The following is a 57,671-nucleotide window of genomic DNA, read 5'->3' as shown; positions in this document are numbered from 1 at the left end:
CTTTGTTAACTGGTGTTTCAACGGTTGTATTATTTTGTTGAGCTTGCCCACTTACTTGATTATTGCTGTCTCCCCCAGAAGACCCCCCACAAGCTGACAGCGCAAATGTGATTGAAGCAGCTAGCGTTGTATATAAAAGCTTTTTCATTACTTCTTCCTTTATTGTTATAAATCCGAATGTTTCTAAAGTGTTGCCAATTTACACTGAATCAAACTCACCATACACATAGGTTGGCAACTTATGATTATTTTTATGCACAGAGCTATATACCCCAGCGCTCTGATATATGTGTTTAGTACACGCTTTAGCTACGTACTAGTTATAACGATACTAGTCTTAAAAAGGGGCTACTATTTAAAATAAAAAAGTCACCGAAGTGACCATTTCTAAAGCTCGTTGAGGCAGTGCAGACTCATTCGCCCTGAAGCTAAGGCCCAGTGCGTTACGGAACATACGCATCCACGGGCTGTGATCGTTCCACTCTCATCAAAGGTAACGCTGCCAAGAGTTAGCTTTCTTAAAACAATAAAAAAGGTCACCGAAATGACCTTTTTTCATACTACAGAGTTCTCAATTAACCCACGTTCTTACGTGCGTTACGGAACATACGCATCCATGGGCTGTCCTCTTTCCACTCTTGTCGTGGGTAACGCTGCCAAGAGTTAGCTTTCTTAAAACAATAAAAAAGGTCACCGAAGTGACCTTTTTTTCATACTACAGAGTTCTCAATTAACCCACGTTTTTACGTGCGTTACGGAACATGCGCATCCATGGGCTGTCCTCTTTCCACTCATCTGGGTGCCAAGAGTTAGCCACTGCACGGAATACACGCTCTGGGTGTGGCATCATGACTGTTGCACGACCATCCGTTGATGTAATACCTGTAATACCTTCTGGTGAACCATTCGGGTTATTCGGATATTGCGTCGTCGGCTTACCAAAATTATCAACGTACTGAACTGCAACTGTGCCAGATTCTAGTGCCGCCTTAACTGCTGCGTCGTTTGCAAACTCAGCGTGACCTTCACCGTGAGATACTGCGATTGGCATGCGAGAACCAGCCATGCCTTGGAAGAATACTGACGGGCTTTCTTGTACTTCAACAAGACTGAAGCGTGCTTCAAAACGCTCTGACTTATTGGTTACAAAGCGTGGCCAGTGTTCAGTGCCAGGGATAAGCTCTTTCAGAGTAGATAGCATCTGACAACCGTTACACACACCTAAGCTGAACGTATCTTGACGCTCAAAGAATGTTTGGAACTGGTCGCGTGCCATGTCATTGAATAAGATTGACTTAGCCCAACCTTCACCAGCACCTAGTACGTCACCGTAAGAGAAACCACCACATGCTACGAGCCCTTTAAACTCTTCTAGCGTTAGGCGACCTTCAAGGATGTCACTCATGTGTACGTCAACTGCTGCAAAACCTGCACGGTTAAATGCAGCTGCCATTTCAACGTGTGAGTTAACACCTTGCTCACGAAGGATTGCCATCTTAGGCTTAGCACCTGTTGCAATGTAAGGTGCTGCAACGTCTTCGTTAAGATCGAAGCTCAATTTTACGTTAAGACCAGGATCTTTTTCGTCAAATTTCGCATCAAATTCTTGCTTAGCACACTCAGGGTTATCACGAAGTGCTTGCATCTTGTAAGTCGTTTCAGCCCAAATAGTACGTAGTTCAGTACGTGTATTTGCAAGTACAACTTCGCCGCCACGGTTGAAAATAACTTTATCTTCAGTGTTTAGTGCACCGATAGTGTGGCTGATTGAAGTAAGGCCGTTATCAGCCAACACAGCTTCAACAGCTGCCAAGTCGTCGTTGCGAACCTGAATCACTGCACCGAGCTCTTCGTTGTAAAGCGCTTCGATGTCAGAGCCTGTTAGGCCATCAAGATTAACCGTTACACCGGTGCGACCTGCGAATGCCATTTCAGCGACAGTTGTGAATAAACCACCGTCAGAACGGTCGTGGTAAGCAAGTAGCTTCTCGTCAGCGACAAGTGCTTGCATCGCGTTGTAGAAGCCTTTTAATAGCTCTGGGCTATCAACGTCAGGGGTCTTGTCACCTAGTTGCTTGTAAACCTGTGCAAGACTTGATGCACCCATGCGGTTTTGACCGGCACCTAAATCAACTAGGATTAGGCTTGAGTCACCTTTATCAGTACGAAGCTGAGGCGTGACTGTTTTACGAATGTCTTCAACACGACCAAATGCAGTGATAACTAGAGAAAGAGGCGCTGTAACTTCTTTGTTTTCACCATTCTCTTCCCATTTAGTCTTCATCGACATTGAGTCTTTACCAACTGGGATAGTTAGACCAAGTGCTGGACATAACTCTTCACCTACAGCTTTTACTGCTTCGTAAAGACCTGCGTCTTCACCCGGGTGACCCGCTGCTGCCATCCAGTTTGCAGATAGCTTAATATTCTCAAGACCACCAATGTTTGCGCCAGCAATGTTCGTTAACGCTTCAGCTACTGCTAAACGTGCTGAAGCACCGTAGTTTAGAAGTGCTGCAGGTGTGCGCTCACCCATTGACATGGCTTCACCGTGGTAAGTGTCAAATGCAGCAGCTGTAACTGCACAGTTTGCTACAGGTACCTGCCAAGGACCAACCATTTGGTCACGCGCTACTAAGCCCGTTACCGTGCGGTCACCAATCGTGATAAGGAATGTTTTCTCTGCAATTGTCGGTAAACGAAGTAGACGCTTCGCTGCTTCCTCTACGTCGATGCTCTCTGTTTTAAGTGCTTCACCTTCAACTTGCTTTGACTCTACGTCACGGTGCATTTTAGGCGCTTTACCAAGCAGTACTTCAAGCGGAAGATCGACAGGGTTATTATCGAAATGGCTATCAGCAACCGTTAGGTGACGCTCTTCTGTTGCTTCACCGATCACTGCGTACTGTGCGCGCTCGCGCTTACAGATCTCTTCAAAACGTGCAAAGTCTTCTGCTGCTACAGCAAGTACATAACGTTCTTGTGATTCATTACACCAGATTTCGTGTGGTGCCATGCCCGGCTCATCGTTCGGGATATTACGTAGTTGGAATTTACCACCACGGCCACCGTCATCTACAAGCTCAGGGAATGCGTTTGAAAGACCGCCCGCGCCCACATCGTGGATAAACGCGATAGGGTTTTCGTCACCTAGCTGCCAACATTTGTCGATAACTTCCTGACAACGACGCTCCATTTCTGGGTTTTCACGCTGTACAGAAGCAAAGTCTAAGTCTTCATTTGACTGACCAGAAGCCATTGATGATGCAGCACCACCACCCAGACCAATGTTCATCGCAGGTCCACCTAAAGCGACTAGTTTAGCGCCTACTGGAATTTCACCTTTTTGAACATGCTCAGTACGAATGTTACCAAGACCACCAGCAAGCATGATTGGCTTGTGGTAACCACGTACCTCGAAGCCGTTGTGACTGTTTACTTTTTCTTCGTAAGTACGGAAGTAACCAAGTAGGTTAGGACGACCAAATTCGTTGTTGAACGCAGCACCACCTAGTGGGCCGTCAATCATAATATCAAGTGCATCAACGATGCGACCAGGCTTGCCGAAGTTTGTTTCCCACGGCTGCTCAAAACCTGGAATGCGAAGGTTAGATACAGTAAAACCAACAAGACCTGCTTTTGGTTTAGAACCACGGCCTGTTGCACCTTCGTCACGAATTTCACCACCAGAACCAGTAGATGCACCAGAGAATGGGGCAATCGCAGTTGGGTGGTTGTGGGTTTCAACCTTCATCAAGATTTCAATGTTTTCTTGATTGTAGCTGTACTCGCCTTCTTTATTTGGGAAGAAACGACCCGCTTTAGAACCCTTCATTACCGCTGCGTTATCTTTATAAGCAGACAGTACGTTTTCAGGGTGCGTCTCGTAAGTATTCTTGATCATTTTGAACAGCGACTTAGGCTGCTCTTCACCGTCGATTGTCCAATCGGCGTTAAAAATCTTATGACGACAGTGCTCTGAGTTTGCCTGTGCAAACATGAATAGCTCGATGTCGTTCGGGTTACGACCTAGTTTTGTAAAGTTTTCTACTAGATAGTCAATTTCGTCGTCCGCTAATGCAAAGCCTTGCTCAACGTTTGCTGTTGCAAGTGCTTCACGGCCACCGCCAAGAATGTCAACAGATGACATTGGGCGCGGTTCTTCAACGCGAAATAACTGCCCTGCGTCCTCTAAGTTGCTATGTACAGACTCTGTCATGCGATCATGAAGTAACTTAGCCACATCCGCTAATTGCTCTGCGCTTAGTGCGCCCTCAACATAGTAAGCGATACCACGCTCAACACGGTGAACCTTATCTAGACCACAGTTGTTCGCGATGTCAGTTGCTTTTGAAGCCCATGGAGAAATAGTTCCAATGCGAGGCGTCACTAAAATAAGTGTTCCCTCAGGCTTGTGCTCGACGGCGGTAGGCCCATACTTTAATAACTTGCTTAGCTTGTCGAGTTCTGTCTCTGAAAGGTCAGCTGTTACATCAGCAAAATGCATAAATTCAGCATATACGCCTGTAACAGGTAACTCTGCATCCGCGCAGCTTTTAAGGATCTTTTGGACTTTAAAATCAGAAAGTGCAGGTGCACCACGTAGGATTAACATAGATATTTCATCCGGGGTTAAGGATTGAACGATATTTTGGGCCGCTATTATAGTCGAATTGACGCACAGATTTAACTCAAAATTGTCATTTATCGAAAAAAACCCGCTTCACAAATGGGTATATACTTGAGAGCATACATTTAAAAGTTTGAATTTACTTTTAAAGCACACCATCATCGAGTGCAAACACTCTGTATCTTATAGAGTTAGTCAGCAACTTAATAAGTTTCAAAATGGAAAAGGCATGGTACAAAACAAGCTAACGGGTTTATTAAGCATTCTTATATTAGCCCTATTACTTGCAGGCTGTGATAGAGCACCACCGAGCCAGCTTCAACAAGTAAAAAATAAAGGAAGGCTAAATGTTGGAATTTTGGTCGGGCCTGCCACTTATTATCAGGGTCATAACGAAGAAGAAGGCTTTGAATATGAACTTGCTGGTATGTTCGCCGATGAACTGGACGTTGAGCTTAATATCATCCCCTTTTTCAATTTAGAAAAACTTTTTGAGCAGTTAGAGCGAGGCGATGTAGACATCATCGCCTCTGGAATTAGTTATCACCCAAAACGCGCCGAAAACTTTCGCTTTGGTCCTTTTTATCGATATATCAGTCAAAAGTTGGTTTATAAGCAAGGTAAAAAACGTCCTAGACACTATGGCCAACTCTCTGGACCAGTAACTGTGCTTGCCAATAGTCATCATGTTCTTTCGTTACAAGCGGCAAAACAAGATCACCCTGAGCTACAATGGCAGACGACCCAAGCCTTAGATCAAGAAGAATTACTGCAAGGGATTTTAGCCGGCGAAATTGAATACACCATTGTGGACTCTCACTCCCTTTCGCTGTTTCGTCGCTATCACCCAAACCTAAGTATCGCGTTTTCTGTCACTCAATCGGATCCAATCGCTTGGGTGATGAAAAAGCAAAGTGATGACTCACTGTATGCCTTACTTCTGCCATTTTTTGCAAAAATCCAAAGCGACAACCAACTCGCAGCATTAGAAGAGAAATACTTCGGTCATGTCGAGCAGTTCAATTACGTGAATACAGTGGCTTTTGTCGAAGCCAGTAAGGAAATACTGCCTAAATACGCATCTTGGTTTATCGAATATGCGCAAGAACATAAAGTTGACTGGCGGTTACTTGCAGCACTGAGCTACCAAGAGTCTATGTGGAACCCAAGAGCAAAATCTCCCACTGGCGTTCGCGGCATCATGATGCTCACTCAAAGCACAGCCAAACGTGTTGGTGTTAAACATCGGCTTAAACCGGAACAAAACATCCGTGGCGGCGCAAAATACCTAGCTAACTTAATTTCAAGGGTGCCAGAGGACGTGTCTGATCCAGATAGAACTTGGTTGGCCTTAGCTGCGTATAACGTAGGTATGGGACATGTAAGGGATGCATTAAAACTGACAAAACAACAAGGTGGCAATCCGAATAGTTGGGCGGATGTTAAAAAACGACTACCACTACTGACTAAAAAACGCTACTATCGAAGTACAAGATATGGATATGCGCGTGGCGATGTTGCTGTACATTATGTCGATAATATACGCCGCTACTTCGACGCTCTAGTCTGGTTAGACGAAAATGGAGCGCTCCCTTTCAGTTCCGGTAATTAACGGCATCCCAGTCTCGTTGTCATAAGCCTGTCATACAAAGCAGGTATTTCTGTCACGCGTAATACAGTTTTTCTCTCACATTAAGGAGGTTCAGATGCTAAGAAGACGTCGAACTCATCAATTTAAACGTAACATGCGTAATACGAATCCAAATCGCCGCCGTGTCATGCTAAAAAACATACATAAAAAAATTCTCCTGCGCCGCCGTATTTATTCCCTATTACAGCTTGCCGCAGATGCTAAAACGGCTCAATCTTGAGCCGTATTTCCAGCTTGTAATTTTCGCGCTTTTTTTGCCGCTTTATGCTCTTTTCTTCTACGTTTAAAAAAATCAGATAGCTTTTCACTGCACTCCTGAGCAAGTACACCTGAGACCACTTCTGGTTGATGATTTAATTGTGGTTCTTGCAACAAGTTCATTACCGAGCCCGCCGCACCAGTTTTAGCATCACTTGCACCATATACTACACGCTTGACTCGGCTATGTACCAAAAGCCCAGCGCACATTGGACAAGGTTCCAAAGTGACATACAAGGTGCAATCTACTAAACGATAATTTTGCACACGCTTACCCGCTTCGCGAATAGCCATCATTTCTGCGTGTGCAGAAGGGTCATGACAACCAATTGAACGGTTCCAACCAGCAGCAATGAGTTCGCCACCTTGGACGATGACTGCACCAACCGGAATTTCATTCTCTGCTTCCGCTTTATCAGCATATGCCAACGCTTGGCGCATCCAATATTCGTCTAATTCTTGATGATTCATACTAAAACTAACAAAGTAAATATGTGATTAAGTATACCAGCTTGCGCTATAGAAACCCCTTGGTTACAGAATTATTGCTAAAATTACCAAATTACCATGGCTCACTAATATAAAATTAGGCTATAATTCGCCGCTTTTTTTATTTAATGAGCTCAAAACACACGGGTAAAACATGAAATTTCCGGGACACCGTAGGCATAAGCATTATTTTCCTGTGGAAGATAAGGACCCACTTATCAACCACTTAAATGCTGAAGATCGCTTGAAGCGTAATTATATTTGCGGCATCGACCAAATCGTTGTCGACATCGAAGCTAAAGTCGACCAAGCTTTTTTGGATGAATTCCACCTGCAACGTGGTATGTCACAAGTCATAGACAATGATGTCACCAATGCACTTTATGAACGTTTAAAACGTGATGACATGATTGACTACGAATTTGCTGGCGGCACCATAGGCAACACCATGCACAACTATTCGGTACTGGCTGACGATCGCTCAGTACTGTTGGGTGTGATGAGTGAAAGTATTGAAATCGGCAGCTATGCGTATAAGTTTTTATGTAATACATCAAGCCGCGTCGATCTAGACCACCTTCAGCCAGTTGCCGGTCCCATTGGCCGTTGCTTCACACTGATTGATGATAGTGGTGAGCGTACCTTCGCTATCAGCGCAGGTTTAATGAACTACTTGCGTCCTGAGTCGATTAGTCAGTCATTAATTGAAAACGCGTCAGCTTTGGTGATCAGTGCTTATCTCATGCGTACAAAAGGCGATGAGACAATGACACAGGCAACCATGCAAGCCGTTGAGTATGCTAATAAAGCAGGTGTGCCAGTGGTATTGACCTTGGGCACTAAATTCTTGATTGAGCAGGATCCACAGTGGTGGGCTGAGTTTGTTGAAAAGCATGTTGATATTCTTGCGATGAACGAAGAAGAAGGCGAAGCAATCACGGGCTTTGACGATCCACTCATGGCCGCAGACAAAGCACTTGACTGGGTTGACTTAGTTATCTGTACGGCAGGCCCTACCGGTTTGTACATGGCAGGTTACGTTGAAGACACGATGAAACGTGAAACCGAATACCCTCTGCTGCCGGGTGCTATTCCTGAGTTTAACCGCTATGAGTTTTCTCGCGCTATGCGTAAGTCTCATTGTGATAATCCAATCCGAGTTTATAGCCACACAGCACCTTATATGGGTGGTCCAGATACCATTAAAAATACCAATGGTGCCGGTGACTGTGCGCTAGCTGCGGTATTACATGATTTGTCAGCAAATGTTTATCACCGTTTGAACGTACCAAACTCTGCCAAACACGAACAGGCTGCAATCACCTATTCGTCACTTGCACAGATCAGCAAATATGCAAACCGTGCAAGCTTTGAAGTACTGGTTCAACACTCACCACGATTATCTCGTGGTTTACCAGAAAGAGAAGACTCACTAGAGCAATCTTACTGGGATCAGTAGTTTAATTTGCGCACACACTGTGTGCGCAAACTATGCTGCGTTAGAAAATAGCTGTTCCGAGCTCTTCAGCAAGAAACTCTAACGCGGCAATTCCTGCAACTGAATTCCCCACTTTATCAAGGCCCGGCGACCAAACAGCTATCGTAAAACGCCCCGGTACCACCGCAATAATGGCCCCAGACACACCCGACTTTCCTGGCATACCAACTCGATAACCAAAATCTCCTGCCGCATCATACAAACCACTGGTAAATAGCAATGAGTTAAGTTGCTTGATCTGTTTGGCAGGCAAAATTTGCTGCTGTGTTTGCGTGCATACTCCACCATTGGATAAATAAGAAAAGCACTTCGCCAACTCAGCTGCATTCAATTCAATGGCACAAAAATTAAAATATGACCAAAGCACCTCTTCAACTTCATTGTTGAAGTTACCAAATGACTTCATTAAATATGCCATAGCTGCATTGCGATAACGATGCTCATACTCAGACTGTGCAACCACTTTGTTAACGCCCAATTTAGGGTTACCAGTTTGCATTCGATAGCTTTCAAGCATGGTATGAATAGGTGCACTTAAACGTGAGTAAAGCGCATCACAGGTCACAATCGCGCCCGCATTGATAAATGGATTTCTTGGAATGCCATTCTCAAACTCTAACTGTGTTAGTGAGTTAAAGGCAGTACCAGAAGGCTCCTTACCCACTCTGTGCCATAGCTCATCACCGTAACGCTGCAATGCCAATGTGAGTGTCATGACCTTTGAGACTGACTGCACAGTAAATTTCGCCTCGCAGTCTCCGGCACTATAGGTGTCACCACTTTGCGTTTGAATAGCAATAGCAAACTGGCCTAACTGCTGCTCAGCAAGGGCTGGAATGTAATCAGCAACTTTACCATGGTGCAATATAGGCTGAACATGTCGTACAGTTCGCTCTAAAATAGATTGATAGTCTGTCATATCAAAAATGCAAAATTCACAATGAGCGGAGTGTAACAAAAGCACTATCACCCGGCCATAAAAAAGCCGTTGAAAACGCTGTTTTCAACGGCTTTTAAATAAATAAGTAATAACTTACTTCGCAAATAAATCTTTGATGTTTGCGAGGTCTGATTTACCTTCAATCAATTCATCTGGTGTTAAACCTGATAGTTCATGTGGGAACACCAACCACTCATCAGACTCATGAATGTAGTAGTCTGGCGTCATAGGTACTTTTTTGTTTGCTGGTTTATAGTACGGACAAGCAACACGTATATCTTTAGGCAAGTTTAGACGCATCAACTCTTCAAGCTTTTCCTTCAATGCGTAAATACTGCGGCCGGAATCAAATACATCGTCAACAATCAATAAAGAATCCCCGGCATTGGCATTCTCAATGATATAATGTAGACCGTGCACCTTAATCTCTTTCGACTGCTTGCCAATCCCATAATATGAAGAGGTACGCACCGCGATATGATCTGTTTCTATGCCTTTATAGTCATAGTACTCTTGCACAGCAATACCAATTGGCGCACCACCTCGCCAAATACCGATGATAAAATCCGGACGAAACCCATCTTCATACACTTGAGCCGCCAGACGAAATGAATCCTCTAATAGCTGTTGCGCTGTGATATAGCACTTATCAGACATAAAAACCCCGTATTGTCAGTGCGAGTGGCACCTAATCATGTGTCACTCTGAACAAGAATAACTTATAACCGTGTATTCTAGCTGAGTCGGGTAGAAATTGCTTGCGGTACATCAGAGTTTTTACGACAAAATGACGGAAAAAAGATATTGAAAAGAAAAATTGTAGAAAGATTATTAACGTTGATTAAATCATGAGCGGGCAGAGCCCGCTCACCACCAAATTATTCTGACGTCTCTGCTTCTGAGTCGTCTTGTTCAATTAACTCAATTTCAAAATTATCAACGCGTTGTAAACCTCGAGGTAATTTATTACCACGACGACCACGCTCACCAAAATAGTGCTCTAAGTCTGAGTTTTTGAGCGTTAATTTACGCTTACCTGCATACAAGGTGACTGCACGCCCGTCTGGCACAACAGCAAGTACTTTAACAAACTCTTCTCGCGCTTGTACCTTGGCACTTGGAATTGAAATGATTTTATTCCCCTTACCCTTAGCAAGTTTAGGTAAATCTCTTAGCGGGAATAAGAGCATGCGACCTTCATTTGAGATGGCCATACAGCGATCAGTCGCCACATCATTCACCGAGATAGGTGCAATGAGCTCAGCTCCCTTAGGAATACTGACTAGCGCCTTACCATTTTTGTTTTTACTGACTAAATCATTAAATTCAGCAATAAAACCGTAACCTGCATCGGTTGCCATCAAATAAAGCTCTTGCTCTTCACCCATTACGACATGTTCAAAGTTCACACCCGCGGCAAGGTTAAAGCGCCCAGTCATAGGTTCCCCCTGACTTCTTGCAGAAGGCAAACTGTGTGCGTCTGTGGCGAATGCGCGGCCCGAGCTATCAAGGAAGACAGCGGGCTGATTGCTCTTACCTTTGGCTGATGCTTTATAAACATCTCCTGAACGATAATTTAAGCCTTCAGCATCAATATCATGGCCTTTAGCAAAACGCGCCCAGCCCTTTTCAGATAATACAACTGTGACCGCTTCAGATGGAATTAAGTCTTTTTCGCTCAGTGCTTTTGCTTCTTGACGCTCAATCACAGGTGAACGTCTTTCATCGCCATATAATTCTGCCGCTTCCTGAATTTCTTTTTTCATCAAGGTCGACATCCGGCGCTCTGAACCTAAAGTGAGTTCAAGCTTGTCACGCTCTTTGCTCAGTTCGTCTTGCTCACCGCGGATCTTCATCTCTTCTAGCTTCGCCAAATGACGAAGTTTCAGATCCAAAATGGCTTCAGCTTGCGTTTCTGATAAACCAAAACGTTTTATGAGCTCCGCTTTTGGATCATCTTCATTTCTAATGATTTCAATCACTTCATCAATATTCAAAAAGGCAATCATCAAGCCTTCTAGAATATGCAAACGCGCTAATACTTTATCTAGGCGATATTGCAAACGTCTGCGTACTGTCTCACGGCGGAAGATCAACCACTCAGATAAAATCTGTTGTAGATCTTTAACCTGAGGGCGGCCATCTAGTCCGATCATATTGAGGTTTACACGGTAGTTTTTCTCAAGATCTGTGGTGGCAAACAAGTGCGCCATTAACGGCTCAGACTTCACCCGATTGGAACGAGGCACGACGACAATGCGCGTCGGGTTTTCGTGATCTGATTCATCGCGTAAATCTGCAACCATAGGCAGCTTCTTCGCGGTCATTTGCGCTGCGATTTGCTCCAGCACTTTTGCACCCGACGTCTGGTGAGGCAGCGCTGTAATAACGATTTCACCCTGCTCTTCATGGAACACCGCGCGCATCTTAATTGAGCCACGACCCGTTGTGTAGATTTTACGGATATCGTCTTTTGGTGTGATAATTTCCGCTTCAGTTGGATAGTCTGGCGCTTGGACAACTTCTAACAACTCTTCTAGCGTTGTTTTTGGCTTGTCTAGCAACATACAACAGGCAGAGGCTAATTCATTGACATTATGCGGTGGAATGTCAGTCGCCATACCAACAGCGATACCCGTAACCCCATTTAATAAGATATGTGGCAGTCTCGCTGGCAATACTTGCGGCTCTTTCATTGTGCCGTCAAAGTTAGGCACCCAATCCACTGTACCTTGGCCAAGTTCTTTAAGTAATACCTCAGAAAACTTAGACAAGCGCGCTTCGGTATAACGCATTGCCGCAAATGATTTAGGATCGTCAGCAGCACCCCAGTTACCTTGACCATCGACCAAAGGATAACGATAAGAGAATGGCTGCGCCATTAATACCATGGCTTCATAACACGCGCTGTCACCATGTGGGTGGTATTTACCCAATACATCACCGACTGTACGTGCTGACTTTTTATATTTTGCAGCAGCTGATAAGCCCAATTCACTCATCGCATACACGATACGACGCTGTACAGGCTTGAGGCCATCACCAATATGAGGCAATGCCCGGTCCATGATCACATACATGGAGTAATTTAAATAGGCGTCTTCAGTAAAACGCCCCATAGGTAATTGTTCTATGCCCTGTAAAGAGAGGGCCTGTGGATCAGTCATGACACACCTTACTTCTTGTTATACCTCGGCTTTATCGCCATGTTGCTCTAACCAAGCCTTTCTATCACCAGAGCGCTTTTTCGCCAATAGCATATCCATCATTTCTAATGTTTGCTCTTGCTCATCCAATGTAAGCAGAACCAAGCGACGAGTATTCGGGTCCATCGTCGTTTCACGCAATTGCATTGGGTTCATTTCACCCAAACCTTTAAAGCGTTGAACGTTGACTTTCCCGCGTTTCTTTTCGGCCTCAATACGATCTAAAATGCCCCGTTTTTCATCTTCATCAAGGGCATAAAATACTTCTTTGCCAACATCGATTCTAAATAGCGGCGGCATAGCAACGTACACGTGACCAGCTTGTACCAAGGCAGGGAAGTGCTTGACAAACAGTGCACACAGCAAAGTTGCAATGTGTAGGCCATCGGAGTCAGCATCGGCAAGAATGCACACCTTGCCATAACGCAGCGTCGATAAATCAGTTGAATCAGGGTCGATACCAAGCGCGACGGAAATATCATGCACTTCTTGTGACGCAAGGATCTGTCCTGAATCAACTTCCCATGTATTCAATATTTTACCGCGCAGTGGCATGATGGCTTGAAACTCTCTATCACGCGCTTGTTTGGCAGACCCCCCCGCAGAGTCACCCTCTACTAAAAATATTTCTGAACGCTCAGTTTCACTACCGGAGCAATCTGTCAATTTACCTGGCAATGCCGGCCCACTGGTGACTTTTTTACGAACTACCTTCTTCGCTGCACGTAAACGCTTTTGCGCATTACTAATACAGAGTTCAGCTAATAACTCTGCCGTCTCCGTATGCTCATTGAGCCATAAACTAAATGCGTCTTTCACTATGCCTGACACAAAGGTTGCGCATGAACGCGACGACAGTTTTTCTTTAGTTTGACCAGCAAATTGAGGGTCTTGCATCTTAACTGATAAAACGTAACTACATTTATCCCAAACATCATCTGGCGTTAATTTAACACCTCTTGGTAACAAGTTTCGGAATTCACAGAACTCTCGCATTGCTTCAAGCAAGCCTTGCCTTAGGCCATTAACATGCGTGCCGCCTTGCGCAGTTGGGATCAAGTTCACATAACTTTCAGCTATCGACTCGCCTCCCTCAGGTAGCCAGTGCAGTGCCCAATCAACCCCTTCTGTTGAGCCACTAAAGCTCCCAGTAAATGGTGATTTAGGTAGCACTTCTAAATCTTTTGCACTGTCACTTAAATAGTCTTCTAAACCAGATTCATAATGCCATTCTTGCGTTTCTTTGGTTTGCTTGTTAATAAAACGAATACGTAAGCCCGGACATAAAACAGCTTTCGCTTTAAGTAAGTGGTTTAGCTTGGTTAAAGAGAAATTAGCAGAGTCGAAGTAGCTCGCATCTGGCCAAAATTGCACAGAAGTACCAGTATTGCGTTTACCCACGCTACCAGTGACTTCTAAATCCTGAACTTTATCACCGTTTTCAAAAGCAATTTCATACTGTTGGGCATCTCGCTTAACAGTGACCTCGACTCGCGTAGATAAGGCATTCACAACAGAAATACCTACCCCATGCAAACCACCAGAGAACTGATAATTTTTATTTGAAAATTTACCACCCGCATGGAGCTTTGTCAGAATCAATTCAACACCAGGGATACCTTCTTCAGGGTGAACATCCACGGGCATGCCTCGACCGTCATCAATCACTTGCAAGGAGTTGTCTTCATGCAAAATTACATCAATCTTGCTTGCATGCCCTGCAAGTGCTTCATCGACACTGTTATCAATCACTTCTTGACCCAAGTGATTGGGTCTAGTGGTGTCTGTGTACATTCCAGGGCGGCGTTTAACCGGCTCTAAGCCATTCAACACCTCAATGGCTTCTGCGTTATAATTTTGCTGACTCATAAATGCTACTGACTAATTTTAGTTCTAACTGTTTTATTTAATTTTAAGATAGTTGGCAATGCGACTAAAGTGCCTCTCAAAGCCGACGAAACTATGGTCACCACCAAACTCTATTATTGATGGGCAGTCTCGGTAATAGTTCACAGCCTCTTGATAAGGTAATACTTCATCTGCTGTTTGCTGCAATAGTAAAAGATTGCTCGGCATTGATGGCTTTGCAATATACATACGTTGCAATGCACTCATATGCTCTATTGTAAGTTCATAATTCAATTCTTGGTAGGGATTATACTGAGGACCAAGGTAATCCCATAGTAATTTGTCCGGTCGTACTGCCGGATTGACCACTACCGCGCGTAAATTAAACGTTTGTGATAAGTATGTGGCAAAAAAACCACCCAAAGAACTGCCAACCAGCGCGCACTCATCATCAATCATACTTTCCAACTGAAGCATTGCAACGCGCGGATCATAATGTAACCGAGGAACGAGGTATTCACAACGGTCTTTAAAATACTCTCCCAGTTGCTGCGCTTTAAACGACTTCTCTGAACTATTAAACCCATGGATATAAATTACTTTACTAACCATCTTACCTCTGTCTGCACACCTGCCTGCGACCAATTGATAAGTCGATATCCAGCTCCCAAGTCTTGTTGCTGCCAATCACTGGTATGTTTCGTAAACTGAATCGACGTCGCGGGGGTTGCGTAAATAGGGAGATCTCTGAAATTAAATCCATATTCATTGTGTACATGACCATGAAAAAGCGCCAAAGCATATTGAGAATCGACCAGCGTGTTCAACAATTGCGGACCATTTTCCAACATATGCTTATCTAAATAGCCTTGGATAGATAATGGGTTATGATGACAAAAGACAAGGCTTGGAACAGTACACTGTTGTTTTATTTCAGATAAATGCTTTTCAGTTATCCAACCTGCTGGGGTTTCACCTTTGCTATTCACTAACAAGATTTGGCCCAACTTAAAACTCATTTTTTTCGCTGATACTATTTGCCCTTGGCTTATTTCATTTAAATACGCGATGTCATCATGATTGCCCGGTAACCAAAATACAGGACATTGTAACTCCGACTCACTCACTAAGGTCGCAAATAATTGATAAGAACCAAAAGTATGATCTTGGGTAAGGTCTCCACCGAAAATCACGGCATCTAAATTTTGCTGTGCTAAATCGACCAGTACGTGTTTGAAGTGCTCGGCCGTCTTAACTGAAAAATACTCGCCACCTGCATGCTCAAATAGGTGTGTGTCTGTAATATGTGCAAGCTTTAACTGTGTTTGGTCAAAGTAATACGCTTCATTAAACCAATCCATTATTCACATCCCAATCAAGAGGTACGCGACCACTTTCAACACATGCCAACAGCCAGTCTCCTAAAAACGCATTAAGCTGATATTTTTCATCTTTATGGTGCATACTCGGATTCGGGTAGCGGTATGATGGCTTCACACGTTGATGGTAATTATGCTGATATACTTCAGCGACTTTTGCATCATGATATAACCTCACGGCCAACTCAAATTGCCCTAAGTGACTGCTCAAGCTATGCTGCTGAGTAATTTTGATGTCTGTCGTGTATTTTTCTACATTGTCTATTGAAATGAAGAAATCCATTGAACCAATTTTAATTTGGCGACGCGCCCCTACCTTTTCTTCAGGCAGCACCTTAAGTGCCCGTAAATAGTTACGCTCGCACAAGGTGATGTACTTTGGTAAAGACTGAACATAACCTCGATTTACTGCGTTTCCGTTATGCTCTTTATGGATTAAGTCAGACAAAGCGACTCCCGTTTACTACTTAAATGACAACTTGGATTTGTTTAGCGCTAACCATTGTAGACTAATCACCGTCGCAGCGTTATCTATTTCCTCTGATTCTAACCTGCACATTGCCTCATCAAATGACATAATATGGGTTTTGATATCTTCCCCTTCTTCAGGTAAACCAAAAGTGCCCCCTTGATAGTCTTGCAAATTAACTTGTGCAAGATATAGATACAATCGCTCAGTTGTGCCTCCGGGGCTGGATAAATATGAACACATGTAATGCAACTCAGAAAGTTCCAAACCGGCTTCTTCCTGTGCCTCTTTGCGAGCAACTGCTTCTAAATCATCACTGCCTTCAGCCATCCCAGCAATACATTCTAATAACCAAGGCGAGCTTTTGGTTGCTAATGCTCCAATCCGGATTTGCTCTATCAATAGTATTTCGTCACGAACCGGATCATAAGGCAGTACTGCAACCGCATGCCCTCGCTCAAGAATTTCCCTTCGAATTGGTTCACTCACGCCTCCAGCAAATAACGCATGTTCAAAAACATATTCTTCTATCTTGAAAAAACCATCATACAATACCTGGTTCGGTGATGCCTTTAGCATCACATGCTCACGACTGTATTGGTTAATTTCTTTCATATTTCATCCTACATTCATCAAAAGGGGTTTAATCTAGGCTATTTTATCCCCATATTGCTCTTAATTAACGTGAATATACTTAGCGTGTGAACTTGCTAAGTATTATATTCTGTTACACTTGTTTTGCCTTTATCTCTGGTTAGCCGTTGGGATTTTGTTTTAAAACAAGGTAACATGCTGACATCAAAATTGTCTAAGGACTGCACAAATAATGAAAAAAACCATTTTATCTATGCTGGTTGGCTTGAGCTGTGCTTTGTCAAGCAATGCCGCTAACGCAGAAGACTTATTACAAGTATACGATATTGCAACTGCAAATGATCCTACTGTTTTGCGTGCAAAAGCAAGCGCGGATGCACAAAAATATGCACAGGACAGCGCACTTGGCGAGTTACTACCCTCTTTAAATTTAAGCTTTAGCTACTCTGATACAGATACGACTGGCGCACCTAATTCACAAACCGATGCAACTGGCTACCAAGTGATGGACAGCTGGAATGATTCTTTCGGCCGTACTCTGACACTGAACCAAACCATTTTTAACATGGGTGTTTGGGAAAGCCTGACAATTGCAGAGAAGCGTGCAATGCAGTCAATAACACAATACGAACAAGAGAAGCAAAATCTGATTGTTCGCATTGCTCAGGGTTATTTTGATGTCTTAAGTGAACTTGATAAATTAGAGTTTGTCCAAGCTGAAAAACGCGCAATTGAACGTCAGCTAGAGCAAACCAAACAACGTTATGAAGTCGGTTTGACTGCAATCACCGATGTACACGAAGCACAAGCTCAGTTTGACCAATCAGTGGCCAATGAAATTGTTGCAACGAATGACGTGGAAACAGCCCGTGAAACGCTGCGTACGATTACAGGAAAATACCACTCGAAGCTGAATGCTCTCAATACTGATAAATTTTCTACAGTTAAACCAAATCGAAAATCAGATGACTTCATCGATATTGCGAAAGAGAAAAACTTAGCACTACAAGTTGCAAAAGCATCTTTAGAAATTGCAGAAGATCAAATTGACTTAGCACAAGCTGGCCACTATCCAACTCTTTCACTGACAGCGACTCATGGAGATTCGCTCGCAAACTCTCCAGGTAGAGAACTTGCACCACGCGGCGATTCAACAAACATCTCCCTAAATCTTAATGTACCTATATACTCAGGTGGACGCACTGTTGCTGCAACCGATCAAGCTCGAGCACTTTATGTTGCCGCAAGCGAAGATTTAGAAGCATCAATGCGTAACGTGACACGCTCTGTTATCACGTCATATAACCAAGTGATGTCAAATGTTGCAACTTATCGCGCACTGGAACAAGCGGTTGTTTCAGTGGAAAGTGCATTACAAGCGACTGAAGCTGGTTTTGAAGTAGGTACTCGTACAATCGTAGATGTACTAGTTAGCACGCAAAACCTTTATAGAGCAAAACGTGACTTAGCTAACTTACGTTATAGATACATTGTTTCAACTCTACAGTTAAAGCAAGCATCTGGCGAATTAAGCCGAGCAGATTTAGAAGCGATCAACAGAGGCCTTCAAGCTGCACTTTAATTGCATTCAATATCAGATCAGCATTTAGCTGGTCTGATATTTCCCACCATTCTCCGCCGCTACTTGAGCATCACAGCTGTTATCGATAAACTACGCTCTTTTATAGCTGTACGAGAGTATTTCACTTGGTCCATAATCCAACATTTAAACTGCAATTTTTAGCACCTAAGTTCTGGCTAACTTGGATCGGTGTTATCGTTTTATACTCTTTATCTTGGCTACCACAAAATGTGCAATTCATGCTTGGCAAACTGCTGGGTCGAATTGTGCATCGCTTTTTGAAAAAGCGTCGTAAAATTGCTGAAGTCAACCTCAAACTGTGCTTTCCGGATATGGACGAGCAACAGCGAAATGCCATGGTATTAAAAAATATGGAAAATACTGGTATCGCTACATTTGAAACCGGTATGGCTTGGTGGTGGCCAGAATGGCGTGTTAAGCGCGCTGTCGGATCTATTTCAGGGTTAGAACACTTTGAAACAGCGCGTAACAATGGCAAAGGTGTTTTACTCCTTGTGCCGCATATGCTGCATTTAGAAATGTTAGGAAGAGTACTGGGAACGAATACTCAGGGTATTGGTTTTTATCGTCCCCATAATAATCCCCTCATGGAATACTTCATGACTAAAGGTCGATTGCGCTCTAATGAATTTTTGATTGGCAAACGAGATGTGAAAGGGCTACTCAAAGCACTGCATAATAAAAAGGTATGTTATTACCTACCAGATCAAGACTATGGTAGAAAGCGCTGTGAATTTGCACCGTTCTTTGCAGTACCCGATGCAGCAACAACAACGGGTACATTACTATTTGCTTCTAGTCAAAAGTGTGAGACATTGAGCTTAGTTGGTTTACGTGATAAACAAGGTAAATACCATATTACTATTCAACCTGCGATGGCTGAGTTTCCAAGTAATGATGAAAACCATGATGTCACACGCGTAAATAAGCGAATGGAGCAATCGATAATGGAAGCACCTGATCAATATATGTGGCTACATAGACGCTTCAAAACACGACCAGATAAAGATGCGCCTTCGTATTATTAATAATTGAATAACAACGTCGAACTAAAATAATGGCTAGAAAAAATAAAAAACGAATATCGGCAATGTGGTTTTGGACTAGGCACCTTACGCTGGGCGCGATATTAGTGTGGGCAGCGTATTATTTTTTATACGGTAATATTCCAAAAATGGAGTTCAAGGAAACGACCAATGCCGCCGCCCAAGGCCTTTCACAGTTTTACGCTAATTACAGAAACCGCGTTAATGAACGTGACACTGAGCGAGAAAAGTTTGTCATGGATATTGGTAAACCCACTTTCCCACTCGATGATGCACTTGCTCAACGCGGACTAGTCGTAAAGCCAACTCACCAGAGGTGGACGGGAGAGAGCCAACCTCGCCGTTTTGAAATGGGTAATACTTTAAAAAGTGTGCTTACCAATTACGCGCAGCAAGAAGATATCCAACTATTTTGGTATCTGAGTAAAGATTATGTTGTAAAACAAAACTTTCGAGTTGACTCCGATTTTGTCAGTGCCCTGTATCAAGTCGGTCGTGCCATCAATGATGATTTCGAATTCGAGGTATACACCTTTTTCTGCCACCGCCAACGTGCGGCTGTGATAACTGAAAAGCCCTCCGTCTTCGTGCGTGAAAATTGCCGCAGACTAACGAACTAAGTTCTGATTTTAAGGCCTACTACTGCAAGTAGGCCTGCCAAATTTCTCTTACATATTTGCTTTGCTCAGACATTAGTGAAGCATCCACTGTTTTACCTGAACTATTCAAACTATTAAGGTGATAATGCTCTCTTAGTTGACAATAAACCTGTGTAAGCGTGCTTTTTTCATCACTACTTATGACCGACTCTTGGCTGGCCAGTTCGAAGATCCGAATATTGTCCGAGTAGCGTGTCAAAGCTTTATAGTCATAAGCGAATGCCAATACCAGATATTGCGCTAAAAACTCAATATCCGTCATACCACCTAGGCCTTGCTTTAAATCAAACACAAGCGAAGAGTCTTGAGATAAATGTTGGCGCATTTTTTCACGCATTGTCACAATATCTGATTGCAACTTTGCTGTATCACGCTGCTGACACAAAATATCATGTCGTATCGTATAAAAGCGTTTCGCCATCACTTCTTCGCCTACTATCATACGCGCCCTCACCAGTGCCTGATGTTCCCATGTCCAAGCCTGCTCACGTAAATATTGGTGATAGCTTTCAATATTAATGGCAAGTAAGCCTGAATTACCTTCTGGCCTCAATCGAGTATCTAGTTCATATAAAATCCCCGAAAGCGTACGGGTATTAAATAAATGCATCAAACGCTGCGCCATTTTAAGATAAAACTGTCTTGAGGCGATTGATTTATCACCTGTCGTTTTACTCTGGCCATCGCAGTTGTGAACAAACACCAGATCCAAGTCAGAGTCGTACCCCAATTCAAATCCACCGGCTTTACCATATGCTATCACCGCAAAGCCTTTTGCCTCTGATGAAGTCCCCTGAGGTGCACCATAGCGTACTGTCATTTGCCCCCATGCAATATCAACGGCTTTGGCGACTATTGATTCTGCTAAAGCCGTCAAGTGATCGCTCACTTTCATAATATCTAACACCCCTGTTGCATCCGCAGCTGCTATTCGCAATTGTTGTGTTTGCTTAAATTGACGGAGCGCTTCCATTTGCAGTTCAAGGTCTTGAGGATCGATACGCAAAAAATACTGTTGGATTTCATTGTAATATGCATTAAGTGGCAGCGGGCGATAAAGCACAGCAGGGTCAATAAGCTCATCTAGCAAAATAGGATATCGTGCAATCTGCTGTGCAATCCATGCACTGTGAGAGCACAGCTTAATCAGCTGCTTAAGTGCGCCTAGATTTTCATAAAGCAGCTCTAAATAAGCAGTTCGAGAAGCGACTTTAGAAATCACACCAAGCACACGCTCTAACACTTGCGGTGAGTTTAATGGCGTAATTTCACTAAGTACCAAAGGCATTAACTTATCAAGCACATCACGCCCTCGCACACCGATCTGTTTTTTGGTTATATCTGTGTAAAAAAGATTCAAAGTGTTTTGCCACAAGGTGTGCGCTTGCTCACTGAATTCAATGTCTAGATAGCTCACATCCTGATATTCCCAAGCAGATATAAAGCATGCTTTTAACGCCTGCGTATCATGGGGCTCCTCACCAATCACCTGAGAAAACTCAGCCCTTATCTGGGCTTGAGCCTGTTCAAGATAATCCACCAGCTGCGCATATTCTGGCAGGCCTAACAATGCGCACAATCGGTTTTGATTCAGCGTGTCATCTGGTAAAGTTTGTGTTTGCTCATCATTAAAAGCTTGCAAATACTGCTCAACACGACGCAGTAACAAATACTGCGATTTCAATCCTGATGCTACAGAGCTCGGGATCACCTCTTGTCGCGCTAATATACTCAATGCACTTAATAGTGATGGGGTCTGCAGATCAGGTTCTCGCCCACCTCGGATCATTTGCAACGCTTGAACAATAAACTCAACCTCTCTGATCCCACCAGCACCTAATTTAATGTTATTGATCAGCCCTTTTCTTCTCACTTCTTGCGCTATCATATGTTTCATTTTGCGCAGCGATTCAATCACAGAAAAATCAATATATCGGCGAAATACAAAAGGTTTGATTAACGCTTTAAACTCATCCCAATACTGGTTTGGCTGACCGAGTAAGCGCGCTTTGAGCATCGCATAACGCTCCCACTCTCGGCCTTGATCTTGATAATAATCTTCCATCGCAGAAAAGCTCATGACCAGCGGGCCGCTTTCTCCAAATGGCCTTAAGCGCATATCAACCCTGAATACTTGTCCATCAGCCGTTCGCTGGTCAAGCGCAGCGATTAACTTTTGGGCCACCTTCGTATAAAAAACTTGCGCTTCTATACTGCGGCGCCCACCTTGCGTCTTCACCGACAGTGGATAGGTAAATATCAAATCAATATCAGATGAAAAGTTAAGTTCCTGTCCGCCCAGCTTTCCCATACCCAACACAAGCATGGGTAACGGGGATTGCGCGTCATCCAGTGGCATACCATTGCTTTTAGCGACTTGAGTACATGCCCATTGATTAGCACTATCAATGAGTTGCTCACTGAGTTTCGATTGGTATTCAATGCTGTCAGCAATATCGTTACCCATCACCAAATCAAGCCACATCAGTTTTAACCAAAACCGCTTGCGGTAAATTCTTAATTGAACAAAGCACTGTGCCTCTGTTAACACTTCCAGCTCGCCTGTCAGTGCTGGTTCTATATCTCTGCAATTCATCGCGTTTTCATCAAGTAACCAATCCAACCACTGTGGATGTTGAGAGAGTATACGATAAGCGAAGTCACTGAGTGCCAATAGCCTCAAAGCTTGTGGATTTAAAGCTTGTCCTGGAAATAGCTCAGTAAAACGCTGCTGCGCTAAAGCTGTTAACTCGGGACTTAATTGGCCTTGTTCCATAGAAAAACCTCCAGTGATTTATGGCTCATTTGTTGTGCGATGTTATAGTAACGCTAAATAACAACAACCTTACACTGAGCATGAGTTACTTGTCTTTAGAAAACAGCAATTTTTTGACCTTTTTAAGCGGTTTACTTCTCGCCTTTGTGGCATTAATGTGTCTGAGAGTCACGGTTCAAATGCGTGCCAAAATGCATTTAAAAAAAGAGTTAGCTCAACATGACAACTTTGCGCTAGGCATTAACTATGCAGCAAAAGTTGCGGTGTTATGTGCAAGCACTGGATACTTTTTTGGTCACTTAGAGACATTTGAATTGTCACAGTTACACACTCAGATCGTGCTACCACTTATACTGATATGGTTCTTTATCTATATTGGCCAAGCAATTCATAGGAAGTGGATCCTATACCGCTTTAACGAGACACAAGCCATCCTCAAACAAAACGTCTGCGCAGCGCTTGTCGATTCTGGCATGCTGATAGGCAATTGTATTTTGGTACTTGGCTTGTATCACTGGTTAACGCCAAGCTCACTGCAAGCGCTACTTATAGTGAGCATCTGCTTTTTGTTTTTACAGGGGGTCTTTGCACTTGATAGCAAGATACGTGAATCTCGATTTGCGAGAAAAAATCAAGGCGCATCTTTACAGTATAATTTTAGTTTGGCCAATACTTCGATAGGGATCCGCTATGCTGGAAAAACGATTGGTTTAGCACTGGCTATTTATGCAGGATTACACAGCGCACCGAACTACCCAGATAAAATCGTTGATAACCTACTCACCGTGGTCATACATTCTATTTTTATGTGGTTTTTATTGTACATATTTAGTCGTTTAATGGTCGTCATTGTGCTGCCAAAAGTAGATATAGGTCTAGAGGTTGACCACCAAGATAATATTGGGGTCGCCTGCTTAGAATTTGCTGTTTTTTGTAGCATGGGCTATTTACTAATAAACATGTTTTCAATTTAAACGCCTAACTAGATTATGGATATCTTAATTCTGGAGACTTACGTCCTTGAAATTAGATAACTTTTTACTTGTAGACAGCAACTGGGAGTTCAGTCAGGAATTTGTAGAGTTTGTTAAATCTCTTGCCCCTGACACCCCCAGTCAATTAATTATCGCTGGCGACAATACAAAGCAAATGCTCAAAATGATGTTTAAAGATCAAATCAAGGATTACAGTTACTGTGACTTTGACAATGAGATAAGCGTTTCTGAGCTTGCAACGTACTTACATGAGCACCACAAGATCCAAGGGGTGCTCATATATGCGCTCGACTACAATCTAGCTGACGAAAAGCAAAAATTTATCTTCAATTCACTGCACGCAGAACGTTACACCATTGAACAATTAGCCAATGGCTACGATTATCACCGAGTAAATGACGCTTTTAACAATAACCACCTAACGTGTAACTCTAGTCTAGCGGCAACCAAGCACGATACATTTAGCGAATTTGTTGTATTGAAAACGGATACCACAGATTAACGCTGTGACGCCATACTCAATCACCAGTCATGTTCTCTAGACTCATGGCCACGAAAACCTTAACATGAGCGCATATTCAATTGAGACGTTCAACACTATGCGAATTCCACATATTTACCAACCATCGGACTTAGTCATTAATCAACCGACGACTTTAGATGAGGATGCTGCAGGGCATATTGCGCGTGTACTCAGAATGAAAGAAGGTGAACACGTCAGTCTGTTCAACGGACACGGTGGTGAATACTTAGCAAAGATCACCACTATCTCAAAAAAAACTGTCGAGGTTACCCCTTTCGAATTTGTCGATAAATGCGTCGAGTCACCTCTAAAAGTTCACCTTGGACAGGGTATTTCTCGTGGTGATAAGATGGACTTTACTATCCAAAAATCAGTGGAGCTCGGTGTCAGTGAAATAACACCATTATTTACCACTCGATGCGGTGTGAAACTCAGTGGCGAACGGCTGGCCAAAAAACACCAGCAATGGCAAAAAATTGCGATTTCTGCGGCCGAACAATCAGGCAGGAACTTCGTTCCTATCGTGCACCCGCCTATCTCGTTAGAGCAATGGTTAAGTCAACAAAGTGAAGAACTAAAACTCACTTTACACCCAAGAGCAGATCACTCTATCAAGACTTTGCCAGCACCGGAGCAAGGTGTGCGCTTTTTAGTTGGGCCTGAGGGTGGCTTTACTGATGACGAAATGACTAACACAACAGAGCAAGGGTTTATCGACATAAAAATTGGACCTAGAGTGCTACGAACTGAGACCGCTGCATTAACTGTTTTAAGTGCTTTACAGTTACAGTTTGGAGATTTGGCCCTTTAAATCCGTTTATAAGCCCTCATATTATAGTAAGTTAGCAGTCAGTCATGGTGATTTGGCTGCTAAGCACTTATTCACTTACATCGAAAATAACACATAAGGTAACGGCGATGGCAGTCAAACTTGGAATAGTTTCAGATCCAATCAGTGGTTTTAATATCAAAAAAGATACCGGTTTTGCCATGATGATGGCAGCTCAACAACGTGGATTTGAGCTGTATTACATGGAAATGGACGACCTGTACATGTACCAAGGTGAAGGCCGAGCAACAGCCGCAAAAGCCCGTGTGTTTGATGATGAGAGCCGTTGGTATGAATTAGAAGATAAGCAAGACATCGCATTAAGTGACCTTAATGTTATTTTGATGCGCAAAGATCCGCCTTTTGATACTGAGTATATCTATGCAACCTATATCTTAGAGCGCGCAGAATTGGCTGGCACCCTAGTTGTTAACAAGCCGCAAAGCTTAAGAGATGCCAATGAAAAGCTTTTCACTGCTTGGTTCAGTGAGCACACACCTGACACACTCGTTACTCGAAGCGCAGCGCAGATCAGAGCCTTTTTAGATAAACATCAAGATATTATTTTAAAACCGCTCGACGGTATGGGTGGGGCTTCTATTTTTAGAGTGCAACACAACGACCCTAACATCGGTGTGATCTGTGAAACACTGACAGAGCACGGTAGCAGATTTGCGATGGCGCAAAATTATATCCCTGAAATAAAACAAGGAGATAAACGCGTATTAGTCGTTGATGGCGAAGTCATTCCTTACTGTTTAGCACGTATCCCACAAGGCGGCGAAACACGTGGTAACTTGGCCGCTGGTGGTCGTGGTGAAGCAAGGCCTATCAGTGATAGTGATCGCACAATTGCAGAGGCAGTTGCACCTACTCTAAAAGAAAAAGGGTTACTCTTTGTAGGCTTAGATATCATTGGCGATAAGCTAACTGAGATCAACGTGACCGCACCAACTTGTGTTAAGGAAATCGAAGCTGCGTACGATATATCTATTATGGACAAGTTTTTTGATGCGATTGAAGCAAAACTCAACCATACTGAAAGTTAAATTATAGAAGGGGTCTCGCATGCAATCATTAGCTAATCACTTCCTTATCGCAATGCCTAACTTGCAGGACCCGATGTTCAAACGCTCCGTTACCTACATTTGTGAACATAACGAAGAAGGCGCAATGGGATTGATAGTAAATCATCCCATTGATGTAACTGTGGGTGAATTGCTCGATCAGATTGAAATCGATAATGATAAGGACAGCAGTGCTGCCGAGCAAACGGTTTTTGCCGGTGGGCCGGTGCATACGGACAGAGGGTTTGTGTTACATACGCCCAAAATAGGCTATGCCTCAAGTAAAGAGCTCAGCTCAGACATCATGATAACGACCTCTAAAGATGTGCTTGCATCCCTTACCTATCATGATAGCCCTGATGCTTTTATCATTACGCTCGGTTATTCAGGGTGGGAGAAAGGCCAGCTGGAAAAAGAGATCTTAGAGAACTCTTGGCTTATTATTCAAGCCGATCCGGAAATTATATTCAGTACGCCACCAGAAAAAAGATGGGAAAAAGCCGTCAGTATGCTGGGCATAGATATCGCACAGCTTAGCAACCAAGCAGGACACGCATAACAGAATGAGTAACAAAAAACCAAAAACCCCAAAAGGTCAACGCACCGTAATGGGGTTTGATTTTGGTACAAAAAGTATTGGTATGGCCATAGGCCAAGAAGTCACAGGTACAGCAACCAGCCTAGGAGCTGTAAAGGCAAGAGATGGCATTCCAAATTGGCCTGATATTGAGCAACACGTAAACGACTGGAAACCCGATTTATTAGTGGTTGGCTTGCCTCTCAATATGGATGGCACCAATCAACAAGTCACCTTTTCCGCAAAGAAGTTCGCTAATCGTTTGCATAATAATTACCGTTTACCCGTTGAAACACAAGATGAGCGCCTTACAACAACAGATGCCAAAGCTAGGTTGTTTGATCAAGGCGGTTATCGTTCTTTAGCAAAAGATAACGTTGATGGTATGTCTGCGGTGATTATCTTAGAGAGCTTTTTTGAACAAATGTGGGATGAAGAGTAGCTTACTCTTCACTTTCTTGCACATTCAATTGTTTATATTTGGTCAGATCAGGGAGTAATCCAGCTTGACGATATGCATCTTGGACTCTCCCCTGTTTACGAAGCTTTTTTAGACCCTTCTGGAGTGCGATAAATGCCCGCTCACCATCAGGGTGTAACCTTGAAACCACAAAGTGTCGGCTACTATCAAGTAAAATAACCCACTTTGGGTGAGACACTAAGTTGATGTTCGCTAATCGAAAGTCATTCCCTAATACAGGCATTAAAGGGATCAACATAAAATCAGCCCACTGTTTATTCACAATTTGAGCTTGAGAAGGCCAGTTAGGCTCATCCACCAGCTCTTTAAGAGGCAACCGACTCAGCGTGTACCAATCGACTGGCCAACGGCTTGACGATACGGCTGTAAGCTGCTGCAAATCACTTAATGTTTGAATGCGCTCCATTCGTTTATTGTCTTTTGCATAGTAGATCCCTGCAAAGAATTCACCTTTGCGGATCACCGGATCGCTTACAAATAGCTTATCTGCTTTGAGCTGTGCTTCTTCATACCAATAAGTATCAAAGCTCAATAGCTGCTTACCCTGATCAAGTAAGTTGGAATCTCGGAAATTAACATTACCGGGGCGATAACGAAATGGTTTGTTAAAGCCACCAAGGAGAAGCGCTTGATGCAATAGCACCATATCAATGACATCTCGACGCACAAATTGTCCACCAAAATTATCTACTTCAAGTGGTGAGCGCCCTGATAATAAAGCCGTGTAGTTCATATATACATCGTCTCTGATGTAGATATCCACATAGTCTGATTGAGCCCAGCATATATTGACTAGGCTCAAATAATAACAAGCGATAAAGCCCAGCAGCTTAGTTTTTCTTGCTATCCAGGCCATCAATGGTAACCCCTTGCAAAAACCCAGCACCTTTTTGCTCGTTATTTTGCAGCTTGATCATCAAGCGTAAGTCATTGGGTGAGTCAGCATGATGGAGCGCATCGGCATAATTTATACGTTGTGCTTTATACAACTCGAACAGCGCTTGGTCAAAAGTCTGCATGCCCATCTCTTTGGACTTAGACATAGTTTCCTTAATTGAACCTATGTCTCCTTTTTTGATTAATTCAGCAACCATAGGAGAGTTTAGTAAGATCTCAATGGCCGCAACCCTGCCTTCCCCTTTGGAAGTTGGTACTAATTGCTGAGCAACAATCGCTCTCAAATTCAGCGCCAAGTCGTATTTTAATTTATCATGCTTTTCTTTTGGCACAAGATGCATAATACGGTCAATGGCTTGGTTAGCATTATTGGCATGCAAAGTGGCGACACATAAATGACCCGTTTCTGCAAAGCTCAGAGCATACTCCATAGTTTCTTGTGAACGAATTTCACCAATCAGAATTACGTCTGGCGCTTGACGCAAAGAGCTTTTCAGAGCGGCCTCAAAGCTTTCGGTATCAAGTCCTACTTCCCGTTGCGTAATAATACTTTTACGGTGTTCATGCACAAACTCAATCGGGTCTTCGATAGTGAGAATATGACCTCGCTGATTTCGGTTACGATAGCCAAGCAAGGCAGCCAACGACGTCGATTTACCCGTGCCCGTACCACCTACAAATAAAACCAAGCCGCGCTTAGACATGATCACATCAGTCAATACCGAAGGCAGGCCGAGCTGATTCACATCTGGTATGTCTGTCACGATACGTCGAATAACCATGCCAGCACAATCTCGCTGCCAAAATGCAGACACACGAAAACGACCCGCATCATTGGCAACCGCAAAATTACATTCTTTTTCAGCGTGGAACTGCTGCCTTTGAGTCTCTGACATGGCAGACTCAACCATGGCTAAAGCGCCATCGCTGTCTAATACATCCTCATCCAGTGCACGCAACTCACCATCAATTTTTGCACTGACTGCCAACCCAGATGAGACAAACAAGTCCGACGCTTCTTTGTCTACCATCAATTGTAAATAATCTATTAAAGCCATACGTTAAAACCCTGCTGCACCAAACTGGTTTTTATCATGCGCTTTCGCGTGCGCATCTTGCGTTGTGATCAAACCGTGATTAACCATATTCATCAAACACTGATCCATCGTTTGCATGCCGTGCAGTGCACCCGTTTGAATCGCTGAATACATTTGCGCAATTTTATCTTCACGAATTAAGTTACGAATTGCCGGTACACCGAGCATGATCTCATGAGCGGCAACTCGTCCACCGCCCACTTTTTTAATTAAAGTTTGAGAAATAACGGCTTGCAAGGACTCAGATAACATAGAACGAACCATGTCTTTCTCTTCACCAGGGAAAACATCGATAATACGGTCAATGGTTTTAGGTGCCGACGTAGTATGGAGCGTGCCAAACACGAGGTGACCAGTTTCTGCCGCAGTCATTGCTAAGCGAATAGTTTCCAAATCACGTAACTCACCGACCAAGATAACATCAGGGTCTTCACGCAACGCGCTGCGCAGTGCCGCATTAAAACTATGCGTATCTCTATGCACTTCACGCTGGTTTATCAAGCTCAACTGATTTTGGTGTACAAATTCAATCGGGTCTTCAATAGTTAGAATATGATGATGTTTGCAACTGTTGATGTAATCCACCATAGCAGCAAGCGTAGTCGACTTACCTGACCCCGTAGGACCTGTCACCAGCACGAGCCCACGTGGGTTATCAGCGATTTTCTTAAAAATATCCGGCGCCCCCAAGTCATCCAGCGTTAATACCTGACTTGGAATGGTACGAAAGACTGCTGCAGGTCCTCGACTGGTATTGAAGGCATTGACACGAAATCGCGCTAAATTTGGTACTTCGAACGAAAAATCCACCTCAAGATTTTGCTCATAGTCCTTGCGCTGGTTATCATTCATAATATCGTAAATTAAGCTATTTACGTCTTTCGCTTCTAAAGCGGGAATATTTATGCGACGTACGTCACCATCCACGCGTATCATCGGGGAAACTTCCGATGAAAGGTGTAGATCCGACGCTTTATGTTGCACACTAAAGGCTAATAATTCAGTAATATCCATCTATGACTCCACTACGAGCAAATAATAATATGGTTACAATAGCAGAACGGCTAAATAACGCCTACGATCGCATCACAAAAGCAGAGCAAAATAATCAGATTTCTGATCCTGTTCAGCTCTTAGCTGTATCTAAAACGAAACCCATTGAACTAATCCAACAAGCTTATGATGCTGGGCAGCGCTTATTTGGTGAGTCTTATGTTCAAGAAGCCGTCGACAAAGTAATACATTTCAAAAACTATCGCGACATTGACTGGCACTTTATCGGGCCAATTCAATCAAACAAATCTCGGCACATTGCTGAGCACTTCAGCTGGGTGCAAAGTGTTGACCGGATAAAGATTGCTAGGCGCTTAAGTGAACAGCGTCCAACCAACTTAAAGCCGTTAAATATATTAATACAGGTAAACATCAGCGGTGATGAGAAAAAATCAGGCTGCATGCTAGAAGAGCTGTCTGAACTCGCTGAATTTATAGAGAGTTCGAAGCAGTTAACTTTAAGAGGTTTGATGACTATCACCGCTCAAACCAATGACGAAACCCAGCAACTACAATATTTTCAGCAAATGAAAGATTGCTTTGATAAACTAAAGACCCAATATCCTAATATCGATACACTTTCTATGGGTATGAGTGGTGACTTAGAACCAGCCATCTCAGCTGGTGCCAATATGGTAAGAATTGGTACTGATATTTTTGGAAAAAGACAATAAAGGCCAAACACAGAATATGTCTAACAAAACAATTGCATTTATCGGCACAGGAAACATGAGCTATGCCATTATTGGCGGTATGCTAAAAAATGGATTCAACGCTCAAAATATTATTGCAACTAATCGCAATCAAGCAAAACTAGAAAAGGTTGCAAGCGACTTCGCAGTGCAAACAACCAGTGATAACCTAGATGCCATTGCGCGTGCTGACATTGTGGTGCTTTCGGTAAAACCGCAGATGATGGAAGCATTGTGTGACTCTTTCAAATCAGCAAATCTTGATTTACGCGATAAAGTAATCATTTCTGTTGCCGCGGGTATTACTATTTCACGTTTAAAAGACATGCTGCAATGTGACACCAAACTCGTTCGCTGTATGCCAAATACCCCATCACTGGTCGGCCTCGGTGTGTCCGGACTCTTTAGTCAGGATATTGATGATCAGGAAAAAGCATTCGTTGACACGATTTTTAGCGCCACAGGCATCACGACTTGGCTCAAAGAAGAAAGTGAGATCAATGACATCATTGCTGTGACAGGCTCTTCTCCTGCTTATTTTTTTCTGTTTATGCAGGCGATTGAGGAAAAAGCCCGTCAGTTAGGATTTGATGAGCAGCAAGCGAGGCAGCTTGTGCAGCAAACAGCGCTGGGAGCCGCCCAAATGGCTGTCTCGCAGCCAGATGTGAGCTTAGAACAGTTGCGTGCAAACGTCACCTCAAAAGGAGGCACCACTCATGCAGCTATTGAGTCAATGAAAGCCAATCAACTTCCTCAAACCGTGGCAGATGCGATGGATGCTTGTATCGCCCGTGCTGAGGAAATGGAAACACAAATTTAAGGACCCTCTAAATGAGTGCAATGCATTTTTTAATTGAAACCGTTTTTAACCTGTTTTTAATGGTCGTACTACTGCGCTTTTGGATGCAGTGGGCACGCGTCGATTTTTACAACCCGGTTAGTCAAGCTGTGGTGAAAGCAACCTCATTTGCAGTGAACCCCCTACGTAAAATTATCCCTGGCTTTGCAGGCATAGATGTGGCCTCTTTGGTCCTTGCATTTATCGTCGCAGGTGCCAAGCTGTCTGTATTAATGTTGGTGTTCAGTGGCTACTGGGACCCAGCAACAGCAGCGCTTGGTGGACTGTTAACCTTACTTAAAGAAGCATTTAGTTTGGTTTTTTGGATTTTGATTATTCGTGCCCTTTTAAGTTGGGTAGTACAAGGATATAACCCTGCCGCCGCTGTATTCGAGCAACTAACAGAGCCACTGTTACGCCCAGTAAGAAAAATCATTCCTCCTCTAGGTGGGCTAGACTTATCTATTATGGTGGTGCTGTTTGGCATGATGTTCTTACAACGTTTGGTCATGGATTTTATGCATTAAGCATATGTGAGTGAGGTACTATGCGAGTATATCTTTTAGCAGTTTTACTTTTAGTGATTTCCTTTACAGGCCATACGCAAGATTCGGAGTCTGGGGGCCAGTTCAAGAGGTTAGGTAATTGGGAAGTGCATTACATTGCCTTCCCATCTACCTTTATCCAACCTAGTGTCGCCAAAGCATATGGTGTTGTGCGCAATGAAAATAAAGCGTTAATCAACGTTTCTGTTCTAGCCACAGATAAAGCAAAAACAGCACAACAGGTGCAAATTTCTGGATTTGCTAAGAACTTATTGGGAAATAAAAAACCGCTTACCTTTAAGCAGGTCGTCGAGGGTGACGCCATTTATTACCTCACTCAACTTGATTATTACAATGAAGATGTTTATCGCTTTGAGCTCAGTATTCAACAAGGCAATGAACATCAAACCTTAAAGTTTCAACAAAAGTTCTACGTAGATTAAAAAATATGACAAAACAAATCGTGCTGGCCACAGGCAACCAAGGCAAAGTAAAAGAACTCGGCGGTATGCTTGAGTCTCTGCAAATAGAAGTATTACCTCAAAGTCAGTTTGAGGTGTCAGATGTGGCAGAAACCGGCACTACTTTTGTGGAAAATGCCATCATTAAAGCCCGCCATGCAGCCAAAGAAACCGGGCTGCCAGCCATCGCTGATGACTCAGGTTTAGAGGTTGACGCACTTAATGGCGCACCTGGTGTGTATTCAGCTCGTTTTGCTGGAGTCGGCGCAAGCGATCAGCAAAATATTGATAAATTACTCGACGCTATGGCAAGTAATGACTATCGCACTGCTCGATTCTGGTGTGTATTGGTATATATGCGCCATGCTGAAGATCCAACGCCCGTGATCTGCCAAGCGAGCTGGGAAGGCACCATCGCCAACTTGCAGCATGGTGACGGTGGTTTTGGTTATGATCCTGTCTTTTGGGTCGAAAGTTTACAAAAAATGGCCGCAGAGCTAACAAAGGAAGAAAAGAACGCCATTAGCCATAGAGGGAAAGCACTGCAACAATTAATGACCCACTTTAAGAGTACCCTGTGAATCTCCCTCCATTAAGTTTATATGTGCACGTGCCTTGGTGCGTGCAAAAATGTCCATATTGCGATTTCAATAGCCACAGCCAAAAAGGCACTATCCCTGAGCAAGAATATATTGGTCACCTTCTAGACGACCTCAAAGCAGATTTACATCTTGTACAAGGTCGAAAGCTACATAGTATCTTTGTTGGTGGTGGTACACCTAGCTTACTTTCTGGTGATGCGTATGTGTACTTGCTCGAACAAATCGAAGCATTGATTGGTTTTGAAGATGATATTGAAATTACTTTAGAAGCTAATCCGGGTACCGTTGAAAGCGATCGTTTCAAACATTATGTGCAAGCCGGTATTAACCGCATATCAATCGGCGTACAAAGCTTGCAAAGTGATAAACTCAAAGCGCTAGGGCGCATTCATGGCGAACAAGAAGCCTTAAATGCAGCAGCTGAGGCACATGACGCAGGTTTAAACAGTTTCAACATGGATTTGATGCACGGTCTACCAAATCAGACTATTGACGATGCATTAAGCGATTTACGACGAGTCATCGAATTAAATCCCCCCCATATTTCTTGGTATCAATTAACCATTGAGCCTAATACCCAATTTGCGTCTAAGCCTCCAAAATTACCAGAGGATGAAACCCTTTGGGCAATACAAGAAGCTGGTCAAACATTATTGGCAGAACATGGCTATCAGCAATACGAAATATCTGGCTACGCCAAATCTAATTATCGTTGCAAACACAACTTGAATTACTGGCGCTTTGGTGACTACCTAGGAATTGGCTGCGGCGCACACGGTAAAATTACGCTACCAGATCAAAACCAGATTTTACGTACTGTCAAAGTCAAGCACCCAAGAGGCTATATGGATCTCACGAAACCTTACTTGTATGACAGCTGGCATGTCGCACCGGAAGATAGGCCCTTTGAATTTTTTATGAATACTTTTCGCCTATTAGAGCCAACACCTAAATCTAATTTCACTGCGTATACAGGGCTGCAAGAATCTGAAATAGAACAGCAATTGAACCACGCAATTAGCTTAGGGTTATTAGAGATGCAAGGTGATTCATGGTTTGTAACAAATAAAGGACACAGGTATTTAAATGACCTGTTAGAATTGTTTGTCTAAATTTAGGTGACATGCAGTACGGATATTACTTAGCTAAAATATGCATTAATGCATATTCTAGCTGTAGCTCGCCGCTTAGCATATAATGGCCTACACTGAGGTTTATCTTCAGTTAGACTAATGATGTCTACAAGATTTAAAAAGAAAAAAGGGTAAAACATGCGTAAACTTACCATCATCGCTGCTGCAATATCAGCAACGTTACTGGCAGGCTGTCAGCAAACAGCTGAGCAACCAAAACCAGTCACTCCTGTGCAACAAGTTGTTCAAAGTGAAGTAGAAAAAGCAAATGCGTTATTTGAAGAGTCATTTAATCGCAGTGTAATGCGTAGTCCTATCTACCAAACCTACCTAGGTATCAAAAAAGACTATGATAAATGGGATGACGGCTCTGACGCACGTCAACTAGAAGATCTAGAGCTAGTCAAGCAAGACCTTGCTGCTATTAATGCCATCGACAGAAGTAAGTTAGACCTGCAAACTCAAGTAAGTTATGACCTATTTAAGCAAGGTTTAGAAGAAGAAATCGAAGACTTTAAATGGCGTCGTTACTCTTACCCTGTGAATCAAATGTTTGGCACTCACTCGATGATCCCTGCATTTTTGATTAACCAACATCAGATCTCTGATGTGAAAGATGCGAAAGCTTATATTGCTCGTTTAAACGGCGTAACCAATGTCTTCGACCAACTCATCGAAGATTTAGGCAAACGCGCTGATGCGGGTATTATCGCGCCTAAGTTTGTATTTCCTCATGTTATCGAGTCAAGCAAAAACATCATCAAAGGCGCGCCATTCGCAGCTGGCGATGATTCAACATTATTAGCTGACTTCAAAAGAAAAGTCGCAAAATTAGAGATTTCTCAAAGCGAAAAAGACGCGTTAATTACGCAAGCAAACAACGCTTTGACATCTGCTGTAAAACCAGCTTATAGCAAATTGATTAGTTATTTACATAAGCTTGAAAAGCGTGCTGATGATAGAGATGGCGTATGGAAGTTCCCTGAAGGTGAAAAATTCTTCAATGTGGCACTTGAACGTACAACTACAACTAAACTGTCAGCTGCAGAAATCCATAAAATTGGTTTAGAAGAAGTAGCTCGTATCCATGACGAAATGCGCGAAATCAAAGAAAAGGTTGGCTTCAAAGGTGACCTTAAAGCATTCATGGAGTTTATGAGAACAGATAAGCAGTTCTATCTACCAAATACCGAAGAAGGTAAAGCTAAATACCTTGCTGATGCCACAGCTATGATCGACAACATGAAGTCTCGCCTTGATGAACTCTTCATTGTAAAACCAAAAGCAGACATGATTGTTAAGCGTGTAGAGGCATTCCGTGAAAAAGCTGCAGGTAAAGCGTTTTATCAGCAGCCTACACCTGATGGCTCTCGTCCAGGCATTTACTATGCAAACCTGTATGACATGGAAGCGATGCCGACATACCAAATGGAAGCTTTGGCTTACCACGAAGGTGTACCTGGTCACCACATGCAAATTGCAATTGCTCAAGAACTTGAAAATATGCCTAAGTTCCGTAAGTTTGGCCGCTATACCGCTTACACAGAAGGTTGGGGTCTATACTCTGAGCTAGTACCGAAAGAAATGGGCTTGTATGAAGACCCTTATTCTGACTTCGGTCGTCTAGCGATGGAGCTATGGCGTGCATGTCGTTTAGTTGTTGATACTGGTATCCACGCTATGAAGTGGACGCGCCAAGAAGGTATTGATTACTATGTAAACAACACGCCTAATGCTAAGTCTGATGCCGTTAAAATGGTTGAAAGGCATATTGTTATGCCAAGCCAAGCAACAGCATACAAAATCGGTATGATCAAAATTGTTGAGCTTCGTGAAGCTGCTAAAAAAGAACTGGGTGAAAAGTTTGATATCCGTGAATTCCACGATGTTGTACTTAAAAATGGACCAGTTCCACTTAACGTACTAGAGCAATTCGTCGATCAATGGGTTGCGAGCAAAAAAAGCTAACCCCCCACTAATCGAAAAGACGTATTAGCTAAAATAATATGCAAACAAGCCCCGCCATGCGCGGGGCTTTGTATTTTCACTTCCCCGCCTAGCTTTTGTGTCACTAGGTTATAAATAATACTTAAACCTAACCCTATACCACCTTGATTTCTTTGTGTTGTGATAAATGGCTCGAAAATAACAGGTAATAACTCTTTATCTATACCTTTACCATCATCTTTAATATAAAGGTGTATATAATCGTTTACGACCAAAGCTGAAATAACTATGTTAAGTAATTGACCTTCTTTTTTTGCATGCTGAATACAGTTACTGAGGCTATAGGTAAAAACTTGAACAAATACATTTGGGTAACTTTTGAGCATTAACTGCTCTGGAATTTCTATCTCCATATGGTAATCAGGCGCGCTTAACTCATGTTGATAGCAATCAAGCACACCACTCACAAGAGCCTTCAGGTTGAACTCTTGTATCTCATCATATTCCTGTTGTACCGATACTTTTTTAAAGTCATCAATTAAAGAGGCTGTCCTCAATAAATTGTTTTCTAGTAGAGACAGTGCAGACTCAGCCTCTGCTATCAAGTTTGTTAATGTCTGCTTTTGCAACTGTCCTGATTCCAAGTCCTTTTTAAGCACTTCAACTTGCTCTTTCAGGTGAGATTGGCTAGTAATTGCCACACCTAACGGCGTATTAAGCTCATGGGCAAAACCGCTGACCATATTTCCTAAACTGGCCATTTTCGCCTCTTCAATCAATCTTTGTTGAGCTGCACTTAGACGTTCCAGCAACGTTTCTATAAATGCAAGTAAACTATCCAAATGATGGGCTATTTGAGCAATCTCGTCTTCTCCATCGATATTAACGCGAATCGAAAAATCCTCATGCTGTGCAACGTTTTTGAGTACACGGCTGATAGAAATAATATGCTCAGAAATACGGGTATTAAGAATGTACAACAAAAGCAGGCTAAAACAGCTAATAAGTACAATGATCACAAGACATGTGAGGATTAAGTTTTGCTTCTCAGTCAAGTCTTCATTAAACAGTTGTTTTGATACAACCTCAAAGTGGCTTCTGATTGAGAGTTTTAATTGATGTAATTCAGCCCTGACGCCTTGACTGTGATCTAACCCTTGCTTCTGCAACACACTAATATAAGTCTTAAATCCTTGTTGATACTGGTTTAGTATAGACATCAAGTCCTGCGACTTTTCGGGAAACTGGGTAGTAATGAGCAGCTCTGTCCGAGCTAATAGATCTTGATGTATTAATAAATAATTTGGGTCGAGTCGCAACAAAAAATCTTTTTCTCGACGCCGTAATTCAAGCAAAAGTATTTCTAATTGTGGGTGTGAGGTTTGCTTGGCAATATCTTGTAACGCATGTGCTTGCCGTCTAAAGTTACCGTAAACGCCCTCCTCTTTATCGTACCCTAATAGCGCTTGCATTGAAGCAAGCTGTTCATATTTAAGAGTAAAACGTTTTACTTCCTCATCTAACTTAAACAATAGATCTAGATCTCGTTGTTGGGCAACTAACATACTGAGCAAGACACTGTAGCTTTCTCTGTAAGAGAACCTATCATCTTCAATGGAAGATAGACTATCTCTTTGACGCTCTATCAGAAAGCGCTCTTCTTGGTCAAGTAAACGCTGGATCTGTGTTTGTAGTTGAAACAGATGATCATTTAACAGTCTTGTTTGCTGCAACTGATCATACAGAAACCAACTCGCAACAATGATCACGATAGCAGAACCCACAGCTGCTGTTTTAAAAAGTAAAAGTGACTGCCTTAACTGCACAATCTTCCCCAAACTATATTTCGCCCCAACTAAAGTTTAGTCGAAGAAAATTATTATGGTATTCATTAAACTTTTTCTCAAAAGTGGGCATTTCAAAGTCATATTATCTTTTTATGAACTATTTTATGCCAACAATTGACATCATTGTTTTTGACTACTGCCTGCGAGAAACAAAATGGAAATTTTCATAGCCCTATTCGTATTATTGATACTCATAGTACCTGCTGTTATTTATACAACCTACATACAAATGTCCACACGAAATAAAGTACGTCTTGCTGACTCTATTATTTACATGATTAGACACGACGAACCTGTCAAAATCGATATGGAAATTCTCGAAGGGCTTAAGCTTTCCCCAAAAGAGAAGAGTTATCTACTGAGTGTTTATAAAGCGCCAATAAAGCTACAAAAATAGCATAAAACTTAAAAATCAAATTCATTAAGAGCGATTTTTATAATGTAAATGCAGGCATTAATATGAAGTGTAAAATATTGAAATAGAAATAAAAAAGCCTCAGAAAAATCTGAGGCTATAAAAAGTGGTACCAGTGGGCGGACTTGAACCGCCACGCCCGAAGGCAACGGATTTTGAATCCGTCATGTCTACCAATTCCATCACACTGGCATCATTTTTCTTTAATCTTCTAACTTGGAGAAGATAAAGAAAAACCACTTTGAGCTTAGGCTTTTTTTATTTGCCCTCGTCTCTATGCCCTGCATTATACAAATATGTGACAGCCCCGCAAGCAGTTTTTTTAATAAATATGTTCAAGTGCTGTGTATTTGACCAAAATCATAAAATATCGAGGTTTTATCAATTCGTGCCTATATTATGTGTAGAATATTGCGATACAGTTTTATATAGGTTTTTAAATGTCTGCTTTTCCTCGTGCTGGGTTTAATAGAAGGGTTGCATCGTTAATATATGATGCGCTCGTTGTTATTGCTTTTGCGATGCTCACAACAGTGGTTTTCTTGGGCTTGGTTCAAGGTATGATATCTCTAGGCTGGTATTCGCTAGAAGGTCATGAAGATGTTTCTGCTCTCATTCAATCAACGCCAGCTTTGTATTACAGCCGCTCATCTTTGCTTGTTATAGTGTCAGTATCTTTCTTTTCTTATTTCTGGACAAAGAGCGGTCAAACAATCGGTATGAGAGCTTGGCGACTTAAAGTACAAAACCCCAATGGTCAATTGCTAACTTGGCCTCAAGCTATACTGAGAAGCCTGGCAGCCTTATTAGGGTTGGGGAACTTACTTGTTCTCTTTGATATTAAGCACAAACGCGCATTACAAGATTTGCTATGTAGGACTGAGGTGCTAGTACTGAGCAAAGAAGAAAATAAAAAAGTTTACGATAGTTTAGATTAGGACCTCAAAAAAGGCGCCATTGGCGCCTTTTTATTGTCTTCGCTGTAAAAAATACATCGCCACTAATGTAAAAATAATACTCGGCATGACCGCGCCAATAAACGGCGAGAATTGATATACCATCACAATAGGACCAAACACCTCATTACTCAAGTGGAAGATCAATCCAGTCACCACACCCATTATAATTCTTGCACCCATGCTCACCGAACGTAATGGTCCAAAAATAAATGACAAAGCAACCAACAACATAACTGCTATCGTAACTGGCTGCATTACTTTTCGCCATAACGCCAATTCATAATGGCTGGTGTCTTGCTCATTTTGTTCAAGATATTTTAAGTAAGATAATAAACCGGTAAAAGACAAAGACTCTGGTTCAAATGAGGCAACCCCTAGCCTATCAATGGTAAGTTGAGAACCATATAGCTTTGTTTGTGCATAATAAGTACTAACCTGCTTGTCACCAATTTGTACTTCTTCTACTGCTTTAAGCATCCACCCCTTCTCAGAAGTGATAGCGGATTGTGCTCTGGTTATTTTTTCTAAGTTTAAGTCATCAGAAAAGTGATATATATTTATGTTGGTCAGCTCACCTGATTTTTCAACATTGGCTATATTGATAAAATTATTACCATCTTTTGCCCACAGGCCCTTCTGCGCATCATAGACTTCTCCACCATAAATCGCCTGATTCCTTAGTTGTTTGGCAGTGCGTTCTGCTTCTGGCGCTCCCCACTCCCCCAAGGCCATCATACATATTGCTAGAATGATCGCGGTTTTCATTACTGACCCAATAATTTGCAATCGTGACATACCAGCGGCTTGCATAACCACTAACTCACTGCTTGAGGCCAACGCACCCAATCCAGTCAAACCACCTATCAGCGCAGCCATTGGAAAAAACACCACGATATCACTTGGCACACTATATAAAGTGAATAACAGTGCATCAGACACTTCATAGGTACCTCGACCGACAGAGCGAAGCTGCTCGATGAACTTAATGAGTGTATTTATGCCGACAAATACTAATAATGCAAAACTCGTAGTTTGCAAAATACTTCGACCTAAATACCAATCAAGCATTTTCATCATGCGACTACCTCCCTCTTTCTCAATATAGATCTAAGCCATACTCCGAAAGGTCGGCCTTTGACGATGAGGTAAGTACCGATGAATAAAATTGATAAATGGATCCACCATAAACCCACTGAAGGCGGTATCTTGCCCTCTGCCACCAAGTACTTACCAGCATTGAGTAAAATAAAGTACCCTAAGTAAATGCCAATTGCAGGCACCAGCTTAGCAAACTTACCCTGCCTCGGATTCACAACACTCAGCGGTACAGCTAATAAAGTTAAAAGTAAAATAGAAATCGGCGTTGCAATGCGTAATTGGAATTGTGCAATTGACTCTGGAGTATTGAGTTCCAACAATCGACTAGAAGGGAGGTCTTCTAGTTCACGTCTTCGACGTTCAATTTCTTGCTCTTGGATCTGAACCTGATAACTGCCAAACTCTGTTTTATTTAATGCTTGGCTAAACCCATCCGTTTCATAGCGTTTGCCATCTTTCAAGAGAAGTTGTTGCTCCCCCGATTCCCCTTCAGCAACTTCCCCTTGTTGCGCATAAACAATTCGAGCAGCATTGTTAGATTCTTTTTCTGGCAGCTGAGCTACAAAAACTTTATTTAAAACAGAGCCCTGCTCACTGGTGTTGTGAATAAACACAACCGCTTTTTCATTGCCAGTTTGCTGAAAACGCCCCGCTCGTAATTGTGTAAGACCGGACTCTGCATTTGCTTGTTCACGTAATTGGTTTTGTTTTTCACCCGCCCACGGTGCAACGTATAAACTCACAGCAGCGGCAATTAATGCAACAAAGAAACTCGAAATAAGCGTGACGCGAACAACATACCACTCGCTCACACCGCACGCCTTTAATACCGTCATTTCACTATCTGCGTATATCCGGCTATACGCCAGTATAATGCCTAGAAACACACTCAATGGCAGAATATATACAGCTAATTTAGGTAAATTAAGCGCTAAAAATGACAATACGAGTTTTCCTGGGATTCCTCCGCCCGAAGCTTCAGCTAAGATTTTGACAAATTTTTGTGATAGAAAAATCGTCATTAGAGTAAGGAAAACGGCGACCTGCGATTTTAAAACTTCAGCAGTCAAATATCGAAAAATTAGCAATGTTCGCCCCTATAAAACGTCTCATTTCACTGGAATAGTAGGAAATTTTGAGTAAACTGGTTATTTTAGTCACTTTATTATATGCCATCAAAATCAAATATCCTACTAGTGCTGCTGCACTAAAGTAACTTAGTTAACTTGATGTAGTTTGGCATTTAAAGTTTGAAATGGCATAACTTAGACTTAGGAGTCGCAATGGAATTCAGCGTTAAAAGTGGTAGTCCAGAAAAGCAACGCAGTGCTTGTATTGTTGTTGGGGTGTATGAACCACGACGTTTATCGCCAGTTGGTGAGCAGCTGGATAAAATCAGCGAAGGCTATATTTCCAATTTATTGCGCCGTGGTGACCTAGAGGGTAAACCAGGGCAAGTATTGTTATTACACCATGTACCCAATGTATTAAGTGAGCGTGTATTATTGGTTGGTTGTGGTAAAGAGCGCGAGCTTGATGATAAACAGTACAAACAAATCATCTCTAAAACTATCAATACCTTAAATGAAACAGGCTCTATGGAGGCTGTATGCTTCTTGACTGAGCAACATGTCAAAGGTCGTGATACTTACTGGAAGGTAAGACAAGCAGTTGAGACCACACAAGACTGTCTATATACATTCAACCAGCTGAAAAGCAAAAAAAGTGAAGCGCGACGCCCGCTACGTAAAATAGTCTTTAATGTGCCAACTCGCAGAGAGTTAACAATTGGAGAAAGCGCCATTGAGCATGGTTTAGCTATTGCGGCAGGTGCAAAACTATGTAAAGACGTTGCTAATATGCCACCGAACATTTGTAACCCTCGTTACCTAGGTGAGCAAGCTGAGCTGTTAGCTAAAGAGTTCGATAACGTCACCGTTAACCTCGTCGGTGAAAAGGAAATGGAAGAGCTAGGTATGCATTCATACCTAGCTGTTGGACGTGGCAGTGAGAATGAATCTGTCATGTCGGTGATCCATTACAACGGCGCATCAGAAAAACAAGCACCGGTTGTATTTGTTGGTAAAGGATTAACTTTCGATTCAGGCGGTATTTCACTTAAACCAGGCGAAGGCATGGATGAGATGAAGTACGATATGGGTGGTGCAGCTGGTGTACTTGGTTTAATGCGCGCGGTTGTAGAAATGCAGCTGCCATTGAATGTCATCGGCGTTTTAGCTGGCTGTGAAAACATGCCAAGTAGCCGTGCATACCGCCCAGGCGATATATTAACAACCATGTCAGGTCAAACTGTTGAAGTACTTAATACCGATGCAGAAGGCCGATTAGTATTGTGTGATGCGTTAACTTATGTTGAAGCGTTTGAACCTGAAACGGTTGTGGATGTTGCCACCTTAACTGGTGCCTGTATTATCGCACTTGGTCATCATGCATCAGGTTTACTATCAAATCACAATCCACTTGCACATGACTTACTTAAAGCGTCAGAACAAAGTGGTGACAGAGCTTGGCAGTTGCCACTTTGGGACGATTACCAAGAACAGCTAAAAAGCCCGTTTGCAGATTTCACTAACTTAGGTGGACGTCCGGCAGGCACAATTACTGCAGCTTGCTTCTTATCAAAGTTTACCAAGAAGTATAATTGGGCACATATCGATGTTGCAGGCACAGCTTGGAAAAGTGGCGCGAATAAAGGCGCAACAGGCCGTCCAGTGCCAATGCTAATGCAATACTTGCTAAATCGTGCAAACATCACTGATGGTTTACAAGATTAAACTTTTTGAGTAAATACTCACGAGATCTTTGGGTAAGGTTAAATAACTCGCCCTAAGGTCTTCTGTAGATTGATGAGAGCCGTATTCTGTGTCAGAATGCGGCTTTATTTTGAACGCTGGACAGGCACAAAGTATTTTTACTTTGTACGCTATATTCAGTACCGAAGATAAGTCACATGCCATGTCAATCAACGCACAATTTTTAGTGTTAAAGCATGACCAAGAGCCTAGTCATCAAGTTCCGGCTCATTTTGATCTTGCAGCGCGAAGTGCTGCTAAACTGTACCGTGCTGGGCAACGAGTTTTTATATACGTGGATACGGTTGAAAACGCCCATGCAATTGATGAACATTTGTGGCAGTTCGATGCTGACAGTTTTGTACCGCATAATCTACAAGGAGAAGGCCCAAAAGGTGGCGCTCCTGTGGAAATTGGCCAAATGCCCCCAGTTGGGCGACGTACAATTCTGATAAACCTTGCCACACATATCCCGGATTTTGTCCGACGATTTGAGCAAGTATATGACTTTGTCCCAGTCGAGCCAATGGCCAAACAGGCCGCCCGGGAAAGGTTCAAACAACTGCGCGCTATAGGCGCCAATATTTCAACGAAAGAAATTGATAACTAAAGTATTTTTTAAGGTTCTGTGTAATGGATAAAACCTATAATCCACAAGATATTGAACAGTCTTTATACCAAGACTGGGAAGAAAAAGGCTACTTTAAGCCTTCTGGACAAGGCGACGCATACTCTATCATGATCCCGCCGCCGAATGTCACAGGTAGCCTGCACATGGGCCACGCATTCCAAGACACCATAATGGACACCCTCACTCGCTATCAGCGTATGAAAGGTAAAAATACTTTATGGCAGGTGGGTACAGACCACGCTGGTATCGCAACTCAAATGGTTGTTGAGCGTAAACTTGCAGCTGAAGAAGGTAAAACAAGACACGACCTAGGTCGTGAAGAGTTCATTGACCGAATTTGGCAGTGGAAAAAAGAGTCTGGCGGAACTATAACAAAGCAGCTTAGACGTCTTGGCGCATCTGTAGATTGGGACCGTGAACGCTTTACAATGGATGAAGGTCTATCTGAGGCTGTTAAAGAAGTATTTGTTCGCCTATATAAAGAAGACCTGATTTATCGTGGTAAGCGCTTAGTAAACTGGGATCCAAAACTTCACACTGCGATTTCTGATCTAGAAGTTGAGAACAAAGACAAGCAAGGCCACATGTGGAACCTGCGCTATCCTCTTGCTGATGGCGTTAAGACCAAAGACGGTAAAGACTATATCATCGTAGCGACAACTCGCCCTGAAACCATGCTAGGTGATACAGGCGTTGCAGTAAACCCAGATGATGAGCGCTATCAAGATCTTATCGGTAAAGAAATTTTACTCCCTATTGTTAATCGTCGTATTCCTATCGTTGCCGATGAGCATGCAGATATGGAAAAAGGCACAGGTTGTGTAAAAATCACGCCAGCGCACGACTTTAACGATAATGAAGTTGGTAAACGCCACCAGCTTCCAATGATCAACGTATTCAACAAAGATGCCGCAGTACTGACGCAAGGTGAAAGCTACACCTTTGATGGTAAAGAGCTTGCTTTAGATGCGCCAATTCCTGAGCGCTTCCATGGTTTAGATCGCTTCGATGCAAGAAAATTGATCATCGAAGAATTTGAACAGGCAGGTCTATTAGAGAAAATTGACGACCACAGTTTAACCGTGCCATATGGCGACCGTTCAGGTGTTGTCATTGAGCCGTTATTGACTGATCAATGGTATGTACGCGTAGCTCCTCTTGCTGAACCTGCAATCAAAGCCGTTGAAGACGGTGACATTCAATTTGTACCAAAGCAATACGAGAACATGTACTTCTCTTGGATGCGCGACATTCAAGATTGGTGTATTTCACGCCAACTTTGGTGGGGTCATAGAATTCCAGCTTGGTACGATGCTGACGGTAATGTATACGTAGGGCGTGATGAAGCCGAAGTACGTAAAGAAAATAATCTAGCTGATGATGTTGTGCTATCACAAGATGATGACGTGCTTGATACGTGGTTCTCTTCTGCCCTTTGGACTTTCTCTACTCAGGGTTGGCCAGAAAATACTGAAGACTTAAAAGTATTCCATCCATCAGATGTACTTGTCACTGGCTTTGACATCATTTTCTTCTGGGTCGCTCGTATGATCATGATGACGATGCACTTTGTGAAAAATGATGATGGCACACCACAGGTTCCATTTAAAACGGTATACGTTACGGGCCTTATCCGCGATGAAAATGGCGATAAGATGTCAAAATCAAAAGGTAACGTACTAGATCCACTTGATATGATTGACGGTATTGATCTTGAGAGCCTAGTAACCAAGCGTACTGGTAACATGATGCAGCCTCAATTAGCGAAAAAGATTGAGAAAAATACGCGTAAAACATTCGCAGACGGCATCGAAGCGCATGGTACAGATGCACTGAGATTTACCCTTGCAGCAATGGCTTCAACTGGTCGTGATATCAACTGGGATATGAACCGACTAGAAGGGTACCGTAACTTCTGTAACAAACTATGGAATGCAAGTCGCTATGTTCTGATGAATACTGAAGAACAAGATTGCGGTTTCAACGATGCGCCAAAGCAATACTCACTGGCAGATCGCTGGATTTTGGGTCAGTTCCAAAATACTGTTCAAACATTTACAGAGCATTTGGACAACTACCGCTTCGACCTTGCGTCAAATACGCTTTATGAATTCACATGGAACCAATTCTGTGACTGGTATCTAGAGCTAACTAAGCCGGTATTATTCAAAGGCAATGAAGAGCAGCAACGTGGCACCCGCCATACTCTGATCACAGTGTTAGAAGGCCTACTTCGTCTCATGCACCCATTGATGCCTTATATTACTGAAACAATTTGGCAACGCGTTGCACCATTGGCAGGTATCGAAGCAAATACCATTATGTTGCAGGCTTTCCCTGAATTTGACGCAAACATTGTGGATGAGCAAGCGATGGCTGACCTAGAGTGGGTTAAGCAATTCATTCTTGCGATTCGTAACATTCGTGGCGAAATGGATATTAGCCCGAATAAGCCGCTTAACGTGCTGCTTGCAAATGTCAGCGAGCAAGATCAGCGTCGCCTAGATGAAAACCAAGCATTCCTGAGTTCACTGGCTAAGCTAGAAGCATTTACAGTGCTTGCGAATAAAGACGATGCGCCTGCATCTGCAACTGCATTTATTGGCGATTTGGAAATCATGATCCCGATGGCTGGTCTGATTGATGTCGAAGCTGAGCTTGCTCGTATTGCAAAGCAACTTGAAAAAGCAGAAAAAGGCCTTACACAAGTAGAGAAAAAGCTAGCAAACGAGAAGTTTGTTAACAATGCGCCTGAGGCTGTGCTTGCAAAAGAAAAAGCGAAACTTGCTGAATTCAGTGATGCTAAAGCTAAGTTGCTTGAGCAAAAGTCTAAGATTGAGTCACTTTAATTAATAAGCGGCTTCATAAAAGCAAAAACCACGCTTAGTAGCGTGGTTTTTTTGTTCATTACTCAGTCACAACATAATATAAAGTTTGAAGCCGCAACCTCTTCAATGAGATTCAAAAATATGCTGTTATTAGTATGAGAAATAATTATATTTTTAATATCTTTCCAGCCTAAAGTTGCTCAAACAAGCTGTCTGTACTGAGTCCTTCATGCTGTAATATATCTTTTAGACGACGCAACGCTTCAACTTGAATTTGTCTTACCCGCTCGCGTGTCAATCCAATTTCTCGACCAACATCTTCTAACGTTGAAGGCTCATACCCCAATAAACCAAATCGTCGTGCTAATACTTCTCGCTGCTTCGGATTAAGCTCACCAAGCCAATCAACAATATGTCGATTGATATCTTTGTTTTGCACTTCACTTTCAGGCTCATAGCCTCTTTCATCTGCAATGATATCCAATAATGCCTTATCGTTATCACCACCGATTGGGGTATCAACTGAGGTGATCTTCTCATTCAGACGCAGCATTTTACTGACATCTTCAACCGGTCTATCTAAGCATTCTGCGATCTCTTCGGCTGTCGGTTCATGGTCTAGCTTTTGAGTCAGCTCTCTAGCGGTTCTAAGGTATACATTAAGTTCTTTAACAACATGTATAGGTAAGCGAATGGTGCGGGTTTGGTTCATAATGGCGCGCTCAATGGTTTGGCGGATCCACCATGTCGCGTATGTAGAAAACCTAAAGCCTCTTTCAGGATCAAACTTCTCTACAGCCCTGATTAAGCCTAAATTACCTTCTTCAATTAGGTCAAGCAGTGCTAAACCACGATTGTTATAACGACGGGCTATTTTCACCACTAGCCGTAAGTTACTTTCAATCATTCTTTTACGAGAAGCCTCACACCCTTTAAGGGCTTTTCTTGCAAAATATACTTCTTCTTCGGCACTCAATAATGGAGAAAAACCAATCTCTCCTAAATATAGTTGAGTTGCATCTAAGTTCTTGACTGTCTCATCTTTTGCAAAGACGTCTTCATCGCTGTCAATGTCTTCCAAAAGTTCTTCGTTAGGACCGTCTTCATCCACCCCGTCAAACTTATCGTCTAATTCCGGGTTCACTTTACTTTTCTGTTTTGCTGTTTGAGCCATAAGCATCCTCCCAAGCGAATAAGTGATAGTGTTCCATCAATACGTCGATACGCTATTTTTTAGGCAGATACCTAACAGGGTCTACAGATTTACCTCGATACCTTACTTCAAAGCGTAAAGCCACCGAGCTTGCATCCGAACTCCCCATTTCGGCAATCTTCTGCCCCACTTTAACCTGCTGCTGCTCTCTTACTAGCAATTTGGAATTGTGGGCATAGGCGCTAAGATAATCATCTGTATGTTTCAAAATAATTAAATTGCCATAGCCTCGTAATGCACTCCCTGCATAAACAACAATGCCACTTGCCGCAGCTTTTATCGATGTCCCTGTTTTATTTGTGATCTGTATTCCCTTGTAGCCATTTTCTTTAATAGAAAAGCGTCTTGTCACTTTACCTACTGCGGGCCAATTCCACCGTACCTCTTTATTCAACAAAGTATTGGTGTGATTGGTTTTTTTACTGGCTTGACTTTGAACATACTCTCGTTGCTTAGGTGGATCAAGCTCTTTTTTTGAGGGTTTGTTATTTAAAGGTTTATTAGTTGTATATTTTTTGGTTTTTGCTGGTGCTGTTTTAGTCTTTTTGTTAGATTTTTTAGGATAGGTTAATAAAATAGTTTGGCCGGGGAAAATGGTGTAAGGAGGCTTAATTTTGTTGATTTTGGCAACCGTCCGTACATCTTTATTTGCACTAAATGCAATGGAAAATAATGTATCACCTCTTTTTACTTTATAGCGGTTATTTTTTATATGAATTTTTTTTGACAGCTTGGTCTTACCTTTAGTAAGACTAACTACAGGCGCTGGCTTATGGACAGATGAACAGGCTACCAATGAACTGCATAGTATACCTACTATAAAAAAGTTCGCACTTTTCACCCACACTCCATTAAACCCCATTATCTAATTACATATGTATACTTAAACCACTAATAAAAGACAATTTATCAGGGTTGCAAATATATTTCCTCTATTATTTATAAGATTGGTCCAGCAACAAGCGGAACAAACTTTACAGCTGCAATGTCCTGTCTAGTTATTTTCCCCCCTTGATTAACAAACAACGTTAATATCTGTTCCTCAACTCCAACGGGGATTATCATAGCGCCGCCATCATCTAATTGTGCAAGAAGCGACTCGGGAACACTAGACGCAGCCGCCGTCACTATGATGCCTTTGAAAGGCGCTTTAGAATGCCAACCCAGCCAGCCATCGCCATGTTTCATAGAAACATTATACAAATCGAGTTGATGAAGCCGTCTCTTAGCTTGCCATTGAAGAGCTTTTATTCTCTCTATACTAAAAACCTTGTCAAACAGCTGTGCTAATATGGCAGTTTGATATCCAGAGCCAGTCCCGACTTCTAAAACATTATCATGAACACCAACCTGACGTAACACCTCTGTCATTTTTGCAACTATATATGGCTGAGATATTGTCTGTCCCTGGCCTATAGGCAAGGCAGTATTCTCATATGACTTATGCTTTAATACGTCGTCAATAAATAAGTGCCTTGGGGTATTGAGCATAGCCCGCAAAACAACTTCGTCTTGAACCCCTTGCGCTCTCAAGTTGGTGATTAATTTATCAGCACTGCGTTGATAGTTGTTAAACAAAATAATTACTCCTGAGACGACAGCCAAGTAGCTAGACGTTCAAGGCTCTCATGGGCAGTCATATCAACTGTTAATGGTGTAATAGCAGCATATCCTTGTTTCACGGCATGAAAATCCGTCCCTTCCCCAGCATCACTCTCTGTACCAAGTGTACCATACCAATATATATCTCGATTCCAAGGATCTGATTGCTTAGTCATTGTATCGGCTTTATGTCTTGCGCCAAGACGAGTTACCTGAATCCCCTTTAACTCAGATAAAGGGATATCAGGCACATTAATATTTAATATTTGATCTTTTGGTAGTGGGTGGCTGTCCAGTGCCTTAATAATTTTCAAGGTGACTGCAGCTGCAGTTTCATAATGCGCTTCCCTTTTAGAGCATAGAGAAACAGCTATCGCAGGCAGGCCCAAATGACGACCTTCAGCTGCGGCTGCAACAGTACCAGAATACAATGTATCATCGCCTAAATTGGCGCCATTGTTTATTCCTGCAACTACTAATGCCGGAGGCTCGTCACAAAGCTGGTTTACTCCGAGATGAACACAGTCTGTGGGTGTACCATTGACTGAAATAAACCCATTTTCCAATGTGCTCGTACGTAATGGATTCATGAGTGTTAAAGAGTTACTCGCACCACTACAGTTCCTATCAGGCGCAATCACGGTCACATCAGCTAATTCACTGAGCGCTTTGTAAAGCACCTCAATTCCCTTTGCACTTACACCATCATCATTGCTCAGTAATATCTTCACGCTTATTGCTCCCCAGATTCTTGGTTATCTCTCAAGCTCACATCTTTATGTTTGATCAGCTCTCTTAGTACAGAAGTCGCATAGCACCCTTTTGGTAAATCAAAGCTTAACTGCAAGGTTTGACTGTCGATGGTTTTAACACTGAGCGACTTAGGGATCACTCTTAAGCTTCTTCGCTCATTTTTCAAACCCAGCTCCGCAAGCCCCTGATGCCAAGAAGTATGCTCCTCCAACCAAGATTTCTCTACCTCAGTAAGTCCCTTCTCTCCTTTACCAACTAGAGGCGCAGATAAAAGAATGTCACCTTGGTTTAAACGCTCAACAACATCGTCGTTTAAGTCATCTTCAAAAAATGCGTTGCTGCCTGACAATAAAAAGACTTCTCTGTGCCAAGTTTTTGCTAAACCATGCTCTTTTACTCTTTTTGACACTATTTGATTGAAAATATGCGATCTCGCAGCTGAGATCACTATGCCTCTGAGCTTTTTGTCACGAATATGTTCACCATTAAATAACCGCTCAGCCATCGTCAAATTATGGCCATCATGACCAAATCTCTGCTCTGCAAAATAATTTGGCACACCTTGCCTGACTGCATTTATGCGAGAGAGTACATCCAAGTGGTTGGTGACATTCCTGAGCGTTATCACAAAGCGATTTCCACGATGGCAACCAGTTTTTAATTTTCGGTTATGTCGCACTTGTTTAATCACAACCATAGAGTCCGAGTTTAACTGCGAAAAATCTATGTGTTTTTTGATCGGGACCGGTACGCTAAACCACTGTGTGCAGACACCATGACGATCTTTTAGTCCAGCATAACTCACATCTCTTGGGGCAACGCCTGCAAATTTAGCAATTTGCTTGGCCAAAAACGCAGTATTTTCTCCGCGTTTAATGATCTGTAAGCAAACATGCTCGCCTTCACCTGTGAACTCAATATCCAGTATTTCTTCAACTACAAAGTCTTCTGCTGTTTGCTTAAAGTCACCTTGAGATAGAGGCTCTCCATAAAGGTAATTTAGCGAAGCTATAGCATCAATCACTTAACTATCCCTTCATAAGTAGTACGACTGCATGACTTGAAATGCCTTCTTTGCGGCCTTCAAACCCAAGCTTTTCCGTTGTTGTCGCTTTGACATTAACTTGATTGAGTTCAACTTGGCAATCAGAGGCTAAATTTGCTCTCATTGCGTCAATGTGCGGTCGCATTTTAGGAGCCTGAGCAACAATAGTGACATCAATATTTCCTACTGTGTAGCCCATTGTCGTTACTTGCTCGATCACTCTTCTTAATAAAATACGGCTATCTATGTTTTCAAACTCACTATCCGTATCTGGGAAATGCTTACCTATATCGCCTAACGCAAGTGCCCCTAACAATGCATCGCAAAGAGCATGAACTGCAACATCGCCATCGGAGTGTGCAATAAAACCTTGTTCAAATTCTATTTTCTCGCCACAAATTACTAAAGGCCCTTCGCCGCCAAATTTGTGTACGTCAAAGCCATGACCAATTCTAAACATTCTCAATACTCTTTTGCTGTTGTGCCATTAGAAAACATGCCAACGCATGATCTTCTGGCGTGGTAATCTTTATATTGTCGGAGCGACCCGAAACTAATGCTACAGGCTGCCCAACCCTTTCCATTGCTGAAGCTTCATCGGTGATCATCGCCCCTTCATTCAACGCACTGTCCAGTGCACTCAAAAGCGCTTGATAAGGAAAAAGTTGAGGAGTTAAAGCTTGCCATAGTTGATCTCTAGGCACAGTCTCTTCTATGTGCATGTCGCCTTTTTTAATTGTGTCCTTCACTTTGCTTGCAAGTATTCCGCCTTCACCGGTACCTAAGCAAGATACAATCAGTTTCTCGATATCTTTAATATCGACAAGCGGCCTGGCAGCATCATGCACTAAAACCCACTCCGGAGGGTGTGCTTGCATAGACTTTAAAGCATTAAGCACCGAATCAGCCCTTTCTTTGCCACCAGATACACGGGTTGTATTTAGCTCAGTTAAATCTAAACCATCGAAGTACCCATCGTCTTCGCTCACTGCAACATAGATATGGTTAATATGTTCAACTTTGGATAACTTTATTAAAGTATGCTCTAGGATGGTCTTTTCACCAATTTTTAAATATTGCTTTGGGTGATTAAGTCCCATTCTGGAACCCACACCAGCAGCAGGAACAACTGCAGCTAATGATATTGCTTTATTCATAATGCTTCTTAGGTAGTACGCGGATAAAAGTTTCATTTGGCTTGATCATGCCTAGCTCATGCCGAGCCCGCTCTTCAACGCCTTCTAAACCTAATTTTAGGTCCTCAATATCTGCTTTAAGTAATTTATTTCTTTTTAGTAATTCGGCATTCATTTGCTGATGGGTATTTACCGTTTCGGTGATCCTCCGATAGTCCTGCAAACCATGATGGCCAAACCACAGCTTATACTGTATGTAGGCACACAGGCAAAATAGCGCTAACTGAAAAAAACGCATAAAATATACCCTACTAAATGAATGATGTAGTCATGTCGACAACAGGATAATTGTCAGCCTGATACTAGTTTCTTTTTTGCTACATTGCGCCAGTTGATACTACTTGCAAGTAGCATTTCTCTTAGGCCAAGTAATCTCGGTGTTATCATTTTATGATATTGCCATCGATGACCACAACAGGCGGCTGTCATTAAAGCTTTCGTCGGTTTGAGTATGCTTATATGATCATTGTCTAAGCAATGCCCTTCATTGGCGAACCAACCATATTGATTGCAATGTATTTGTGATTGATTCACTTGATCTATCATATCAATACAAAGAATGGTTTCATGGTCCTGATTAATAGCAACTGGCACAACGAGCCCCACTTCAGCTTGTTTTTCGAAATAGAGCCGAATTTTATCAGGTGTTTGCGATGGAACCCGCCTTTGTGTGGCCACCCAACATCCATTATGGCTATCCAACTGAAGAGGCACTTCACCTAATACAATATGCGTTGCCGCACGTTCAACGTAATAAGGTAAACTGCTTAACACTCTTTTCAGTCTGCTCGGATCCGCTTCAGTAGATAAGCGCGTAATTTCTCGAGTATAAAATACATTGACAAGCTCAGCGTAGACAAGCCTTAAAGCCTCATCTTGCCAAATAGTGGTCTGTTGCTTGCCTGTATTGTACTCTCTCAAAATCCCTCCCATTAAGGGGTTTTATATCACGGCGTCATACCTGAATACAGTCAGTCTATTAAATATTATAAGCGGGGTCTATTTTCATTTCGGACGTTTACCAAGTTTAGCTTCGCCAGTCTCTAAAAACTGTACAGCTGCATCTCGTTTCTTACCAAGTAATAAACTGCCATCAACTAAAAACATAAAGTTTTGCCAGCAACGCTTGAATACGCCAAACTGTGTCTCGATAACATGATCTCTGGAGAGACAAAAGTAGACTGTTGTATTATCTTCCCACTGCAAATATTCAGTGATCTCTGATGGTAATAGAGGCTCGCCTTCTTCCCACTTGCCTTCCCAATCAACCACTTCCTCCCAGTTGTCTTCTTTACCAGCCCAGTCTGTCGGTGTAAAAAAGTCAGGGTGATCTTGCTCTCGGCTAACCATAGTACTCCAAAGAACAGCTGCACGCTGCGCTGTCATCGGCTTAATCTGGGCCAAATCCGCGTCGTCAATCGGGAGGTCCTTATGCCTGAAAACCCATGCTTTCTTGAAATCGCCAAGCGCAATATAATTCATGTATTAAAACCTTATTTCATAGATAAACGAGCATCTGCGCTCGTCTTTTAATAAGCCAATTATACCCAGTCATATGAGGACTCAACAATGCCTATCGAACTTAAAAAAGGGATATACCGCCATTACAAGGGTAAAGAATACCAAGTGTTGTTTATTGCAACCCACAGTGAAAGCGAAGAAGCCCTGGTGATCTATAAAACGCTGTATGGTAATTATGACCATTGGGCAAGGCCTTTGAGCATGTTTGTTGAAGATGTCACTATTGACGGTAAAACACAGCCTAGATTTCAATTTGTGCGAGAAGAATGATATTTGGTAGTGAAAATGGAAGTGTGGCAAACTGGTAACATGATCTCCTCAGACCACAAGAAACAATGTTCAAAGGCACAAGCAACTATATAGCAACAGCAGCACTACAACAGGCGGTTAATGCCGCCATTCTATTAGAGAAACCACTACTAATAAAAGGTGAACCAGGTACTGGTAAAACCCTATTAGCAGAAGAACTCGCTCAAAGCTTAGAAACTGAACTGATTCAATGGCACATAAAGTCTACCACTAAAGCTCAACAAGGGCTTTATGAGTACGATGCGGTATCACGACTTCGTGATAGCCAACTGGGCGACGAACGTGTTCATGATGTAAATAACTACATAATAAAAGGCAAATTGTGGCAGGCATTTTCAGCGAACAAGCGTCCCGTTCTTCTTATAGATGAAATAGACAAAGCCGATATCGAGTTTCCTAATGACCTGCTGCTCGAACTAGATAAAATAGAGTTTCATGTTTATGAAACGCAGCAACAAGTAAAAGCAGACACCCGACCTATCGTTATCATTACGTCAAATAATGAAAAAGAGCTGCCAGACGCCTTTTTACGCAGGTGCTTTTTCCATTACATTGACTTTCCATCTATTGAAGAGATGAAAGCCATAGTGGATGTTCACTTCCCTGATATAAAAGCAACGCTACTTAATCAAGCATTGGAGGTATTCTTTAATTTACGAGAAATTAGAGGCCTTAAGAAAAAACCCAGTACCAGTGAGTTACTCGATTGGTTAAAGCTATTACTTGCAGAAGATATTAATGCCACAACATTACATGACAAAACACACCAAGGCGGCCTTATGCCATTATTTGGAGCTTTGTTAAAAAATGAGCAAGATGTGACCTTGATTGAAAAACTCGCTTTTATGAGTAAAAGATAATGCTGATTGAGTTCCTGTTTACTCTTAGGCGACATGGTATTAAAGCAAGTCTAAGGGAGCTGCTAGATTGTCTTTCAGCGCTAGAGCAAGGGCTCTGCTTTGGTAGCGTCGATGATTTTTATACGCTCAGCAAAGTGATATTTGTCAAAGATGAAACTTTGTTCGATAAATTTGACCGCGCGTTTGCTGACTATTTTCAAGGTGTAGCACAAGTAGACCTTGCCAATGCAATACAGCAACAAGCCTTACCTGCAGACTGGTTAAGAAAAGACTTTGAGAAGCAGCTCAGCGAAGAAGAAAAAGCCAAACTGAAAGCCTTAGGTGGGCTAGATAAACTTATGGAAACACTTAAGCGTCGCCTTGAAGAGCAGCAAAAAAGACACGCAGGTGGTAACAAATGGGTAGGCACAGGCGGCACATCTCCCTTTGGGGCATATGGATATAACCCTGAAGGCGTGCGAATTGGCCAACATGAAAGTCGCCATAGGCAGGCCGTTAAGGTATGGGATAAGAGGCAATATAAAAACCTCGACAAAGATGCAGATCTCAGCAGCCGAAATATGAAATTGGCAATCAAGCAATTGAGAAAATTCGCCCGCAGTCATGAGAGCGAAGAGCTTGATCTCAACAACACCATAGAGGCAACAGCAAAACAAGGCGGTCTACTCGATGTTAAAATGGCCCCACAAAGACACAATGCCATTAGCGTACTCATGTTGTTCGATATTGGGGGCTCAATGGACGACCATATCCAAATATGCGAACAGTTGTTCAGTGCTGCTCACTCGGAGTTTAAACACTTAGAGTTTTACTATTTTCACAATTGTGTATATGAGCACGTCTGGAAAAACAATGAGCGCTTAAACGATTCCTTACTTGATACCTATCAACTCATTCATAAATTCGGCAAAGATTACCGCTTAATCTTTGTTGGTGATGCGACAATGGGCCCTTATGAAATTACCTACCCAGGGGGCAGTGTAGAACATTGGAATCAAGAACCTGGTAGCGAGTGGTTAAAACGACTTACAGATCATTTCGATAAAGTTGCATGGCTGAACCCACAGCCAAAAGATTACTGGCCGTATTACCAGTCAATAAGACAAATTGATAAATTGATGGAAGGCAGAATGTATCCGCTCACTTTAGAAGGCATCGCCCAAGCCGTTAAAACTCTTACTTAGTTCGGTATTTTTATAATTCACAAGCCCATGCAGTTCGAACTCTCATGGGTTCAATTTCGCGTTAGCACCCCATTAAGCATTGTCTTTTTTGAAAAGTAGGGAAATATTAATAATAGTGAGCAAGGTGAATATCGTGCAAAAGGTTAGCGACAGCGAACGCAGTGAGTACGCTCTTTTTGTGCAAGGTGAAGTGAGCTATTTTAGTTGTTGCCGAGGGACTTAAACGCAAAAAAACCGCTGCATTTCTGCAACGGGTTTCTCTTATTTGGCGCTTTTGGTGCGCTACGCAGTAGAATGTCCTACTTTCACATGGGAAAGACTCGCCGTCCGCCCCACACACTATCATCGGCGCTATCGTGCAAAAGGTTAGCGACAACGAACGCAGTGAGTACGCTCTTTTTGCGCAAGGTGAAATGAGCCGCTTTAATCGCTGCCGAGGGACTTAAACACAAAAAACCCGCTGCATTTCTGCAACGGGTTTATCTTATTTGGTGCTTGGCAATGTCCTACTTTCACATGGGAAACCCCACACTATCATCGGCGCTATTTCGTTTCACTACTGAGTTCGGCATGGAGTCAGGTGGTTCCAAAATGCTATGGTTACCAAGCAAATT

The 57,671-nt window shown here is 42.6% G+C and carries 53 protein-coding genes, 1 tRNA gene and 1 rRNA gene (1 of these 55 running past the window's edge); 25 read left to right on the top strand and 30 right to left on the bottom strand.

Annotated features, from left to right (window positions below; genetic code table 11):
• Positions 1 to 148: the beginning of a hypothetical protein gene (locus tag QNM16_RS18615; protein WP_284021857.1), read on the bottom strand. Its footprint begins 1,187 nt before the window's first position; 148 of the gene's 1,335 nt are visible here — the first part of the coding sequence; its start codon is at positions 146 to 148; the stop codon falls past the left edge of the window.
• 582 nt (positions 149 to 730) lie between these two features.
• Positions 731 to 4,615, bottom strand: a complete 3,885-nt coding sequence (gene purL, locus QNM16_RS18610; RefSeq protein WP_284021856.1) for a phosphoribosylformylglycinamidine synthase — start codon at positions 4,613 to 4,615, stop codon at positions 731 to 733.
• A gap of 244 nt (positions 4,616 to 4,859) precedes the next feature.
• Here purL and mltF point away from each other — a divergent pair, with 244 nt between their 5' ends.
• The gene (gene mltF, locus QNM16_RS18605) at positions 4,860 to 6,242 is read left to right on the top strand and encodes a membrane-bound lytic murein transglycosylase MltF (RefSeq protein ID WP_284021855.1); all 1,383 of its coding nucleotides are present in this window, start codon (positions 4,860 to 4,862) and stop codon (positions 6,240 to 6,242) included.
• 249 nt (positions 6,243 to 6,491) lie between these two features.
• Here the strand turns inward: mltF and tadA are convergent, their stop codons facing one another.
• Entirely contained in the window at positions 6,492 to 7,010 is a 519-nt protein-coding gene (gene tadA, locus QNM16_RS18600) for a tRNA adenosine(34) deaminase TadA (protein WP_284021854.1), read from the bottom strand.
• Positions 7,011 to 7,182: 172 nt separating this feature from the next.
• Here tadA and QNM16_RS18595 point away from each other — a divergent pair, with 172 nt between their 5' ends.
• Positions 7,183 to 8,487: an inosine/guanosine kinase gene (locus tag QNM16_RS18595; RefSeq protein WP_237135221.1), complete on the top strand. Its 1,305-nt coding sequence runs from the start codon at positions 7,183 to 7,185 to the stop codon at positions 8,485 to 8,487.
• A gap of 40 nt (positions 8,488 to 8,527) precedes the next feature.
• On the opposite strand, the gene glsB is transcribed toward QNM16_RS18595, so the two are convergent.
• The 8 genes from glsB to QNM16_RS18555 form a co-directional block, all read right to left on the bottom strand.
• Positions 8,528 to 9,445, bottom strand: a complete 918-nt coding sequence (gene glsB / locus QNM16_RS18590; RefSeq protein ID WP_284021853.1) for a glutaminase B — start codon at positions 9,443 to 9,445, stop codon at positions 8,528 to 8,530.
• A gap of 114 nt (positions 9,446 to 9,559) precedes the next feature.
• Positions 9,560 to 10,123, bottom strand: coding sequence for a phosphoribosyltransferase (locus QNM16_RS18585; RefSeq protein WP_063360746.1), 564 nt, complete (start codon positions 10,121 to 10,123; stop codon positions 9,560 to 9,562).
• 221 nt (positions 10,124 to 10,344) lie between these two features.
• Positions 10,345 to 12,633 (bottom strand): DNA topoisomerase IV subunit A, encoded by a 2,289-nt coding sequence (parC, locus tag QNM16_RS18580; RefSeq protein WP_284021852.1) that lies wholly within the window; start codon positions 12,631 to 12,633, stop codon positions 10,345 to 10,347.
• An 18-nt stretch (positions 12,634 to 12,651) separates the two neighbouring features.
• Entirely contained in the window at positions 12,652 to 14,541 is a 1,890-nt protein-coding gene (parE, locus tag QNM16_RS18575) for a DNA topoisomerase IV subunit B (RefSeq protein ID WP_284021851.1), read from the bottom strand.
• Positions 14,542 to 14,574: 33 nt separating this feature from the next.
• Complete coding sequence (locus tag QNM16_RS18570) at positions 14,575 to 15,132, bottom strand: YqiA/YcfP family alpha/beta fold hydrolase (RefSeq protein WP_284021850.1); 558 nt, start codon at positions 15,130 to 15,132, stop codon at positions 14,575 to 14,577.
• On the bottom strand, positions 15,117 to 15,881 hold the full coding sequence (locus tag QNM16_RS18565; RefSeq protein ID WP_284021849.1) for a metallophosphoesterase family protein: 765 nt from the start codon (positions 15,879 to 15,881) through the stop codon (positions 15,117 to 15,119). The genes QNM16_RS18570 and QNM16_RS18565 overlap by 16 nt, the downstream gene beginning before the upstream one ends.
• Positions 15,868 to 16,347 carry a DUF1249 domain-containing protein gene (locus QNM16_RS18560; protein ID WP_336620312.1) on the bottom strand — a complete coding sequence of 160 codons (480 nt, stop codon included), beginning with the start codon at positions 16,345 to 16,347 and terminating at the stop codon, positions 15,868 to 15,870. Before QNM16_RS18560 ends, QNM16_RS18565 begins: the two co-directional genes overlap by 14 nt.
• 15 nt (positions 16,348 to 16,362) lie before the next feature.
• A complete protein-coding gene (locus tag QNM16_RS18555) occupies positions 16,363 to 16,983 on the bottom strand; it encodes an NUDIX domain-containing protein (protein ID WP_284021848.1) in 621 nt (206 codons plus the stop codon).
• A gap of 211 nt (positions 16,984 to 17,194) precedes the next feature.
• Between QNM16_RS18555 and tolC the strand changes: the two genes are divergently transcribed.
• The 3 genes from tolC to QNM16_RS18540 all read left to right on the top strand — a co-directional run bounded on the left by tolC (position 17,195) and on the right by QNM16_RS18540 (position 20,231).
• On the top strand, positions 17,195 to 18,544 hold the full coding sequence (tolC, locus tag QNM16_RS18550; RefSeq protein WP_284021847.1) for an outer membrane channel protein TolC: 1,350 nt from the start codon (positions 17,195 to 17,197) through the stop codon (positions 18,542 to 18,544).
• Positions 18,545 to 18,669: 125 nt separating this feature from the next.
• A complete protein-coding gene (gene lpxL / locus QNM16_RS18545; RefSeq protein WP_284021846.1) occupies positions 18,670 to 19,593 on the top strand; it encodes an LpxL/LpxP family Kdo(2)-lipid IV(A) lauroyl/palmitoleoyl acyltransferase in 924 nt (307 codons plus the stop codon).
• 29 nt (positions 19,594 to 19,622) lie between these two features.
• On the top strand, positions 19,623 to 20,231 hold the full coding sequence (locus QNM16_RS18540) for a TcpQ domain-containing protein (RefSeq protein WP_284021845.1): 609 nt from the start codon (positions 19,623 to 19,625) through the stop codon (positions 20,229 to 20,231).
• 19 nt (positions 20,232 to 20,250) lie between these two features.
• Here QNM16_RS18540 and glnE read toward each other — a convergent pair whose 3' ends face one another.
• Positions 20,251 to 23,046 carry a bifunctional [glutamate--ammonia ligase]-adenylyl-L-tyrosine phosphorylase/[glutamate--ammonia-ligase] adenylyltransferase gene (gene glnE, locus QNM16_RS18535; protein ID WP_284021844.1) on the bottom strand — a complete coding sequence of 932 codons (2,796 nt, stop codon included), beginning with the start codon at positions 23,044 to 23,046 and terminating at the stop codon, positions 20,251 to 20,253.
• An 80-nt stretch (positions 23,047 to 23,126) separates the two neighbouring features.
• Here glnE and QNM16_RS18530 point away from each other — a divergent pair, with 80 nt between their 5' ends.
• The 6 genes from QNM16_RS18530 to ruvX all read left to right on the top strand — a co-directional run bounded on the left by QNM16_RS18530 (position 23,127) and on the right by ruvX (position 27,479).
• Complete coding sequence (locus tag QNM16_RS18530) at positions 23,127 to 24,020, top strand: DUF350 domain-containing protein (protein WP_284021843.1); 894 nt, start codon at positions 23,127 to 23,129, stop codon at positions 24,018 to 24,020.
• Positions 24,021 to 24,066: 46 nt separating this feature from the next.
• The gene (locus QNM16_RS18525) at positions 24,067 to 24,543 is read left to right on the top strand and encodes a hypothetical protein (RefSeq protein WP_063360756.1); all 477 of its coding nucleotides are present in this window, start codon (positions 24,067 to 24,069) and stop codon (positions 24,541 to 24,543) included.
• Between the two features lie 97 nt (positions 24,544 to 24,640).
• Positions 24,641 to 25,375: a 16S rRNA (uracil(1498)-N(3))-methyltransferase gene (rsmE, locus tag QNM16_RS18520; RefSeq protein WP_284021993.1), complete on the top strand. Its 735-nt coding sequence runs from the start codon at positions 24,641 to 24,643 to the stop codon at positions 25,373 to 25,375.
• 107 nt (positions 25,376 to 25,482) lie between these two features.
• On the top strand, positions 25,483 to 26,442 hold the full coding sequence (gene gshB / locus QNM16_RS18515) for a glutathione synthase (RefSeq protein ID WP_284021842.1): 960 nt from the start codon (positions 25,483 to 25,485) through the stop codon (positions 26,440 to 26,442).
• A 19-nt stretch (positions 26,443 to 26,461) separates the two neighbouring features.
• Entirely contained in the window at positions 26,462 to 27,019 is a 558-nt protein-coding gene (locus QNM16_RS18510) for a YqgE/AlgH family protein (protein ID WP_063360759.1), read from the top strand.
• Between the two features lie 4 nt (positions 27,020 to 27,023).
• On the top strand, positions 27,024 to 27,479 hold the full coding sequence (gene ruvX / locus QNM16_RS18505) for a Holliday junction resolvase RuvX (protein ID WP_284021841.1): 456 nt from the start codon (positions 27,024 to 27,026) through the stop codon (positions 27,477 to 27,479).
• Position 27,480: 1 nt separating this feature from the next.
• On the opposite strand, the gene QNM16_RS18500 is transcribed toward ruvX, so the two are convergent.
• From QNM16_RS18500 to QNM16_RS18490, 3 genes are read right to left on the bottom strand one after another with little or no spacing between them, the layout of a single operon-like run.
• A complete protein-coding gene (locus QNM16_RS18500; protein ID WP_284021840.1) occupies positions 27,481 to 28,374 on the bottom strand; it encodes a hypothetical protein in 894 nt (297 codons plus the stop codon).
• On the bottom strand, positions 28,349 to 29,473 hold the full coding sequence (locus QNM16_RS18495; protein WP_211036195.1) for a PilT/PilU family type 4a pilus ATPase: 1,125 nt from the start codon (positions 29,471 to 29,473) through the stop codon (positions 28,349 to 28,351). The genes QNM16_RS18500 and QNM16_RS18495 overlap by 26 nt, the downstream gene beginning before the upstream one ends.
• Positions 29,474 to 29,476: 3 nt before the next feature.
• Positions 29,477 to 30,526 (bottom strand): type IV pilus twitching motility protein PilT, encoded by a 1,050-nt coding sequence (locus QNM16_RS18490; RefSeq protein WP_063360763.1) that lies wholly within the window; start codon positions 30,524 to 30,526, stop codon positions 29,477 to 29,479.
• A gap of 2 nt (positions 30,527 to 30,528) precedes the next feature.
• Between QNM16_RS18490 and QNM16_RS18485 the strand changes: the two genes are divergently transcribed.
• From QNM16_RS18485 to QNM16_RS18455, 7 genes are all read left to right on the top strand, one after another.
• Positions 30,529 to 31,239, top strand: coding sequence for a YggS family pyridoxal phosphate-dependent enzyme (locus QNM16_RS18485; RefSeq protein WP_284021839.1), 711 nt, complete (start codon positions 30,529 to 30,531; stop codon positions 31,237 to 31,239).
• A 16-nt stretch (positions 31,240 to 31,255) separates the two neighbouring features.
• Positions 31,256 to 32,077 carry a pyrroline-5-carboxylate reductase gene (gene proC, locus QNM16_RS18480; protein ID WP_284021838.1) on the top strand — a complete coding sequence of 274 codons (822 nt, stop codon included), beginning with the start codon at positions 31,256 to 31,258 and terminating at the stop codon, positions 32,075 to 32,077.
• A gap of 11 nt (positions 32,078 to 32,088) precedes the next feature.
• Positions 32,089 to 32,622: a YggT family protein gene (locus QNM16_RS18475; RefSeq protein WP_063360765.1), complete on the top strand. Its 534-nt coding sequence runs from the start codon at positions 32,089 to 32,091 to the stop codon at positions 32,620 to 32,622.
• Positions 32,623 to 32,642: 20 nt separating this feature from the next.
• Positions 32,643 to 33,083 (top strand): DUF4426 domain-containing protein, encoded by a 441-nt coding sequence (locus tag QNM16_RS18470; RefSeq protein WP_284021837.1) that lies wholly within the window; start codon positions 32,643 to 32,645, stop codon positions 33,081 to 33,083.
• Positions 33,084 to 33,088: 5 nt separating this feature from the next.
• Entirely contained in the window at positions 33,089 to 33,682 is a 594-nt protein-coding gene (locus tag QNM16_RS18465) for an XTP/dITP diphosphatase (protein WP_284021836.1), read from the top strand.
• Positions 33,679 to 34,815, top strand: coding sequence for a radical SAM family heme chaperone HemW (gene hemW, locus QNM16_RS18460; protein ID WP_284021835.1), 1,137 nt, complete (start codon positions 33,679 to 33,681; stop codon positions 34,813 to 34,815). The genes QNM16_RS18465 and hemW overlap by 4 nt, the downstream gene beginning before the upstream one ends.
• A gap of 159 nt (positions 34,816 to 34,974) precedes the next feature.
• Positions 34,975 to 36,804: a DUF885 domain-containing protein gene (locus QNM16_RS18455; protein WP_284021834.1), complete on the top strand. Its 1,830-nt coding sequence runs from the start codon at positions 34,975 to 34,977 to the stop codon at positions 36,802 to 36,804.
• On the opposite strand, the gene QNM16_RS18450 is transcribed toward QNM16_RS18455, so the two are convergent.
• Positions 36,801 to 38,609 carry a sensor histidine kinase gene (locus QNM16_RS18450; protein ID WP_284021833.1) on the bottom strand — a complete coding sequence of 603 codons (1,809 nt, stop codon included), beginning with the start codon at positions 38,607 to 38,609 and terminating at the stop codon, positions 36,801 to 36,803. The two genes, QNM16_RS18455 and QNM16_RS18450, sit on opposite strands and share 4 nt — an antisense overlap.
• Positions 38,610 to 39,152: 543 nt before the next feature.
• A tRNA-Leu gene (locus QNM16_RS18445) sits at positions 39,153 to 39,237 on the bottom strand.
• A gap of 248 nt (positions 39,238 to 39,485) precedes the next feature.
• On the opposite strand from QNM16_RS18445, the gene QNM16_RS18440 reads away from it, so the two are divergent.
• Positions 39,486 to 39,983, top strand: a complete 498-nt coding sequence (locus tag QNM16_RS18440; RefSeq protein WP_284021832.1) for an RDD family protein — start codon at positions 39,486 to 39,488, stop codon at positions 39,981 to 39,983.
• Between the two features lie 30 nt (positions 39,984 to 40,013).
• On the opposite strand, the gene lptG is transcribed toward QNM16_RS18440, so the two are convergent.
• Both lptG and lptF read right to left on the bottom strand, forming a co-directional pair.
• Positions 40,014 to 41,081 carry an LPS export ABC transporter permease LptG gene (gene lptG, locus QNM16_RS18435; protein WP_284021831.1) on the bottom strand — a complete coding sequence of 356 codons (1,068 nt, stop codon included), beginning with the start codon at positions 41,079 to 41,081 and terminating at the stop codon, positions 40,014 to 40,016.
• On the bottom strand, positions 41,078 to 42,190 hold the full coding sequence (gene lptF / locus QNM16_RS18430) for an LPS export ABC transporter permease LptF (protein WP_284021830.1): 1,113 nt from the start codon (positions 42,188 to 42,190) through the stop codon (positions 41,078 to 41,080). Before lptF ends, lptG begins: the two co-directional genes overlap by 4 nt.
• A 195-nt stretch (positions 42,191 to 42,385) precedes the next feature.
• On the opposite strand from lptF, the gene pepA reads away from it, so the two are divergent.
• The 3 genes from pepA to QNM16_RS18415 all read left to right on the top strand — a co-directional run bounded on the left by pepA (position 42,386) and on the right by QNM16_RS18415 (position 47,395).
• Positions 42,386 to 43,897, top strand: a complete 1,512-nt coding sequence (gene pepA, locus QNM16_RS18425) for a leucyl aminopeptidase (RefSeq protein ID WP_284021829.1) — start codon at positions 42,386 to 42,388, stop codon at positions 43,895 to 43,897.
• 181 nt (positions 43,898 to 44,078) lie between these two features.
• Positions 44,079 to 44,525 carry a DNA polymerase III subunit chi gene (locus QNM16_RS18420; RefSeq protein ID WP_284021992.1) on the top strand — a complete coding sequence of 149 codons (447 nt, stop codon included), beginning with the start codon at positions 44,079 to 44,081 and terminating at the stop codon, positions 44,523 to 44,525.
• 23 nt (positions 44,526 to 44,548) lie between these two features.
• Positions 44,549 to 47,395: a valine--tRNA ligase gene (locus tag QNM16_RS18415; RefSeq protein ID WP_284021828.1), complete on the top strand. Its 2,847-nt coding sequence runs from the start codon at positions 44,549 to 44,551 to the stop codon at positions 47,393 to 47,395.
• A 169-nt stretch (positions 47,396 to 47,564) separates the two neighbouring features.
• Here the strand turns inward: QNM16_RS18415 and rpoS are convergent, their stop codons facing one another.
• The 10 genes from rpoS to QNM16_RS18365 all read right to left on the bottom strand — a co-directional run bounded on the left by rpoS (position 47,565) and on the right by QNM16_RS18365 (position 54,665).
• Complete coding sequence (gene rpoS, locus QNM16_RS18410) at positions 47,565 to 48,548, bottom strand: RNA polymerase sigma factor RpoS (RefSeq protein WP_284021827.1); 984 nt, start codon at positions 48,546 to 48,548, stop codon at positions 47,565 to 47,567.
• 52 nt (positions 48,549 to 48,600) lie between these two features.
• Positions 48,601 to 49,428, bottom strand: coding sequence for a peptidoglycan DD-metalloendopeptidase family protein (locus QNM16_RS18405; protein WP_284021826.1), 828 nt, complete (start codon positions 49,426 to 49,428; stop codon positions 48,601 to 48,603).
• A 98-nt stretch (positions 49,429 to 49,526) separates the two neighbouring features.
• Positions 49,527 to 50,165, bottom strand: coding sequence for a protein-L-isoaspartate(D-aspartate) O-methyltransferase (locus QNM16_RS18400; protein ID WP_284021825.1), 639 nt, complete (start codon positions 50,163 to 50,165; stop codon positions 49,527 to 49,529).
• 5 nt (positions 50,166 to 50,170) lie between these two features.
• Entirely contained in the window at positions 50,171 to 50,920 is a 750-nt protein-coding gene (surE, locus tag QNM16_RS18395; protein ID WP_284021824.1) for a 5'/3'-nucleotidase SurE, read from the bottom strand.
• 2 nt (positions 50,921 to 50,922) lie between these two features.
• On the bottom strand, positions 50,923 to 51,954 hold the full coding sequence (gene truD / locus QNM16_RS18390; protein ID WP_284021991.1) for a tRNA pseudouridine(13) synthase TruD: 1,032 nt from the start codon (positions 51,952 to 51,954) through the stop codon (positions 50,923 to 50,925).
• 16 nt (positions 51,955 to 51,970) lie between these two features.
• The gene (gene ispF / locus QNM16_RS18385) at positions 51,971 to 52,447 is read right to left on the bottom strand and encodes a 2-C-methyl-D-erythritol 2,4-cyclodiphosphate synthase (RefSeq protein ID WP_284021823.1); all 477 of its coding nucleotides are present in this window, start codon (positions 52,445 to 52,447) and stop codon (positions 51,971 to 51,973) included.
• A complete protein-coding gene (gene ispD / locus QNM16_RS18380) occupies positions 52,440 to 53,144 on the bottom strand; it encodes a 2-C-methyl-D-erythritol 4-phosphate cytidylyltransferase (protein ID WP_284021822.1) in 705 nt (234 codons plus the stop codon). The genes ispF and ispD overlap by 8 nt, the downstream gene beginning before the upstream one ends.
• Positions 53,137 to 53,421 carry a cell division protein FtsB gene (gene ftsB, locus QNM16_RS18375; protein WP_039611781.1) on the bottom strand — a complete coding sequence of 95 codons (285 nt, stop codon included), beginning with the start codon at positions 53,419 to 53,421 and terminating at the stop codon, positions 53,137 to 53,139. Before ftsB ends, ispD begins: the two co-directional genes overlap by 8 nt.
• A gap of 53 nt (positions 53,422 to 53,474) precedes the next feature.
• The gene (locus QNM16_RS18370; RefSeq protein ID WP_284021821.1) at positions 53,475 to 54,104 is read right to left on the bottom strand and encodes a hypothetical protein; all 630 of its coding nucleotides are present in this window, start codon (positions 54,102 to 54,104) and stop codon (positions 53,475 to 53,477) included.
• An 84-nt stretch (positions 54,105 to 54,188) separates the two neighbouring features.
• Positions 54,189 to 54,665: a DUF2947 family protein gene (locus QNM16_RS18365; protein ID WP_284021820.1), complete on the bottom strand. Its 477-nt coding sequence runs from the start codon at positions 54,663 to 54,665 to the stop codon at positions 54,189 to 54,191.
• An 87-nt stretch (positions 54,666 to 54,752) separates the two neighbouring features.
• Here QNM16_RS18365 and QNM16_RS18360 point away from each other — a divergent pair, with 87 nt between their 5' ends.
• From QNM16_RS18360 to QNM16_RS18350, 3 genes are all read left to right on the top strand, one after another.
• A complete protein-coding gene (locus QNM16_RS18360; RefSeq protein WP_200890437.1) occupies positions 54,753 to 54,974 on the top strand; it encodes a DUF1653 domain-containing protein in 222 nt (73 codons plus the stop codon).
• A gap of 65 nt (positions 54,975 to 55,039) precedes the next feature.
• Entirely contained in the window at positions 55,040 to 55,873 is an 834-nt protein-coding gene (locus QNM16_RS18355) for an AAA family ATPase (RefSeq protein WP_284021819.1), read from the top strand.
• Positions 55,873 to 57,057, top strand: a complete 1,185-nt coding sequence (locus QNM16_RS18350; RefSeq protein WP_284021818.1) for a vWA domain-containing protein — start codon at positions 55,873 to 55,875, stop codon at positions 57,055 to 57,057. Before QNM16_RS18355 ends, QNM16_RS18350 begins: the two co-directional genes overlap by 1 nt.
• 493 nt (positions 57,058 to 57,550) lie before the next feature.
• Here the strand turns inward: QNM16_RS18350 and rrf are convergent.
• Positions 57,551 to 57,665: ribosomal RNA gene (gene rrf, locus QNM16_RS18345) — 5S ribosomal RNA — on the bottom strand.
• Positions 57,666 to 57,671: the final 6 nt, after the last annotated feature.

Source organism: Pseudoalteromonas umbrosa (assembly GCF_030125375.1).
Classification (GTDB): domain Bacteria; phylum Pseudomonadota; class Gammaproteobacteria; order Enterobacterales; family Alteromonadaceae; genus Pseudoalteromonas; species Pseudoalteromonas umbrosa.
The sequence above is the reverse complement of the archived record's forward strand: the minus strand, read 5'-3'. Positions and strand labels throughout refer to the sequence as shown.

Bases quoted from the DNA above. Each gene is read 5' to 3' on its own strand.
- purL (WP_284021856.1), bottom strand. From the start codon at position 4,615: ATGTTAATCCTACGTGGTGCACCTGCACTTTCTGATTTTAAAGTCCAA.
- mltF (WP_284021855.1), top strand. From the start codon at position 4,860: ATGGTACAAAACAAGCTAACGGGTTTATTAAGCATTCTTATATTAGCC.
- tadA (WP_284021854.1), bottom strand. From the start codon at position 7,010: ATGAATCATCAAGAATTAGACGAATATTGGATGCGCCAAGCGTTGGCA.
- QNM16_RS18595 (WP_237135221.1), top strand. From the start codon at position 7,183: ATGAAATTTCCGGGACACCGTAGGCATAAGCATTATTTTCCTGTGGAA.
- glsB (WP_284021853.1), bottom strand. From the start codon at position 9,445: ATGACAGACTATCAATCTATTTTAGAGCGAACTGTACGACATGTTCAG.
- QNM16_RS18585 (WP_063360746.1), bottom strand. From the start codon at position 10,123: ATGTCTGATAAGTGCTATATCACAGCGCAACAGCTATTAGAGGATTCA.
- parC (WP_284021852.1), bottom strand. From the start codon at position 12,633: ATGACTGATCCACAGGCCCTCTCTTTACAGGGCATAGAACAATTACCT.
- parE (WP_284021851.1), bottom strand. From the start codon at position 14,541: ATGAGTCAGCAAAATTATAACGCAGAAGCCATTGAGGTGTTGAATGGC.
- QNM16_RS18570 (WP_284021850.1), bottom strand. From the start codon at position 15,132: ATGGTTAGTAAAGTAATTTATATCCATGGGTTTAATAGTTCAGAGAAG.
- QNM16_RS18565 (WP_284021849.1), bottom strand. From the start codon at position 15,881: ATGGATTGGTTTAATGAAGCGTATTACTTTGACCAAACACAGTTAAAG.
- QNM16_RS18555 (WP_284021848.1), bottom strand. From the start codon at position 16,983: ATGAAAGAAATTAACCAATACAGTCGTGAGCATGTGATGCTAAAGGCA.
- tolC (WP_284021847.1), top strand. From the start codon at position 17,195: ATGAAAAAAACCATTTTATCTATGCTGGTTGGCTTGAGCTGTGCTTTG.
- QNM16_RS18540 (WP_284021845.1), top strand. From the start codon at position 19,623: ATGGCTAGAAAAAATAAAAAACGAATATCGGCAATGTGGTTTTGGACT.
- glnE (WP_284021844.1), bottom strand. From the start codon at position 23,046: ATGGAACAAGGCCAATTAAGTCCCGAGTTAACAGCTTTAGCGCAGCAG.
- QNM16_RS18530 (WP_284021843.1), top strand. From the start codon at position 23,127: ATGAGTTACTTGTCTTTAGAAAACAGCAATTTTTTGACCTTTTTAAGC.
- rsmE (WP_284021993.1), top strand. From the start codon at position 24,641: ATGCGAATTCCACATATTTACCAACCATCGGACTTAGTCATTAATCAA.
- gshB (WP_284021842.1), top strand. From the start codon at position 25,483: ATGGCAGTCAAACTTGGAATAGTTTCAGATCCAATCAGTGGTTTTAAT.
- QNM16_RS18510 (WP_063360759.1), top strand. From the start codon at position 26,462: ATGCAATCATTAGCTAATCACTTCCTTATCGCAATGCCTAACTTGCAG.
- ruvX (WP_284021841.1), top strand. From the start codon at position 27,024: ATGAGTAACAAAAAACCAAAAACCCCAAAAGGTCAACGCACCGTAATG.
- QNM16_RS18500 (WP_284021840.1), bottom strand. From the start codon at position 28,374: ATGGCCTGGATAGCAAGAAAAACTAAGCTGCTGGGCTTTATCGCTTGT.
- QNM16_RS18495 (WP_211036195.1), bottom strand. From the start codon at position 29,473: ATGGCTTTAATAGATTATTTACAATTGATGGTAGACAAAGAAGCGTCG.
- QNM16_RS18490 (WP_063360763.1), bottom strand. From the start codon at position 30,526: ATGGATATTACTGAATTATTAGCCTTTAGTGTGCAACATAAAGCGTCG.
- QNM16_RS18485 (WP_284021839.1), top strand. From the start codon at position 30,529: ATGACTCCACTACGAGCAAATAATAATATGGTTACAATAGCAGAACGG.
- proC (WP_284021838.1), top strand. From the start codon at position 31,256: ATGTCTAACAAAACAATTGCATTTATCGGCACAGGAAACATGAGCTAT.
- QNM16_RS18475 (WP_063360765.1), top strand. From the start codon at position 32,089: ATGAGTGCAATGCATTTTTTAATTGAAACCGTTTTTAACCTGTTTTTA.
- QNM16_RS18470 (WP_284021837.1), top strand. From the start codon at position 32,643: ATGCGAGTATATCTTTTAGCAGTTTTACTTTTAGTGATTTCCTTTACA.
- QNM16_RS18465 (WP_284021836.1), top strand. From the start codon at position 33,089: ATGACAAAACAAATCGTGCTGGCCACAGGCAACCAAGGCAAAGTAAAA.
- QNM16_RS18455 (WP_284021834.1), top strand. From the start codon at position 34,975: ATGCGTAAACTTACCATCATCGCTGCTGCAATATCAGCAACGTTACTG.
- QNM16_RS18440 (WP_284021832.1), top strand. From the start codon at position 39,486: ATGTCTGCTTTTCCTCGTGCTGGGTTTAATAGAAGGGTTGCATCGTTA.
- lptG (WP_284021831.1), bottom strand. From the start codon at position 41,081: ATGATGAAAATGCTTGATTGGTATTTAGGTCGAAGTATTTTGCAAACT.
- pepA (WP_284021829.1), top strand. From the start codon at position 42,386: ATGGAATTCAGCGTTAAAAGTGGTAGTCCAGAAAAGCAACGCAGTGCT.
- QNM16_RS18420 (WP_284021992.1), top strand. From the start codon at position 44,079: ATGTCAATCAACGCACAATTTTTAGTGTTAAAGCATGACCAAGAGCCT.
- QNM16_RS18415 (WP_284021828.1), top strand. From the start codon at position 44,549: ATGGATAAAACCTATAATCCACAAGATATTGAACAGTCTTTATACCAA.
- rpoS (WP_284021827.1), bottom strand. From the start codon at position 48,548: ATGGCTCAAACAGCAAAACAGAAAAGTAAAGTGAACCCGGAATTAGAC.
- ispF (WP_284021823.1), bottom strand. From the start codon at position 52,447: ATGTTTAGAATTGGTCATGGCTTTGACGTACACAAATTTGGCGGCGAA.
- ispD (WP_284021822.1), bottom strand. From the start codon at position 53,144: ATGAATAAAGCAATATCATTAGCTGCAGTTGTTCCTGCTGCTGGTGTG.
- ftsB (WP_039611781.1), bottom strand. From the start codon at position 53,421: ATGCGTTTTTTTCAGTTAGCGCTATTTTGCCTGTGTGCCTACATACAG.
- QNM16_RS18365 (WP_284021820.1), bottom strand. From the start codon at position 54,665: ATGAATTATATTGCGCTTGGCGATTTCAAGAAAGCATGGGTTTTCAGG.
- QNM16_RS18360 (WP_200890437.1), top strand. From the start codon at position 54,753: ATGCCTATCGAACTTAAAAAAGGGATATACCGCCATTACAAGGGTAAA.
- QNM16_RS18355 (WP_284021819.1), top strand. From the start codon at position 55,040: ATGTTCAAAGGCACAAGCAACTATATAGCAACAGCAGCACTACAACAG.
- QNM16_RS18350 (WP_284021818.1), top strand. From the start codon at position 55,873: ATGCTGATTGAGTTCCTGTTTACTCTTAGGCGACATGGTATTAAAGCA.